This window comes from Nocardia sp. NPDC055321 (genome assembly GCF_053645575.1).
In genome coordinates, this window is sequence record NZ_JBSHMS010000026.1 from 1 (window position 1) to 55,641 (window position 55,641).

Sequence of the window (55,641 nt, forward strand, 5' to 3'; positions counted from 1 at the left end):
CGACACGTCGCGGGCGATCCTCCGGAACCTGACCGTCGTCGAACCCACGGTATCGCCACGCAGGTAGTTCCTGCGTGGCGATACCGTGGGTTCGAGTATTCGATTAGCTCAGGCTCGCAGCGCTATTCGACGAGCTTGCCGGAGGTGGAGACATCGCGCATCAGGTGGGCGATGTCGTCGGGAACATCGGGGATCGGCTCGTGTTCGAGTCGGCCGGGGCCGGACCACACCAGGTTCACGCGCAGGGCCGGATCCACGGCCGGGTAGTCCGAACGGTTGTGGCAGCCGCGGGTTTCGCGGCGTTCCAGGGCAGCTTCGAGCGTGGCGCGCGCGGCGAGCATCGACGACCGGAGATCGAAGGCGTGGGCGAGATCCTGGAAGCCGGCGGCGTCGGGGTGGACGCCGATACTCGCCGAACGCTGCTCGACCTCGTCGAGTTCGGTCAGGCCCTGCCGGAGTCCGATCTCGTCGCGCACCACCCCGGCGTGCTCGGTCATCGTGTCGCGCAGCGCCCGCTGCAGTGCCCGGACGTTCTCCCGCCCGTCCGCGGCCAGCAGCGCATCGATCTCGTCCCGAGCGACACCGACCGCCGTCGCCGAACGCTGCTGTGCAGCAAGCTCGTTCGAGTACCGTGCGGCCGCCTCGCCCACGATCCGGCCGTAGACGAGCAGTTCGATCAGCGAGTTGCCGCCGAGCCGATTCGCACCGTGCAGGCCGCTGGACGCCTCACCGATGGCGTAGAGACCCTCGACGCCGGTGCCGTGATCCTCCGAGCGCACCCACACCCCGCCCATCGAATAGTGCGCCGTGGGCGCGATTTCGATGGGGTCGCGAGTGATGTCGAGCATCTGCAGCTCGAGCATCGTCTGGTAGACGCGCGGCAGTCGCCGCATGATCGTCTCGCGCGGCAGCTGGGAAACATCGAGCCACACACCACCGTTCGGGGTGCCGCGACCCTCTTTGATCTCGGTATAGGCGGCGAGCGCCACCCGGTCGCGCGTGGACAATTCCATGCGCTCGGGATCGTAGCGGCGCATGAACCGCTCGCCGGCGGCGTTGCGCAGCACGCCGCCTTCGCCCCGTGCCGCCTCGGAAACCAGTGTGCCCGCAGCATTTTCGGGCTGGATGAGGCCCGAAGGGTGAAACTGGACCAGCTCCGGATCCCGGATCCGTCCCCCGGCAAGGACAGCGAGGCGGAACGCGTCGCCGGTGTTCTCGTCGCGCCGTGACGAGGTACGCCGCCAGATACGAGTGTGCCCGCCGGCCGCCAGGATCACCGCGTCGGCATGGAACACGTAGCGCGTGCCGTTGTCGAGGTCGAACCCGTAGGCGCCGAACGCCACGTTGTCGTGCACCAGGATTCTGGTGACGTAGCAGGTGTCGATTATCGGAATGCCCAGCAGCGCGGCGCGATTCACCAGTGTCCGCTGGATCTCGAGACCGGTGTAGTCACCGGCGAAGGCGGTTCGCCGATAACTGTGCGCACCGAAGAACCGCTGTGAGATGCGCCCGTCGGATTCCCGGGCGAAAGGCATGCCCCAGCGCTCGAGATCGTCGATGCCCCGCGCGGCGTTCGCGGCGACGACCCGGACGATGTCGGGGCGAGCGAGCAGATAGCTTTCGGTGATCGTGTCCGCCGCGTGCTGCTGCCAGCTGTCCTCGGCGTCCATGGTCGAGAGCGCGGCGTTGATACCGCCGGCGGCGAGGGTGGTGTGGGCATCGGCCTTGGGGCGTTTTCCGACAACGATCACGTCCGTGCCGCGTTCGGCGAGCTCGATCGCCGCACGCAGCCCGGCGCCACCGGTACCGATGACGAGCACGGACGTCGCGAACCGGCGTTCGTCCGGAGAATCCATCGTGTTTCCCTTCGAATGACACTCGCGCGGGCGGCAGAGCGCCGCCCGCGCGTCCGGATCACTGGCGAGCGAGCCAGTCCGACAGACGCGTCTGCGCCAGGCGGGCACCCGGCCCGGGCAGCAGGCTGTCGTGCTTCAGGATGGCGCCGAAGTAGCGCGCCTGCGGATCGGTGACGACCTCGCGCACGTCCGAGCGCGCCTTCAGGACGGTCGCGATCCACTGGTCCATCCCGAACACGTCGGGTCCGGCGATCTCGAGGGTGCCGTTGAGCGGCGTGCCCGCGGCGGTCGCACCCACGATCGGGGCCACGTCCTCGGCGGCGATCGGCTGCACTCCCGCGCCCGGCAGTCGCACGATGCCGTCGACGGTCGCGGAATCGGCTATGCCGCCCGCGAATTCGAAGAACTGGGTCGAGTGCACGAGCGAGTACGGCAGCCCCGAGCCCTTGATCAGCTCCTCCTGCGCCACCTTGGCTCGCAGATAGCCCGACTCCGGCAGCCGGTCGGTGCCCACCACCGACAGGGCGACGTAGTGCCCGACTCCGGCCGATTCCGCGGCCTGCACCAGGTTGGTGGTCGAGGTCCGGAAGAAGTTCATGACGTCGTCGTCGGCGAACGACGGCGAGTTGGAGACGTCGACCACGACGTTCGCGTCCTGCAGCACTTCCTTGACGCCCTCGCCGGTCAGGGTGTTCACCCCGGTGTTGGGTGCGGCCGCGACCGCCTGGTGGCCGTGTTCGTTGAGACGAGTGACGACCTTCGAGCCGATCAGGCCGGTGCCACCGATGACGACGATTTTCATGCTGGGTCCTTCCGTGGGAATGGTGCGGTGGGGCGAGTGATGGTGCCCTGTAAGGAGGACAGCGCCGATACCGAAGTTGTGACATCGGTGGTTTTCGCGAGTGCGTGCGCATCGATGATGGCCCGGGAGAACTCCCATGGGGCCTCCTGCGGGACGTTGTGTCCGATACCGTCCAGGACACGATGTTCGTACGGGCCGGTGAATTTGTCCCGGTAGATGCGCCCGTCCCGCGCGGCGCCGTCGAAGTCACTGGTGATGGTGATCGCGGGGACGCCGACAACCGGGTGGGCCGCCAATGCTCGCTCGTAGTCGTCGTATCGGGTCTCGCCCGCGTCCAGGCCCAGCCGCCACCGGTAGTTCGAGATGACGACCTCGACGTGGTCACGATTGTCGAAGGCGGCGGCGGTGCGGGAGTACGTGGCGTCGTCGAAGTGCCACAGCGGTGAGGCACGCTGCCAGATCAATCTGTTGAACTCGTATCGGTTGCGGCTGTAGCCCTGTCGCCCGCGCTCGGTGGCGAAGTAGTACTGGTACCACCAGCCGAGTTCGGCCGCCGGGGACAACGGCTGCCGCTGTTCCCGCCTGTCGGTGACGATGTACCCGCTGACCGGCACGATCGCCCGGCATCGCTGCGGCCACAACGCCGCGATGATGTCGACAGCCCGTGCACCCCAATCGAATCCACCGAGAATCGCGGTGTCGATGTGCAGGGCGTTCATGAAGTCGACGACGTCGCGCGCGATGGCCGACTGCTGGCCGTTCCGGACGGTGCTGTCCGAGAGGAAGGTGGTGGGGCCGAACCCGCGCAGGTAGGGCACGAGCACTCGGAAGCCGGCGGCGGCCAGCAGCGGACCGACCTCGGCGAAGCTGTGCACGTCGTAGGGCCAACCGTGCAGCAGAATGACCGGTTGAGCTGTGTCGGAGCCATATTCGAGGTAGGCGACGCTCAGCGAGCCCGCCTCGATCTGTCTGGAAGACGGTACGTCCATCGGCCTACTCCCGATCTTCCGGTGCCACGTATTCGAACGTCGGACCCGCCGTGGTCAGCCCGTCACCGGTGGGCATCGTCATCAGCGCCTGGGCTTGCGATTTCAGGGCGTACATCACGCCGATGGCGTCGCGCATCTGCGACGGGCTGCCGTTGAAGGTCTCCTCCAGCAGGTACAGCAGCAGGCAGTAGGTGTTGTCGAACTCGCGCTGCGCGGCCCGGATGGGACTGTCCTCGGGGTACTCGGCGCTACGCGGATTCGGGCGCATCGGCTGAACCCCGCTGTAGTCCACGGCGATCGGCTCTCCGGTCGGCCCGGACTGTGGCGTGTCGCCGGGACGGAAGCGTCGGCCCTCCCTGAGCTCGACGAAGCGGTAGTAGTGGGCGACCTGGTCGCGCTCGGGGTGGAAGACGTCCTTGTCTCCGTCCCATACCTCGGTGGGAGAGGCGCCTTCTCCCTGCTCGATGATCTCCGCCAGCGCGGTGAGGGCGGACTTGAGGTCGCGGACCGGAATCACCTGTCCGCCACCGCTGCTGAATTGCACCTCCCCCAGTTGCCGTGCGGGATCACCGCAGAACACCGCGTCCTCGCCGAGCGTGTCGACCAGGGTGTGCAGTCCGGACTCGATGGCCGCGTAGAACTGCCCGATCGTGTGGTAGCGGTCGCTTTCCGGACCGGCGCCGACTGCGGCGGGGCGTTCGATATCGAGGAACAGCTCGAGCGACTCCGGGCTGAATGGCGCGAGATTCAGCTGGACCGAGGAATCGCTGTGCGGCAGCGCATGTGGATAGGGCCGAAGCAGTTCGGGTGCGTCGAGCCGGGGCTCGCCGCCGACGGCGTTGAGCAGGTTGGCCGCCAGCGACAGGTGCAGCATCTCCTCGACGAAAACGCTGCTGATGACCTGTGCCGCTTCGACATTGGCGGCCATGTCCAGCGAGTACAGCGCGCACATGTACGGCGGGATGGTCGCGTGTTCCAGTTCGATCGCCCATTGCAGGTGACGACGCAGGTCCTCCAGCGTCTCGATGGGGTCGGCGGTGCCCATGGTCGAACCTCGTTTCAGCAAGTCGTCCGGTGTGTCACCTACTTGGACAAGGCGCACTCGGCTCGATGTGACAGTCGATGGCGCTCAGGAGAGATGGAGGCGGTGTCACATCCCGGTGTTGCCTGTGGTCCTAGTTGTCGACCGAAACGACGAGACGAGGGCCGCGATGTCGAAGATCCTGCTGCAGACCACGATCACCCCGCAGTCCGACGACTGGAACATCGGCCGGTTCACGCTCCTGGAGGCCGAACTACGAGCGGCCGGCCACGACGTGACCGCCCGCGACCGCGCCGTTCACGGGGCCGACGACCCGGTTCTGAGCCGTCTCGACGGCTCGGATTTCGACCAATTGTGGTTGCTGGCGGTCGATACCGGCGACGGCCTGACCGACACCGAATCCGCGGCCATCGTCCGATTCAGAGAACACGGCCGTGGAGTGCTCACCGCGCGCGATCACCACGACCTGGGGAGCTGTTTGATCGGTCTCGGGTCACTCGGCGAAGTGAACCATTTCCACCACCGAAATCCCGACCCCGCCCGGTCACGGGACGACCAGGACACCCCGGAGATCTCCTGGCCCAATTACCATTCCGGAGCGAATGGCGACTATCAGCGGGTTTTCACCACCGAGCCGGTCCACGAACTGCTGCGCTCCAACGCATCCGGCACCGGCCGCATCGAATGGTTCCCGGCTCACCCGCACGAGGGCGCGGTCGCCGCTCGCACGCCGGCCGCCATCGTCATCGCCCGCGGGCGCAGTACGGTGTCCGGCCGCCACTTCAACCTCGCCGTCGCGCTCGACGGGGAAGTCACCCCGGAGGGACAGGCAATGGGCCGGGCCGTCGCCGAGTCGACCTTCCACCACTTCGCCGACTACAACTGGGATCTCGACCGCGGTGCACCCTCGTTCGTCAGCGAGGCGCCCGGCTCCCAGATCAAGGCCGCCCCTGCCCGACTGGCGATCTATCGCGACTACGTTCGCAACCTCGCGGTCTGGCTCCATCCGGCCGATCGGAGAGGATGACCGTCGCGCAGGTTCCATCACAGGCCGGAAGCGCGCCGGCGGGAGGCCGGGCCCTAGCCAAAAACTGCAGGACACTACAGCTTTTCAGGCACCCGAACCCCGCCACACCAATCGATACCGTCACCGGCGATCGTCTGTTAGCGTCTGCTCGTCATCCGAACTGAACTGGGGCAGAGGTCGAAACATGGCGAGCACCGGGGGGTCTGCCGCACAGCCGGATATCGAGCCGATTCTGCAGGCCGCGAGCCCGCCACTGGCGACACCGCGGTGGCGGCTGGTGGCCGTATCCGCCGCGCTGGCGGTGGTGGGCAGCGTCGGCGGGATCGTGGTGGCCCTGGTCAACGTGAACAGCGGCGAGACCGCCACGCCGGTGATGAGCGCGACGTACGCGCCGATCGGTCGCGGTGACGAGTGCTCTCTGCTATCGGATGAGGTGATCGCCATCCACGCGCCGAAGGCCACCTGCGAGTTGCAGTCCTATGCTGGAGCGAACAACGGCGACGATCGCACCCACGCGCCGCGCTGGACGGTCACGACACCGGGCACCCCGCATATTTCGATAGCGGTGACCCTGACCTTCACCGACGATGCCCCGAGAATGCTCGCCGCCGCGCACGATACGACGGCCGCCGCGTTCACCGCCGGGCACACCTCGCCCAGCACGAAAACCCCGGTGATCGGGGACGAGGCCTACCTGCTGCTCGGTCGATCGGCGTTGACACCGTCGGCGTTCGACGCCCGGCTCCTCGTCCGCGCGGGTAACGCCTACATCGATGTGAGTTACCGAGGTTTCGCGTCGGTCGCCGGGTCCGAGGCCGCGGCCAAGGCGATCTCGGTCGATCTGATCGGCAACCTGCGACGCGCGTAGCGCACGACGAGTCGACTCCCGCCTCCGTCGGCTCAGCGCCCGCACACGACAGAGCTTGAAGTAGACGGTGGAGCCACCGACCGGATCCACCATTGCCGACCGCGTTCGGATACATTTCCGGCGGCGGCGGTCAACCACCGTGCGCTGCCGCACAACCGGTCGAGTATCGCGAGTATGTGCGCCGCCGGACGGTCGAGATCGGCGGCGGCTCGAGCTACTCGTGACCGGGATGTTCGGCTGGATCGGTAGGCATTCGAATCGGTAGGGAGTTCTCGCGCATGAGTCTTACGGCGCATCTGGAGCGGCTCGGGCGGCCACTGGTCGAGGAGCAACTGGCGCATCCGACCGTGGCGGGGATCGCGAAAGGCGAACTCGCGGAACCGGTGTTCCGCGCGTGGCTGGAGCAGGACTACCTGTTCCTGCTGGACTACGTCCGGGTCTTCTCCCGCCTCGCCTGGCAGGCGCCCGCCGCCCACCTCGGTGACCTCGTAGATCTCGCACACGGCACCTTCCACGAGGAACTGTCGCTGCACCGCGGTCTGGCCGCGGAGTTCGGCGCCGACCTCGACAACGCCACCAAAGGCGAACCCTGCGCGAATTACACCGCGTTCCTACTGGATTCGGCCGCGAACTACGCCGACGGCCTCGCCGCCCTGTACCCCTGCATGTGGGGCTATTCGACGCTCGGCGCGATCCTCGCGCAGAACCCGCCCGCCGACCCCCGCTATCGGCGCTGGGTCGACACCTACGCCGACCCCGGCTTCGCGGCGCTCACCGCCCGCTGCGCGCAGATGCTCGACGAAGCGGGCGGCGACAATGCGGAGGAGCTGTTCCTGACCGGGATGCGTCACGAGATCGCGTTCTGGGACGTGCCTGTCGATCACGGCTGACAACACGTTCAACTCGTTCCGCGAGAACAACTTTGTCATTCAGACGATCCTCAAAGGAGGCGAGCAGTGAGCGCATTGACCCAAGAACCCTGGCGAGCGCGCCGGGTGCCGCTGTTTCCGGATGAGATCGAAGCCAACCGACGCGAAGCCGAGAAGCTGCTGGGCCGCAAACTGCCCCCACGCCCCACCTCGACGACGACCAGCACCCGCGAGCGGTAGATACCTTCTCATCATCGAGGTCGACCCCACATCGACTGGCGCCGCGCTGTTGGGCGCGACGCTGCTCGTGCGAGCGAGGTCAGCACCGGTTCGAATCGGAGATGACGAAAAGAGCGCACTGCCTGCGAAGGCGTTCCAGCGCGCCGGGGAGGGATGTGCGCGGGCCCGGAACCGCGTGAGCAGAGCGCCCGGTCAGGGGCGTGCACTACCATCGAGTCCATGACAGCGAGCACTTCGACCAGCGCAGCGGACAGCAGCGCCGCCGTGCTGGCTGCCTGGTATCACGAGAACGGCCTGGACAGCGCGGAGGCCGATGCGGCTCTGGCCGCTGAATACGCTGCGGCGGACGCGGAACTCGCTGCCCGGTGAGCTCTGGTAATCCTGATGCCGCGAGTCCGCGGCAGGGTGAGGTGTGGGCGTTCACCGCGTCGATCGGCGGTCGTGCCGCGCCGAGTTCGCTGGGGCCGGATCTGGTCCTGATAGTGAGCAATTCCGCCGATAACGCGGTGCTACCGCATGTCGCGGTGTTGCCGGTGTCGAACGCGCCGGCCACCGATCTCACGGTCCTGTTGGAGCCGGGGAACCCGCGGGCGGGGATGACGGTCGATGTCACCCGGGGCCGCACGATGCCCAAACGCTGGCTCGCGCACTACGAGGGCACGCTCACGCGCAAGAAAATCCGTGAGGTGTTCGCGGCCGAGGTGCAGTACCGCTGCCCGGATCCCGAGTGAGCGGCCCGCGTCGCGCGCTGCTCATCGGCCTGGTGATCGTGGGCGCGGTCTGCGGGCTCGTCGTGACGGGCATCGCCGGGCTCGCGGTGGTCGTGGCCGTCATGCGCCCGGATCCCGAGCCCACCGCACTGGCCGGGGACTGCCCTCGCCGGTTCGACTTCGACAGCAAGAAGCAGCAGCCGATCGGGGACTCGGATCGGTTCTTCGCCGAGGCCCGCACGGCCTCGCAGGGCGGCGCGCGGGTGTCGTTCGGTGAGCTGACCCGGCGCGCGGGATGGCAGGACTGGGACCGGGTGGTGACCGTGCCCGCCGATATCCGCGGGGCCGCGCTCAACACCAGCGTCGGCGCGACCGATATCTGCTGGGAGAGCCTGCCGAAATCGGACTACTACTGGGAGTCGGACAGCGCGTGGACCTACGGCTATTACCTTTTCTTCCAAGGTGATTCACCCCGTTACGCGATGCTGTACTACCCGTCCATCACCCCGCTCACGCACAGCGAGCGCAGCAGCGAGACCTTCTTCCCACACACCACGCTCACACCCACCGTGACCCGCACCAGCATCCCCCGGCTCAGCCCGGTCGGCTAGATCCGGCCGCGGTGATCCTCACTCAGGCGTAGGGGGCACGGTTCCTCGTCTCGATCCGTTGACGGCATTCGAGGCAATGACGGAGCCACTCCTGGGCGGGCCTCAGGCCCGGGCGGCTCGGTGGAGGATCGAAAGACTGTGTGCGGTACGCACTGTCGTAGCCGCCCACTACGGTCGCGGTGTGCCCATCACCCCGCAGCATCTCGACGGCATCGTCTCCGACATTCCCGAGCTCGCCGCGTACCGGCGCAGTGCGACCCGCCTGCACCCGCGGCGGGGTGCGCCCGGGGTGCACGAGAGCTCGGTCGGTGGTCCGCTGTTGTGGCCGGCCGACGAGGCGTGGCCGGTCTGTACCGACGATCATCGATCCTGGCGCGAGTCCGAGGGACTCGAGAGCGATCCCGACCCGGTGCCGCTGATCCCCGTCGCGCAGCTGTACCGCCGCGATATCGCCGACTACCGGGGACCCGAGGGGACCGATCTGCTGCAGGTGCTGTGGTGTCCGGTCGACCACGACCCGTTGTGGGCGCCGGCGGTGACCGTGCGCTGGCGGGCCGCGGGCGAGGTCACCGAACCGCTGGCGAGTCCGCCGTCCCCGGCGTGGGTGGGCAACGAGGTGTATGTGCCCGCGCCGTGCACGGTGTCACCGGAACGGATCACCGAGTACGAGTACCACGATCTACTGCCCGCGGACCTGGCCGCTCGCGTCGCGGCGTGGGAGGAGCGCACCGGGCTGCGGTACAGCTGGGGGCGGTCGATCACGATGGGGTGGAAGGTCGGCGGATACGCGGCCTGGAATCTCTCGGATCCGCAGCCGATGCGCTGCGATGCGTGTGGTTCGTCGATGACGTTGCTGCTCAAGGCACATGGCGTCGAATGGGACGGCGAGGACCTGTGGCATCCGGTCGGGGCGCACACCCGGGCCGAGCAGGATCCGACGGGGATCGTCATCGGGCGCGGGTACGCGTTGTGGATGTGGGTGTGCGATGCGGATTGGGCGCACCCGGTGGGATTGTCGATGCAATGAGGCGCCCGCCCGCCACCACTCGGCGGCCGATCCTCGCGCAGAACCCGCCCGCCGACCCCCGCTACCGACGCTGGGGCGACACCTACGCCGACCCCGGCTTCGCCGCGCTCACCGCCCGCTGCGCGGAAATGCTCGACGAAGCGGGCGGCGACAATGCGGAGGAGCTGTTCCTGACCGGGATGCGCCACGAGATCGCGTTCTGGGACGTGCCGGTCGATCACCGGTGACCGGCACGTACCCGCTCAGATGAGGTCGGCTTCCTGCAACAACTGCTCGAGATAGGTGCCTTCGATCTTCTTCAGCGCCGCCTTCTCGATCAGTTTGCCGCCCAAAGGCATCGGGATCTCGCTGAGCGGCTTCCGATCGTTCAGGTAGTACAACGCCTGCAGCAGGACCCGCACATCGAAGGACGAACCGAAGACCTCCGGGACCGCCCGGTCGACGTCCAGCAGCGTGTACACGGCCTCCATGGCAGTGCGTACCGAGTACTCCGTGGTGAAGACGGTGTCGCGCTCGGTCTCGGCGAAGTTACCGATGAACGCCAGGTTCTGCGATCCTTCCGGGACCACTTTCGGCCGGTCACCCAGCGCGCGGGGCATGAAGTACGACGAGATGTACGGCATGTTGCACGGCACCGTACTCGCCGAATTGCGGGCCAGGTCGTCGATCTGATCGACCGGCACACCGATGTGGTACAGCCATTCGGCCGTCAGTTCGGCGCCCGTGCATTCGCGGATCGTCTTCTTCACGTAGTCACCCGGTTTGTCGGAGAACAAGCCGTAGAGCCACACCACGAGTTGTTGGGCGGGGTCCTGCGCGGCGAAATGCGGCTGGCGACTCATGGTGAACCCGTAGAGCCAGCTCGAATCCTTGATGCTGCACGGGCCGCCGGTGATGATCTTGCCGCCGCGCGGGTCCCGCCCGGTGATCTTCTCGATGTAGGGCGCGATCTTGTCGTCGGTCAGTGTGACCGTCGCCGAGATGGTCCAGTTCGCCTCGGGGATGTTCTCGCTGAACTTCTCCGGATAGCCGAACGCACGGTCGCGGGTGGCCATCGTCTTCCAGAGCTTCCAGGCGCCACCGCGGTCGGTGACCACCGGTGCGGGGGTGTCGTTGTCGCCGAAGGTCGAGCTCTCGGTGATCGATCCGTTCGTGATGATGACGAGGTCCTCCGGGGCGACGGCGACCTTCTCGGTCGTACCGTCGTTTCCGAGTCCGGCCGACGCGGCGGCTTCGCCATCGGTGCCGCCGGTGGTGGCCCCGACCAGCAACTCGAGCTCGGTCACGGTCTTGCGGCCCCCGGCTTCGGTGACGAGGACATCGAGGACCTGGGTCGCGTTGCGGAACACGACACCTTCGGATCGCAGATGCGCGACGAGCGGTTCGATCAGCGATTCGTATTGGTTGTATTGCGCGAACCGCAGCGAGCTCAGGTCGGCCAGGGATTCGATGTGGTGCACGAAGCGCAGCAGGTAGCGGCGCATCTCCATCGCCGAGGCCCACGGCTCGAACGCGAACATGGTCGCCCAGTAGAGCCAGAAGTTCGACGCGAAGAACTCCTCGCCGAAGAATTCGTCGATGCGCTTGTCGTCGAGGTCCTCTTCCCTGGTGAGTGCGAGGTGCAGAATCTCCTGGACCGCGCGCGGGGTGAGCGTGAGATCCTTCATCTTCTCGATGCGCTGACCGCGATCGTGGATCGCGCGGTTGGGATTGGTGGACGGGTCGGCTTTGTGGATCCAGTACATCTCGTCCAGCACCGAGGCGTCCGGGGTGTTCAACGACGGAACCGAGCGGAACAGGTCCCAGAGTGTCTCGAAATGGGCTTCCATTTCGCGACCGCCGCGAATGATGAAACCTTTGTGCTCGTCGAGCAGGCCGTCGCAGCTGCCGCCGGGAATCGTCAGTTCCTCGTAGATGGTGATCGCCTTGCCCGCGACCCCGCCGTCGCGAATGAGGAACACGGCCGCCGCCAGACCCGCGAGACCACCGCCGACCAGGTGCACCTTGCGGCCGGACGGCCACTCGCGCTTCGGCGGCCGGGCGAACGCCTCGAAGTTTCCGTTGGATCGGTACATGCAGGTCTCCTGACGGTGTCGACGGATATGTAGCTGAATATTCTCTGTATTGCCGCTCTTTTCTTGACGTACAGCAAAGCTGTTGTAGAAAACTGATATTCAAGCCGAGGCTGATGTAGCTACAAAATAACCTAGCGGTTCGGAGGCTGTTCCGATGGGCCGTTCCTACGCCCTGACACTGCTCGCGAGGATCTCCGCCCAAACCTGCTACCGCCCGGTCGAGGACTTCGGGTGTGTACTCGACCAACTCGATGAGCAGCGCGGTCCGCCCGGGCTGGACATACCTGGCGAACAACTCGATCGCGCCGTCCGACTCGTCGGCGCGCGCCGCGTCGCCGACGCCACCGGTCAGCGCTCCCAGGCTCCCACCGAGCAGCGCGCCCAGGGGTCCGCCGAGGACCCCGACCAGCGATCCCGCTAGGCCGCCTACCACAGTCGCCAAGCCCTCGACATCATCAGCGCCATCCCGAAGCTCGAACCGCCGGTCCGGGGTACGGCTCAACACGGCCGCGGAACGGAGCTCGAGGTTGCGGCGTCGAGAACGCGCGCGACGTGGGTGGTTATCGCACCGTCGACAAGGAGGTCAGGTTGCAGCGGGCCAATTCGAACTCGGGGACCCGGTCTATGCGGTAGCGGGCGTGGGGGAGGGCGTGGAACACGTTGTGGAGGAACCGATTCAAGGTGAGGGGTGCTCGCGTCGAGTCCAGAACATCCTGGGTGTCGGGGCAGGTGATGGCCGTTCGGATGCGGCTCACCCACGTTTCGTCGATGAACTGGGGGAGACCGGGTGGCGAGACGGCTACGCGGGCGTCGACTATCGCCCAGTCGGCGTCGAGATTCTTGTCGTGGCCGATGCGGGCGTCCGGGAACCGGATGGTGTGCGCAGCCAGGGGATAGGCCAGGCCCACGGGGTCGATGACGCGTACGTGCAGGGGCATGTTCATGCTGATCATGCCCAGGTTCACGTAGTACACGGTGTGCCCGGTGGCCGGGGTGGAGAGGGGCGCAGGGGGTGGGACGACGTGCCAGGCGGTGAACGTCGGGGTGTTGATCAGCAGGCCGCCACCGGGGGTGCTGGAGACATCCGCGAGCATGGCGCGTATCCGGGGATAGTTCAGGTAGTCCTCGGCGCGGATCGGGTGGGCACGACCCGTGTTCTGGATGTAGTACAGGCGCTCGTCGGCCACACCGGCGGCGGTGATCCGGTTCGCCGTGGTGATCGCGGTGGTGTCCGCGATGGCCAGCGCCCAGCCGATACTGCCCGCTACGGCGGCCGATACGACCGCGAACACCCGATCGACCGATAGTCGCAGGGGCAGCACCATCACCGGGAGCAACAGGCAGAACAGTTGCGGCAGCAGCATCCGGCCGTGCATGAAATCGCCACCGACGCGAATCTCGTACACGGTCAACAGCACACCGGTGCCGAGCATCAGCATCACCACCGTCGCGGGAGTCCGTACACGTGTACGCAGGTCGCGAACGCGTTCGCGCGGTGCGGCATTCACGCCTGCGAGGGACGGTGAGCCGCCGGCGGATCTGGACCGCGCCACGACGACCGCCGCCACGGCCAGCACCGGGAGCGGCGCCCACAGCCAGTATGGTCCGACCAGATCCCACAGGTAGAGCGACCCTTGCCGCCACTTCGCACCGGTGGCGTCCTTCGCGACGGCCGTGTTCGGGTATGGCAGACCGTAGTAGCCCATGCGCCACACCTGATATACGCCGGGCACCGCACCCGCCGCCGCCACGATCGCCGCGCGAAACACCCACGGCCGCAACTGTGTCGATGGCAACGGCGCGCAAACCACCATGAGCAGTGCCGCGATGCCGATCACCGCCATCTCCGGCCTGATCAGCGGAGCCAGGCCGATCCAGAACGACAGCCCGAGAACCCCTGCCGGACTCGGGCTTTCGCTGCTGCTCCACCGAACGAGCAACCACCACAGCACCGCCAGCCAGCAGATGACCAGCCCGGACTCCAGCCCCGAGGTGGCGAAATCCCGAGCCGGCGGTATCGCGATGTAGACGAGCGCGCCTGCGGGCAGCAGCACCGAACTCGCGCCACCCCACAGCCGGGCCGCGCCCAGCATGGCGAAGACGATCGCGGCGACCGACAGGGTCAGCGCGAGCCCGAGGGCCACGTATTCCAGGCGCGCCTGAGTGATCCAGCCGAAGAACCAGATGAGGTAGGTCCAGGCGGTGCTGGTGTTGACCTCGACCCGCTCACCCTGATTGAAGACGGGCCCGTTGCCCGCCAAGAGGTTACGCACCGTACGAAGTACGGTCAGCCCGTCGTCGGCGATCCAGCGACGCTCCCAGCCACCCATCGCGAAAAGTACGGCGGTGCAGGTTATCCCGCCGATCAGAGTGACGCGGGCCGACCGTCTCATACGAAGTATCCCCTCCATAACTGGTACATACGTACCATATTTGCGAGCCATGGATAGCGCCGGTACCCGTCCGGCGGATCGCGGCCGCGATCAGCGCGGGGCGAGACGGTGTACGACGATGCCGGATTTGAAGGTGGTCGTCCCGAGCAGGTCGAGGTGGGCGACGTCGGCGTAGCCGTCGAAGAGCCGCTCACCCGTGCCTGCGACGGCGGGGAAGATCCAGAAGTGGTACTCGTCAACGAGTTTCGCGTCGAGCAGCGCGTGCGACAGCGACCCGGTGCCGAACTTGAGAATGTTCCCGCCGTCCTGCGCCTTGAGCTCCCGCACCGCGTCGACGACCTCGCCCTGCAGGATGGTGGCGTTCCAGGTGGCGTCCTGCTGGGTGAGGGTGCGCGACGCGACGTACTTGGGCAGGGCGTTGATCCGGGCCGCGTACGGATCATCGGCGGGGCGGGTGGGCCACACCTGCGCGAATCCCTCGTACGTTTCGCGGCCGAGCAGCAGCGCGTCGGAGGCGAACAGCAAGTCGGACCCGTACTCGCTGTGCTCGTCATCCCAGTACTGCGCACCCCACACGTGCGGGTCGCTGACGACTCCGTCGGTGGTGACGAAAGTGGATTCGATGATCTTGCGCATGGACTGCCCTTCGAGTGTGCGTGATTGTGCACCCAGCATCGCGATTCGAAAGCCCGTCCAACAAGGCGTATTTCAGCAACACACCGCTAAGCGACGCTCAACGGATTCGTCGTATTCCCGGACTGCGCGTGCCCTGCGCGCCGAAGTTCGATACAGTTTGTCTCGTATCTCTGAAACAATCTGTATCATAAGGAGGGCTGTGCGGGCACCGGATCCACGCGTCGTACGCAGTCGTGACACCGCACTCACATCGGCGCGCGAGCTGTTGATCGAGCAGGGGCTGGCCGGACTGACCCACGGCGCCGTCGCCGCGCGCAGTGGAATCAGCCGGGCCACGCTCTACCGGCTCTGGCCCGAGGTGCCGGATCTGGTGCGCGACACCGTGATCCAGCACATCGCGGTGTCGCAGCCGGAGTGGACCGGCGATCTGCGCGCGGACCTGCGGACCGCCCTGGCGACGACCCGGGCGATGCTGCACGAACCGAGCGTCGAGCAGGGGATGCGGGTGATCGTCGAACGCGCCGGCGTCGACCCGAAGTTCGCCGAGGTCAAAGAGGTGCTGTACCGGTCGGGCACCGGGCCCGCCCGCGCGATCCTCGCCGCCGCGATCGCCCGCGCCCAACTACCGTCCGGCCTCGATGTCGACCTCGCCGTCGATCAGCTGCACGGCCCGCTCTTCTTCCGGAAGCTGATCGCCAATCGCACTTTCGATCTCGACTACGTGGACGCGGTCGTCGACGACTTCCTACGCGGATACACCTCGAAACCCTGACCCAGCAAGGGATTACACATCATGACCGCACCAACCTCCACCCGGCCGTCGGCCCCGAGAATCGTCGCCACGATCGTCGCGGTCGTCACCGCGCTCGGCGCGGTGCTCGCCGACCTGGTGATCCCCGCGAGCGCCGCCCAGCACCTGCACAACGACGCGTGGCCGCCGCACGCGAAGTTCCACGACGCGCAGTACATCGCGATGACGGTGCTCCTGAGCGTGATCGCCCTGGTACTGCTGTGGCGTCGGGGCAACGACCCCCGCTCTCACCTGTGGTCGGCCTGCGCGATCCTGTCCACCCCCTGGCTCGCTCTCCTGAGCGCGCCCCTCTTCCCGGGCACCGCGGTCACGGATCCCGAGTTCGACAACCCCACGGTCCTGGGCCTGCATCCCCAGGTGTTCCTGGCCCTGGTCCTGCTGATCCTGCTCGCGATCGCCGTCCTGCTCAGCGTGCGCACGGAACGGCGCTGACGGGTCCGGGTCACATACCTCGACGCCACGGCGAAGGGCTGTATTCGACGTCACCAGCCCACTTCGGCGATCGACGGGCAACCCTAGCGATCGGCCGATTATGTCGCCGTTCGAGCCTGCCGGACACCCGCATGAACGCTAACCGTAACTTGACAGAAAACCGGCAGCAAAACTTGGACTGGATCATGAACATGTCGGCGACAGTCGACTGATCGCGAGCGTGAGCGATATTCCATTCGGAAGGAGCGTTCCCCGTGCGGGTGATCAACGAGGCCGACAAGGTAACTCCCGAACCCCAGGGGCCCGTCGTAGCGGTGTGGCCGGACCCCAGCCCCCTGAGCCAGTGGTGGGACACGATCATGGACGGCGACGCGGCCGCGGGCAGCCGATAGGCCAACACAACGGCGACTGACGGTCGCAGCCCGACTTCTTTGTCACGGGCGGTCCGGACACCTGGCAGCTGAACAGGCGTCCGGACCGTCCCGGGTCCGGACAGCGGCGACCCGCGTGGCGCCGGCGCGATGCGGGACCGAGTACGACGACGGGAGTCTGAGGCTCGCCGCCGCACCCTGCGGGGGTGCACCACCGGCGCTGGTACGCGAGTCACCTTGTACCACTTGCTGTCCGGACATTTCGAAGCTAACGCATTCGGGCGTCCGCCCGGGTGGCGTTGACCCCCGCGAGGGCCAAGTCGGCACGCGAAGTCGGTGACATGACACAAACTGGTCGCTTGAGGTAAAGCCGACGAGATGCATCAGCGTCGCGGGGGCCTTCAACGGTGATCGAACGAGCTCACACCTTCAAGAAAGTGAGCAGGTCGTTGTTGAACCGCTCCTTGTCCCCGGGCACCATGGCGATGCCGTGCGAACCACCCTCGTACACGATCAGGGTGGCGTCGGGAATGATCTCGACGCCCTTGCGGGCCGTCGCGTCGATGGGCACGACCTGGTCGTCGTCGCCGTGGATGAGCAGCGTGGGGACATCGAACTTCTTCAGATCGTCGGTGAAGTCGGTGTAAGCGAATGCGTCCACGCACGCCACACCCGCCTGAATGCTCTCCTGCATCGCCATCAGCCAGAACGCGTCCTTGTTGCCCTTCGTGGCCTTGGTCCCGGAACGGTTCGCGCTGAAGAACCCCACGGCGGTCTCCTGCCAGAACTGCGACCGCTCGGTGATGATTCCGCTCTTGATCTGGTCGAACACGGCCTCGGGCACGCCCTCCGGGTTCTGCGGCGTCTGGACCATGAGCGGCGGAATCGCCGACAGCAACACCGCGGTGCGGATCCGGTCGGTGCCGTGCCGTCCGATGTACCGCGACAGCTCGCCGCCGCCCATCGAATGGGCCACCAGGGTCACGTCCCGGACATCGAGATGCTCGAGCAGGTCGCGCAGATCGTCGGCGAAGGTGTCGAAGTCGTACCCGGTCCACGGCTGGTCCGAACGCCCGTGTCCGCGCCGGTCGTGGGCGATCCCCCGAAATCCGTGGTCGGCCACCCATTTCATCTGGTCTTCCCAGGCGTCCGCGTTGAGCGGCCAGCCGTGGATGAAGACGACCGGGCGACCCGCTCCCCAATCCTTGTAGTGGATACCGACTCCGTCACGCGTCGTACACACAGGCATGGGTCCTCCTGATACCGAGATTCGGTCATGGATGGTCATTGCGAGATGTGCCCAACGCTAGGAGCGGATAGGCGTCCGAACAACGTGTTGATCAACACCGTTACCGAATGGCAAACGGGCGGTATCGCGCGGGCAGATGGCACGTACGAGGTCGGGCGGTCGCGCTGACCCGGGTTCCGTGCGAGGTCAGCGCGGCAGGGCGGTGCTGGAGGCCCACGCGGGTCAGATCAGGCGGGCCGAACGGTCGCGACCACCGTCTGCGTCGCACCCCAGCCCTCGGCGGGAGCATGGTGATCGACGGTGAAACCGTTGTCCGACAGCAGGTTCACCAGACCCGAGCCGCAGATCTCCCGGGCATGACGGGGTTCCGCGACCCGGAGGTAGGCGTCGAGGAGCGCACCCGATCGGGGCGATTTATCCAGGTCGACGACGACGATCCTGCCGCCCGGACCGAGGACGCGGGCGGACTCGCGGACCGCGGCGTGGCGCACGGTCGTGGGGACCTCGTGCAGGCCGAAGACGGCCATCACGGTGTCGAACGTGTTGTCCTCGAAGGGGAGTGAACCGGCGTCGCCTTCCACCAGTCGGACGTTCGCAGGGCCGCGCGCGGCGAGTTTCCGGTTTCCGACGGCGATCATCTCCCGGGACAGGTCGAGGCCGACCACCTCGGCTTCGGGGTGACGACCCGCCAAGAGTCGGGAGGCGTAGCCGGTTCCGGCACAGAGTTCGAGTACGCGGCCCACGCGGCCGTTTCCGACCTGGCGCACGAGCTTCTCGTGGGGCTTGCCGGGGATGTAGGGGTTCACCACTTCGAGCAGGTCGCTGGCGACGGCGAACTTCAGCCTGTTCCGCATGCTGGACACGAACCCAGCCTAGAACTCGATCACGATCGCGTCGACACGCTCGAATTCGGCTCCAGACAAAGGATTCCACCGAGTGGCAGGATTCAAAGCTGCGCGAACCGCCAGACCATGCTCGCTGAACCCGCGTGGCACAGTCGGTTTCAGAGGTTCCGCCATCGCCCCGGGTGCGAGCCCCGACTCGCACGCAGCACTTCACAGGGGCGCGTCAACGTCGGTGTAGCGAAGCTCAGTTCACCCCCGGGGCACAGTAAGTTACCCGCAATTCTCGTCACGTCGAGCGGAGACCACTCACACCAGCGGCTTGCCCGCGGCGCGGCGCCGACGCATGTCGCGCAGGTACGCGTCGAGCGGATACAGCCGCCAGTGCTCGGGCAGGCGCAACATGACGCGCCCGATCGTGCGCATGGCGATCTCGAAGACACGCTGCCGACGCGGACTCCAGCTCAGGCCCAGCTCGTCCCGGAAGTGCCGTGGCAGAAACCCGGTGGTGAAGAAGCGATTCAGGCCGCGAAACGCCGTGCGTCGCACCGGCCCGTAGGGTCCGAGGTCGATCACCTGGTCCAGCAGATACCGCTTGACCTCCGGATCGAAGGACAACTCGGGCACCTTCGCGTCCCAGTACGCCGCGAACGCGGCCCGATCGGCCGGCCACTGCTCGGGTCGCATCTGCAGCGTGGTGCCGAACCGGCTCGAATGCCGATAGAGGGTGTCGGCGAAGTCGTCGTCGAGCGGGCCGTACAGCAGCGTCAGCGCGTCGGCGACGCCCCGATAGATACAGGCGGCCACCCAGAGCTGCAGGTTCGGGTCGAAAGCGTTGTAGGAGACCGCACTTCCCGGGCGGGACCGGACGTGCCGGTGCGAGGTGTTCGTCGCGGCACGGTAGGCGGCGCGGTCCTCGTCGGTGCCGAGCATCGCGACCGCGAGGTAGGTCAGCGTGGTGCGTCCGCGCTTGGCGGGGCGCAGCGCGTAACTGCCGCTGGCCACCGTGCTTTCCACGACGCCGCGACCGACCGGCGGCAGGCTCAGCTGCATGACGACGTTGGCGGGCCCGCCGAGCAGAGCGCCCGCGCCCGCGATGTAGGGGCGCGCGTCATCGGCGGCGACGGGTACGGGGGAGTTCTCGATCGGTAGCGCCATCACAACCCTGCGAGTCGATGAGTCATTTGATGATCAATTCTCTCAGAGCGCTCGGGGTGAGGCAATGCGGAACGCTCGATCCGGACAAATTATGTGAATGCAGATTCTCATAGTGCGCTACGCTTCGGGCGATGGGTGGCGGCCCCGCGCGGATGCGCCGGGGCCCCGGCGAGCGGAGGGCCGATGGGAATCACGAGGCAATCACCACGTCAGGTGCTGCGCACCCTGACCGACTCGGCCGCGGCCCTGGGGGTGCTGAACAAACGCGGCATGCTCGAACTCCGCGACCCCCGCGAGATCGTGCGCTCGCTGCGCGACGCGGATATCTTCGGCCCCTTCGTCACCGTCCTGAACCACTCCGTGCGGCGAAATCCGCACTCGGTGGCCATCATCGACGAGCGCGGGCCGCTGACCTTCGCCCAGCTCGACAGGCAGGCCGACGCCTTGGCGGCGGGACTGTCGGCCGCGGGCCTGCGCCCGGGCGAGGTGGTGGGCACGCTGTGCCGCGACCACCGCGGCATGGTGCTGTCCCTGCTGGCCGCCGGCCGGCTCGGCGCACGCGTGGTGCTGATGAACACCGGCTTCGCCAAGCCGCAGTTCGCCGACGTGGTGGCGCGCGAGCGGGTCGCGATGGTCCTGCACGACAGCGAGTTCCTCGATCTGCTGTCCGCCATCCCGGTGGCGATTCCGCGCGTGCTGACCTGGGTCGACGCCGACGACAAGGTCGACCGCCGCGCGGTCACCGCCGACGTGCTGATCGCGAGCCACGACGGCGGTTCGGTACCGGCGCCCGAGCGGCCCGGCGGCATCGTGATCCTGACCAGCGGCACCACGTGCACTCCCAAAGGCGCTCCGCGCGACAAGGTTTCACCGCTGCAGTCCGCGCAGTTCCTCGACCGGGTGCCGTTGCCGCGCGAGAGCACCTTCGTGATGGCCGCGCCGATCTTCCACGGCACCGGCCTGTCCCAGCTGACACTGGGCTGGGGCCTGGGCAACGGAATCGTGTTCCAGCAGCGCAGGTTCGACGCGCGCCGGACCCTGGCCAATATCGCCGAATACCGCGCCACGGCACTGATTCTGGTGCCCACGATGCTGCAGCGCATCGTCGATCTCGGGCCCGAGGTACTCGCCGAGTACGACACCTCCTCGCTGCGGGTGATCTTCGCCGCGGGATCGTCGGTCTCACCGGATCTGAGTCGCCGCACGGCCGAGGCGTTCGGCGACGTGCTGTACAACCTGTACGCCTCGACCGAGGTCGCGGTCGCCGCGGTGGCCACACCCGAGGACCTGCGCGCCGCCCCGGGGACGGTGGGCCGCCCGCCCGTCGGCTGCCGCGTGGCCCTGTACGACGAGAACCGCAGGAAGATCGAGGAACCGGGCGTGATCGGGACGATCTTCGTCTCCAGCGGACTGAGTTTCGCGGGTTACACCGACGGACGGCACAAGGAGATCGTCGACGGCCTGCTGTGCAGCGGCGACATCGGTCATTTCGACGCCGACGGGCGGTTGTTCATCGACGGCCGTGACGACGACATGATCGTGTCCGGCGGTGAGAACGTCTACCCGCTGGAGGTGGAGAACCTGCTCGCCGCCCGCCCGGACGTGTTCGAGGCCGCGGTGATCGGCGTCGACGACCGCGACTTCGGAAAGCGGTTGCGCGCCTTCGTCGTCCGCGCCCCCGAGGCCGCGACGACCGAGCAGGAGATCAAGGACTACGTGAAGTCGAATCTCGCCCGCCACAAGGTGCCGCGCGAGGTGGTGTTCATCGACGAACTCCCGCGCAACGCCACCGGCAAGCTGGTGCGGGCGCGCCTGGACGCGACCACGGACTGACCACGCGGCGTTCGCGCGGGCCACGACCGGACGCGCGGACGCCGTTCGACACCACCGGTCGGAGGCCGACCCTCCGACCGGGTTCACCACGGGGGGATTCACCATGCAAGTGGCAGTGCTGCTCTATCCGGGCGTCACCGCGCTCGACGCCATCGGACCGTACGAGGTCCTGCGCTTCATGCCGGACACCACCATCCGATTCGTCGCGGTGCACGCCGGTCCGGTTGTCACCGACAGCGGCGTCCTGGCGCTGAGCGCGACCCATACGCTCGCGGAGACGCCTAACCCGGACATCGTCGTGGTGCCCGGCGGCCCGGGAGCGATAGCCGCAGCGGCGGACAGGACGATTCTGGACTGGCTGCGCCACGTCCACGCGACGACGTTCTGGACCACCTCGGTCTGCACCGGATCGCTCGTCCTCGCGAGCGCGGGCCTGCTCGACGATCGCCCCGCCACCACCCACTGGGCGGCCCAGCAGGCCCTGGCTCGCCTCGGCGCGCGGCCCCGCCCCACCGAGCGCTTCGTCACGAACGGGCGCATCGCCACCGCTGCGGGCGTCTCGGCCGGTATCGATCTCGCACTCTGGCTCGTGGGGGAACTCCACGGACCCGAACGCGCGCAGGTGATTCAGCTCGATATCGAGTACGACCCGCACCCACCGTTCGACGCCGGCCACCCCGACAAGGCATCCAAAGCCGTTCAGCGTGCGGCTTTCCGGGACCAGTTCGTGCTGAGCTTCACCTCCGGGGTGACCGCGAAACTGGCGGTGGCGGTGCCGGCGCTGTTGTGGCGCGACACCATCCGGCGGCTGCGTGGACGCCGCGCGGCACCGATCGACGTCGTGGTTCAGGAGCCGAGCCGAGCCGCAGGACCGCACGAGGTGTGATCCACCACGACGATCGCGGGTTCTATCCAGAACCGCGACCGCCGTATTGGATGAAGTGTCCTACCGGTCCGGAGCGACGCACATCACACTTCCCGGAATGTCGGATGTCGAGGCGGCTGCGCAGGCCGGAGTCATCGAGCGGGCCCCGCTCTCGTGGAAATCGCTGCGGGCGAGGCGGAATGACCGGCCCGGGGCGCTGACGGGCGGACGGTTCGGGGTGCGGGCGCGGCTGCTCACGATCGTGCTCGTGCCCAGTCTGACGCTGCTGGGCGCCGGGGTCGGGGCGGCCGGGTACCTGATCGTGGCGGGCCGGGACGCGCGGCAGTGGGCCGAATTGGCCAGTGCCACCCTGGGTCCGGCGGTGCGGATGGTGCAGGCCTTCCAGGAGGAGCGCCGGCTCTCGGTGCTGCACATCGGCGGCGACGAGTCGGTCGCGGCGTACCTGACCACCGCGCGTCAGCGCTCGGACGACACGTTGCTCGAGGTCCGGCAGAAGGGGGTCGACGCGGCGCGGATGCGCGCCGACTTCGCCACCGACATCGACGGATACGACCGGCTGTACGAGCAATTGCCGGGGCTGCGGACCGCCGTGGATCGCCGGGAGATGGCTCCGCAACCGGTCGTGGCGGTGTTCGGGTCCATCATCGACGTGATCATGTCCGCCACGCTCCTGGCCGGGCGCGCGGCGCCGTCCTCGGATGTGGCCACGGAGCTGTCCAAGGGCCTGGGCCCGTTGCGCGCGAGCGAGGCGCTCTCGCGAGCGGGCGCCCTGGCGTCGGTGTTCGACACGCTCAGCGTCGAGCACTTCGTCGAATTCAGCAACGAAGTCGGCGAGCTGCGCGCCGAAATGAGCTTCGCCACCGGCATTCTGGCCGGACCCCGGCTCGCGCAGCTCAACGAAATGCTGACCGGCGAGGAATGGGGCAGGGTGGTCGCGTTCCACAACGAGCTGCTCGCGCGCGGGGCGAAACCCGCGACCGGTGACAAGCCCGGCTCCGCGTCACCCGCCGACGACGGGAGCGACGCGCTGGCCGCCGGCATGCGGATCCAGACCAAGCTGGTGGCGCTGTGGGAGGGGCAGACGCGTGACGCGCAGGACATCGCGGTGCGCAATGCCGATCGCACGCAGCGCAATTCACTGCTGGGCGGGCTCGCGGCGATGAGCGTGGCGATCCTGGGCTTCCTGGTCGTGCTGCAGCTGGCAAACCGGTTGATCGCTCGCATGCACCGGCTGCGCGTGCAGACCCTGGAGCTGGCCGATCATCATCTGCCCCAGGCGATGCGCAGCGTCGAGCAGGATCCGTCGGTGCGCACCGACGCACACGCGCAACAGCTGGACTTCGGCACCGATGAGATCGGACAGGTCGCCGACGCGTTCAATCGCGCGCACGCCGCCGCGGTCGACGCGGTGTTCGCCGAGGCCAAACTGCGCGCGGGGGTCAGTTCGGTGTTCGTCAACATCGCCCAGCGCAGTCAGGTCATCGTGCACAAGCAGCTCGAGATCCTCGACGCCGCGGAGCAGCGCGAGGAGAGCCCCGATCGGCTGGACCTGCTGTTCCGGCTGGATCATCTGGCCACCCGCGCCCGCCGCAACGCCGAGAACCTGATCATTCTCGGCGGCGGCACCGCGGGCCGCCGCTGGCGAAAGCCGGTGCCGCTGATCGACATCGCCCGCAGCGCGGTCGCCGAGAGCGTGGACTATCGCCGGATCACCGTGGCCAAGATGCCCGATGTGCACCTGGGCGGGGCGATGGTGGCCGACCTGATCCACATCCTGGCCGAACTCATGGACAACGCCACCGCGTTCTCCCCGCCGGAATCGCGGGTCGAGGTGACCGGCAAGGTCGTCGGCAAGGGCGCGGTGATCGAGATCGTCGACCAGGGCCTGGGCATATCCGACGCGGACGTGGAGGTGCACAACGCGCTACTGGCCCAGCCGCCGAGCTTCAGCCTCGAAACCCTGGTCGACGACGGCAGATTGGGACTGTTCGTGATCGCGACGGTCGCGGCCCGGCACCGGATTTCGGTGCGGCTGCGGGAATCTCCGTTCGGCGGTGTCCGCGCCATCGTGCTGATCCCGACGCAGCTGATGGGGTCGGGCGCGCCGGAGGAGGAAACCGCAGGGTATCGGCCGCACGCGGCGCTCGGGTCGCCGCAGGGAAGTTACCGACAGTTCTGATCAATAGGGAGAGCCGATAGACCGACGGCGCCCATCTCGTGCATTAAACAGGTAGATACTGGCAATATCAGAGAAGTATTGCCGCACAGACCGACTTGACGCGGCGCACTATGTTGCTGATCATTCCGCACAGTGTGTAGATTGGGACCAGCTCGTCGGCCACCCCGCACCGCGCAGAACCAGGGGTGGCCATCGAGCTCTCGAGGGGTGAAGCGCACCGATCCGCGAACGATCGCGCCGCGCCGTCCCGACCGGCGCGTGATGCCCGATTTTGCCGCCCCTTATCGGGCGTCACGCGCCCGGGTCCGTTCGGTGCGCGATCAGCAGAAGCCGGGGAAACCCATGGGGTCGCCGGGCTGCATCTTCGAGCCGGTTACGAGGCAACGCAGCAACCACGCGGGCGTATTCGCCAGATTGGTCGATCCGGATGACGAGGCCGTGGCCAGCGGGTCGAGCAGAGCCGAACCACTGTTCGCCGCGACCGGCTCCAGCTCCGCCGGCGCGGCCGAGGAGAGGGCGGGTGCGCTGCCGATGGCCAAGGAAATCCCCGCCACCGCAATCATTTTCATAGTGAAGCCGCTCATGTCACCATTCTTCGATTCGATTCGATCACTACTGCCCAACGGACAGTAACCGAGCGGTCCGCGTCCGAAATGCCACCAATTCCGGGGGCCGCAGCAGTCGACCAGCAACACTCCTGGCTCCGATGCAACAGCATGCGGGTCGATGGGCGAGGCGGGCCGCGCGCTGAATGCCGGGCCGTCGGCCCGCGAATCGACCATTCGATCGACCCCGCCCGGGGCGCATGAAAACCAGGGCTGTTCTCGCTCTAACCGGAGAGTAGCGGCCGAAAACATGGTGTGATGGCATGCGCCTTCAGTAGCGTTGCTGGGCACTGCGCGAAACCACCTGTTGCACTATCGGATCGGCCTGCTGGAAATCATGACCACATCGACCATCACCGAGGCGGGGACGGCCTGGCTGCGCCGCCTGGTGCCCGACCTGCTCGACCACAACCAGCTCGAAACCATCGTCGACTACACCGACGAGCACATCCTGCGGGACGTGCCCGAGATCGACACCAAGGTGCTGCGCGCGAATCTGCACGCGAGCTCGGCCGCCCTGGGACGCACCATGCTGCCCGGGCTCATCACCGGGATCACCCCGAACGAGCTACCCGACGAAGCGCACGTGCTGGCCGAGTCGCTGTCGTACGCCGGCCTGGATCTGCGCATCCTGCTGCGGATCTACCGTTCCGGGCAGCAGGCCATGATTCGAGCCCTATCCGATCAGATCAAGCGGTCCGCGCTCGAGCCGGTGGTGGCGGGGGAGCTGGTCATGCATTCGGCGGCGTGTGTCGCCGATTGGGCGGGCACCTCGATCGAGACGCTCAGCGGGGTGTTCGCCGCGCCGCGGGACACCGATCCCGCGGGCAGTTTCGCCCGGCGCCGAGTCACGGTGCGCGCGATCGTGGCCGGTGCCCCCATCGACCCGGTGGTGGCCCAGCATCGTCTCGGCTACGTGCTGGACGATTCGCACCTGGCGTTCGTGCTGTGGCTCGACGACGACGCTCCCGGCACGATCGCGGACCTCGAGCGCACCGCCCAGCGGCTGGCCGCGCACCTGGACGCCCGCGGCTGCTTCACCCTGGCCTGCGGCACCCGGGTGCTGTGGGCCTGGGCGCGCACCTCCCGCCACGCGACCGTCGAGGTGTCGCGCATCGCGGCCGAGGGCCCGGTGCGCGCGGCCTTCGGACTCGCCGCCCCGGGCATCGCCGGGTTCCGGCGCAGTCACCTCGAAGCCCTTGCCGCGCAGCGCATGCTGCGTGTCGCCGCGCGCCCGGGTCATATCGTGCTGTACGACTCGATCGAGCTCGAGTACCTGGTCGGCCAGAACACCGAGGCCATGCGCACGTTCGTCGAACGCGAACTCGACGGGCTGCTGGGCGGCGATCCCGCCGCGGTTCGCCTGCGCGAGACCCTGAGCTGCTACCTGGAGTCGATGTGCAGCATCGAATCGACCTCCAGGGAGTTGGGCGTGCACCGCAACACGGTGCGCTACCGCCTCGAGCAGATCGAGCAGTTGCTCGGGCATCCGCTGGACAGCCGGCGGCTCGAGCTCGAGGTCGCGCTCAGATGCGCCGCCTCACTGGGTGATTGATCGTCCGGCGTCCGCGGCACGCCGTCGCCGGGCCGTCGGCGTCTCGCCGGTCCAGCGCACGAACGCGCGCCGGAACTCGCGCGGATCCTGGTAGCCGACCTCCTCGGCGATCCGCGTGACCGGCAGGTTCGTGCGCTCCAGCAGGAATTCCGCTCTGCGGCGGCGCACCCGACCGCGCAACTCCTCGAAGCGATGCCCGTGCGCGGCCAATCGGCGGCGCAGGCTCCGCTCGGTGGTGTACATCCGCTCGGCGACCTGAGCCATGGACAGCGGGCGCCGGATCGTTTCGGCGAGAAGCGATTCCACCGCGGCCACGACATCGGGTGCGCCCGGTTCGGTACTCACCAGGCGGCGGCACGCCTGCACCGACAGCTCCAGGCTGACCGGGTTGTAGGTGGCGATCGGATCCGAGAGCATCGACACCGGAAAGCTCATCCGGTTCGCCTGCGCGTCGAAGCGAACCGGGCACCGGAAGAACCGCCGATATGCGTTGGCGTATTCCGGTGCGGGATAAGCGCATTCGACCAGGAGCGGTTCCAGGTGCGCGCCGGCGAAGGAACGGAACAGCAGCAGCGTGCTGAAAAAGGACTCCTCGCACAGGAACCGCAGCAGTGCGGGTTCGGGGGCGCGTTCGTAGAGCCGCAACGCGAATTGGTCACCCGTGAACTCCGCGTCCGCGTCGGTCAGGCTGCCCGAGGCCTGGTGCAGTTCCATACCCACCCGCACCGCCTCGGCCATCGTCGCGCACGACCGCACGGCCAGACCGAGCATCCCGTAGGACTGCAGGGCGTCACGGGTGCCGACCTGAATTCCGACCGGCCCCGGCAGCTCGCCCAGCGCCCGTTTCAACACCGTCGCCGCCTGCGCGAACGAGATCTTGGCCTCGACCGTCGTCATGGCCTCGGCGCTGAGACCCGTTCCGGCGAACCAGGATCGGACATCGCAGCCCTGCCGGGCACCCAGGTCCATCACACCCAGGAGCACCAGCGGCGGAATGACAGCTTCGGTCAGCCGGGAGTCCACGACATCCTCTCGATCTTGTCCGGTAATCCCCCCGTACCGGTCACCGCGACCCTGCCGTGCGGAGGGCCGGCGGCGGTTGAATACTCAGCCATGAGCCCGCGAATGTGCATAATCGGCGCCGGCCCCGCCGGATTGTCGATGGCCCGCGCCCTGCGGCGATTCGACCTCGAATACGACCAGTACGAACGGCATTCGGGTGTGGGCGGGGTGTGGGACATCGACAATCCCGGCAGTCCGATGTACGAGTCCGCGCACTTCATCACCTCGCGCTCGAAGGCGGGGTTCTTCGACTTCCCGATGCCCGCAGCCCTGCCCGACTTTCCCGGGCACGCCCAGGTGCTGAACTACACCAGGGACTTCGCCGCGTCGTACGGCCTGGAATCCCGGATCCGGTTCGGGACCGGTGTCAGCGCGGCCGTCCGGGCCGGGGATCGATGGCTGGTGACCCTGGACGACGGCACCGAGCGCGAGTACGACGCGCTGATCTGCGCCACCGGGGTGACGTGGACGCCCCGGATGCCCACACCGCCGGGGCACTTCGCGGGCGAGATCCGTCATTCGAGCACCTACCGGCATGCCCGCGAGTTCGACGGCAAACGAGTGGTTATCGTCGGGCTGGGCAACTCGGCCGCCGATATCGCCGCGGACGCGGTCGCCACCGCGGCATCGGTGCGCATCAGCCTGCGCCGGGGTTACCACCTGGTTCCGAAAACCCTGCTGGGCAGGCCTTCCGAAGAGTTCGCCGACCGCGGCGCCGCGCTGCCGCTGCCGGTGGCCCGCTGGCTGTCCACGACGCTGGTGCGCCTGCTGTACGGCGACGCGACCCGCTACGGCATGCCGGCCCCGGACCACCGTCTGCTCGAATCGCATCCGCTGGTCAACAGCCAACTGCTGCACCACCTGCAGCACGGTGACATCGCGCTCGAGCCGGAAATCACGGCGCTGGACGGTGATCGGGTCGAATTCGCCGACGGCAGCACCGAATCTGCCGATCTGATCCTCTACGCCACCGGCTACGACTGGAGCATCCCGTACCTGCCGACGGACTACTTCGACTGGCGCGACGGCCGCCCCGACCTCTACCTCAACGCATTCAGCCGCACGCGGCGAAACCTGTTCGGCGTCGGCTATCTCGAGGTCAACTCCAGCGCCTACGCGCTGTTCGACAGCATCGCCAACCTGATCGCGCACTACCTGCACGATCAACGGCACAATCCCTCTCGCGCAGCCGAATTCGATGTCATGATCGCCCATGACCGGCCCGATCTGACCGGCTCGCTGCGGTTGCTGGACACCGCGCGGCACCGCGCCTACGTCGACGGCCGCACCTATCGCCGATACCTCACCCGGGTGGCCCGCGCCACCGGGTGGCAGGACCTCACGCCGGGCATGTTCGGCCCGGGGTGAGTTCACGCCCGCGACGCCGGGCCCCGGGAGGGGAGCGCCCGGCGTCGCGGCGCGGTCGTCGGGGGCGCGTGGGTTCACGGGGCGGGGCGGGGCTCGAGCATGGGCACCAGGAAATCGCGGGCGAGCATCGCCAGTTGTTCGTCGTCCTCGATGTCGACGACCTGGCTGGGGATCGCCAGGAACGAGGCACAGATTCGGACCATCACCTCGGCGACGAGTTCGATACGCAGGTCGGGGGAGACGGTGCCGGCGCGCTGCTCCTGGCGCAGTTGCAGCACGACGAACTCTCGGACCATCGCGACCGCGCGCCCACCGTCGCCGATGAGCGAGGCGATGAACTGGTCCGGTTCGGCGGCGATCATGGTGCCTATCAACGGGTTTCCACGAAATGTGCGCAGTGAGCTGACGAATCCCTGCACGACGCGCTCGCCCGGGGTCTTCGCCTCTGCGATGTCGACGAGGAACTGGTCGAAGTAGCGGCGGAACTCGCGCAGGATGACCTGCTCGACCAGATCGTCCTTGGTGACGAACCGCCGGTAGACCGTGATGCGTGAGACGCCCGCCTGTTTGGCGACGTCCTCCATGGTCGAACGCTGAATGCCCCAGCGCTGGAAGCGTTCGTCGGCCGCGTCCAGGATGCGGGCGCGGACCGGATCGGAGTCGTCGGCGGGCTCGTTCGCCTGCACCGCGGCCAGATACGCGCGTTCGAGCAGCGATTTCGGCGACGTGGCCGTCGTGACGGGTTGCTCGGATTCCACCGATGTCCTCCTGCGACAGCTCGTTTCGCGCCGATTACTTCGACTGGGTCGCCAGCGAGTTCCCGCGGTGCAATCGCGTGGCATCTTGCACATCGTCGATGATACGTATCGGCGTTAACTGTTTCTTTCGCGGGCACGGACACATCGCGACGCGGACGGGGCCGGCGCGGCACATGCGGTGCGCTCGCCGGCCCCGGGCCTCGGAGGCGGAGCCGTCTCAGCGGTTGGTCATCGGGATCTCGATGCTGATCGGCATGCGCAGTTCGGCCAGGTACCACATGGCGAACTGGCGCAGGAACTCGTCGAACATCCAGTAGGGGATGTCGACCACGGGCGCGATGTTCAACGCGCCTTCGCGGACCGCCACGAACGGGCCCCACGCCACTTCCAGCAGTGGGCTCCAGACGGGTTCGCGCGGGATGCGGAGCCAGTCGGCGATCTTGTTGCCCATGACGTAGCGGGTGAAGGCGCCCAGGATGCCGCGGCTGAGCAGGCTCAGGTCGAGGTTCGCGCCGAGATTGAGCAGCTGGTCGGCGAGGTTGATGCCTTCGGCGGTCGGCGCGAGCACCGGGTCGAGCACCTGCTGGGCCTGGGATTCGGCCTGCGCCCAGGAGGCGGGGATGTACTCGTCCCGGATGCCGATGAGGTGACCCGCGAGCTGCCAACTGTGCAGGTAGCCATCGGATTCGGCGGCCGGGATACGGACCTGCCAGGCGGTGAGGGTGCGCATGATGGTGGTGGCCAGGCTGTGCCAGGTGACCATGAGGTCGTCCTGGCTGATCGGGGTGACACCGGCCGGCCAGTAGGGCGACTGCGGCAGCAGATTGCGCACGGCCGCATGAATGATCCGGGTCTTCACGCACGTCACGATCATTTCGCCGTCATTGCCGTAGGCGTTGACGGTGCCGATGTCGTACCCGAATTTGGCGGTCTTGGCGATGCGGTCCTTCAGGTGCGAGCCGCCGCGCGAGTAGTAGACCGCCAGGGCCTCGTGCGGAATGACCGTGGACATCATGCCGCTGGCGAAGGCGTAGAGGACTCCGAGGTAGAGCCCGCGCTTCTTGTTGAACTCGAACGAGCTCGCGAGCTTGCCGTGATCGGCCCAGGACGGCAGTTGCCGGGCGTGCTCGATGAAGGACGCGAACTCCTTGGGCAGCCCGGCGGGCAGGGGCTGGCCGTTGTGGGTCCATTGGGCCAGCAACTGATTCACGCGGGGAACGTCTTCGTTGTTCATCACCGTGCGCAGCACCGAATCGGCGTCCGGGTCGAACAGCGTCAGCGGGTCCGCGCCGCCGCCGCTGCCGACGATCGAGTCGTTCGGGGACCACGTCCACGGTTCCGCTCGCGCGGTTCGCCCGACGAGCGCCATGGCGCCGACCGCGCCCAAGAGCCCGCCGCCGGCCCGTAGTGCGTCGCGCCTGTCGAGTTGGTGTGCACCCATGCCATTCCCTCTTCATTGAGTCTTTGATACAAAGACACGCGAGGCGTATCAATGTATCTTCACTACAGCACACCGTGACTGCCATCACAACCGTCGGATTTGGACACTTGCTCGGCAAGATCTCCCGCAAGCGACCGGCAACAGCCGTGACCAACCGGGTTCGAGCACAAGCGTTTCCGTCGAATTGCCGATAGCTGTCACACCGAGAACGACACGAAGGACCGTGAGATGAACCTGTGGGTTGTCATTCAGAATCTGCTCAACCAGCTCGATCTGGGCTCGTCCGGGAGCAGTGGGCCGAGGTACTGATCGGCGATCCGCGCCGCATGCACGCAAGGCGCTCGGGCACCGGATGGTATGTCTGGTCCGAGCGTTTTGCGGTGCCCGGTAAGTGAGCGACCACGACCTCGAGGAGATTCGCCCATGACAAGTCGAACCAAAGCCGCCGCGGCAGCGGTAATCCTGGCCACTGCCGGAGCGGTCGCGGCCGCTGCGCCGGCGAGCGCCGAACCATCGCGGCCCACAGTCGTTCTGGTGCACGGCGCGTTCGCCGATGCCACCAGCTGGGACGGCGTCGCGGCCGCGTTGCGCGCCGACGGGTACCCGGTGGTGGTGCCCGACAATCCCTTACGCGGACCCGCCTCCGACGCCGCGGTCATCGAGCAGGCCCTCGCCGGCATCGACGGGCCCATCGTGCTGGTCGGGCACTCCTACGGCGGCGCGGTCATCACCAACGTCGATGATCCCGACGTGAAATCGCTGGTCTACATCGCGGCTTTCGGCCCGCAGCAGTACGAGCCGGGCGCGTTCGCGATCAACCCCCTGCAATTCCCCGGCAGCCGCCTGCTGCCCCCGGCCCTGGCCGTCAAGCCCTCCGAATCGGGCCTGGACGGGTACGTCGAGCCGGCGTACTTCCACGACCTGTTCGCCCAGGACGTGAGTTCCGAGACCGCCACGACCATGATCGCCCACCAGAAGTCGGCCGCGTTGATCGCCAACGTCGAACCGAGCGGGCCGCCCGCCTGGGCGAAAACCCCGAGCTGGTACCTGGTCTCGACCCAGGACCGGGTGATTCCGCCCGCCGCCCAGCGGTACATGGCGCAGCGTATGGGCGCGCGCACCAGCGAGGTCGACGCCTCGCACGCCTCGCTCGTCTCGCAGCCGGGCGCGGTGGCCGCCGTCATCGAGGAGGCCGCCGGGTAGCTCGTCAGCGCCCGCCCGGGACCCACTCGGCACAGGGCACGACCTCGAACCCGCGGCCGGGAAAGACCGTGTCCATGAAGAAGTCGTGCACGACCGCGTCCTCGTCGGCGCAGCCGTCCCGGAGCACGGTCACCCGATAGTCACGGTCGGCCGCGTCGTAGCAGGTCGCGGCCACCATGGCGCTGGTCGCGACACCGGCGATCGCGAGGGTGTCGACGCGGTGCGCCCGCAGCACGAGGTCGAGGTCCGTGCCCGCGAAGGCGCTGGCTCGGCGCTTGGTGACGACGATGTCCCGCGCGTCGACCGGCAGGGTGACCTCGGTGCCGGGTGAGCCCTCGTGGAAGGTGTCGCCGGCGTCGAAGAACGCCCGGAACTGCGCGTTGCCCGGCGGCAGGTCGGCGGCGTTGACGCGAAGGGCGAAGCGCACGAACACAACCGGGACACCGGCTGCCCGGGCGCGAGGGACCAGCGCGGTCAGCGGTGGCACGACCCCGGCGGCGAACGGGTAGTTGTCGGTGATGCCCCGCTGGATATCGCCGATGATCAACGCGGTGCTCATGACAGACCCCCTCCTCGAGTCGGCGCGTGCCGCGCCCGTGTGGCCACCGTAGCGCGCCGAATCCTGTTCGGCAGGGGCCGGATTGACTGGCGACACTGTCGTTGTCACCAGTTGTCAGGCAGCTTGCTGGGAGCCCCTGGTCCATAGTGGCCACGAATGCCATCGAGGTGCGTCGGCCGGAAGGTCGAGCGATTCCACGTAGATTCGAGATCGCCGTCGGCCTGGAGCTCCTCGACTGTGCCCGCGATGCGTTGTGGGTCCGGGATGCCGGCGGACGGAGTTCCCGCCCGTAATGTCGAGGCCGTGGAGGATGTCTCACGATCGCAACACGGATCATCGGGGCCGGATAGCGTCGTCCCGGTCTACAGCGTCGCCAAGATCTTCACCGCCGCCGCGGCGCTACTGCTGTTCGAGGAGTCCGATCCGATCGGATCACTGACCGCGGTCCCACCGCGGCTCGCGGACATCACCGTCGGGGACCTGCTCACCCACCGTTCCGGCCTGGGTGACTACGGAGGGTGGCCGGACTACGCCGACGCGGTCGCCGCGCGGGAAACTCCCTGGCCCGCAGAACTTCTGCTCGATCGCGTCGCGCTGCACGCGCCGGGGTCGTTCCGCTACTCCAATATCGGCTACTACCTGATTCGGCGGGCCCTCGAAAACGCGCGCGGCGGGCGATTTTTCGACGTGATCGACGAACTCGTGCTGACACCGCTGGGGATTGCGGCGTTCCCCTTCGCGGACCGCACCGACTGGGAGCGATGCGTGCCCTCCACCGTGCCCGAGATCCAGCGCTACGACCCGGGCTGGGTCTACACGGGAACCTTTGCCGCCACGGCGGATTCGGCCGCTCGGGGCCTGGCGCGCCTGATGTCCGGCGAGCTCGGGGGCGTCGGGGTCCGCATGGCACGCACCCATCCCGTGAGCGCGCCCGGTCACCCCTGGACCACACCCGGATACGGCTCGGGAGTGATGACCGACGGGCGGCCGTCGGCGATCGTGGGTCATGGCGGCGACGGGCCCGGATTCACGGTGTTCGTCGCGGCCACGGCCGACGGGCGGCATGCGCACGGGATCGCGGTGCCCGCTGAGGTCGGCTCGACCGGTCTGGCAGGCGAATGCCTCGCGGCGTTGCGGGCATCTCGAGAACACTGACGGCAGCAGCGTGTCGCGTTCGAATGCGACCGGCCCGCTGCGGGATTGCGCGCAGCGGGCCGGCTCCCGTTCCCGAATGCAGGTCAGAGTGTCCGGGAGCCCTCAGGATGCCAGGTAGTGATCGCCCAGATGACCACGATGTCCAGGGCGATGATGACGATCGACCACCACGGGTAGTACGGCAGCCACAGGAAATTCGCGACCAGCGAGATGCTCACGATCGTGATGGCCGCGACGCGCCCCCAGGTGGTGCCGGCGATCAGCCCGGCGGCGCTGATGATCAGCACCGCGCCCAGCGCGGTGTGGATCCAGCCCCAGGTGCTGATGTCGAACTGGTAGGTGTAGTTCGCGCCGACGACGAACAGGTCGTCGTCGATGACCGCGGCCAGGCCCTGGAGCACGGAGAGTACGCCGAGAACCATCATCAGCATCGCGGCGCCGATCGAGGTGCCGGCCGAGAATGCCTGGCGGCCGGAACGGTCGGTTGCGGGTGTTGTCATGCCGATTCCCCTTTCCGGCGAGGCACGGTGCGGCCCCGCGGCGATTCCCGATCTTTCGCGGGTGCGGCGCCGTGCGCTTCATCCGATCGGGGTGATCCGCAGGCGGCTCGCGGTCCGGCCGAGGGGGTGCCCGGGCTTCCTAGTTCCTGCGCGTGAGCAATGCGATGACGGTGTTGACCTCGCTGTGGTTGGGAACCGGCAGGCTCGAGCGCCCGTGGATGAACCCGATGCCGAGGTAGACCATGGCACCCGCCCGCAGGCGCGCGGCCTCGGCGTCGAATCCGAGTTCTGTCAGGGCGCGGCGGATGGTGTCGAAGATGCGCTGATCCAGTTCGCGCACCGCCGTTTCCACGTGCGGGTGCGTGCGGCTCCATTCGCGGAAGGTGGCTTCGACCAGCCAGTCGCGGTCGACGAGCATGGCGGCCATGGCCTCGATGCGCTGTTCGATCGGCATGGAATCGCCGGTGGCGACGGCGGCGATGACGCGGGCCTGGCCGGCGCTCCAGCGATCGGCCATCGCCTCCACGAGCTGGTCGATGTCATCGAAATGCCAGTAGAAGCTGCCCTTGGTGACCCCGAGCGCTTCGCAGAGCCGGGGGATACGCAGCGCGGGAGCGCCCTCCTCGGTGAGCAGCGCGAGCGCGCCGTCGACCCAGTCGTCGTAGGAGAGCCGGCGGCCGCGACCGGTCGACCCGGCGGACCGGGATTCGCGGTGCTGCGCTTCGGCTTTCTTCGATTTGCGCGGTGCGGTGGTGGGTCGCGCGGGCTCGGCGGTCATCGGCGCCTTGGCCTGTGGGTCATCTGCACACCTCGATCGTAGAAGGCGGGCCGGGTGGGGAACTGCTGGAAGGTGCCTTCAGGTACATGACCCTTTACCATTCTTGCGAGTACGGTTTACTGTACCTCCCGGTATGGAGACGCGGACGGATGCGGCTCCACCGGAGAGGGTCGAACACATGGACGGCACGATCGGCCGGCGCGCACTGCTGCGCGCCGGAGTCCTGGGATCGGCGGCATTCGCGCTGTCCCGGAACGGGATTCGCGCACACGGCGCGCCACCCAGCCCACTGATCTTTCATTCGCCCGAGCTGACGCCGTTCGTCGACGAACTACCGCGACTGCCCGTGCTGTCCGGGCGCGAACTCGAGCTCACGGCCGCGACCACCACGCACCGATTCCATCGGGATCTGCCCGAATCACCGGCGATGGGCTACAGCGGCCAGAGCTACCTGGGCCCGACGATCGAGCACCGCGCCGGCACGCCCCTGACCGTGCGATTCGTCAACGAGCTCGGCGCACATCCGTTCGCCGCGGACCTGGACACCAGCGTGCACGGCGTCAGCGAGCACTACCGCGATGCCCCGCCCAGCGTCCTGCACCTGCACGGCGGGGTGACCCCGCCCGAGAGCGACGGGCACCCCGAACGGCTCGTGTACCCGGGCCACGAGGCCGTGCACGAGTATCCGTTCCCGCAGCACGCGGCCGGGCTGTGGTACCACGACCACACGATGGGCATCACGCGCGCGAGCGTCTACGCCGGACTCGCCGGAACCGTGCTGCTGCGCGACGAATTCGACACCGGGGCCGCCGACAACCCGCTGGGACTGCCGGCGGGGGAGTACGAGGTGCCGCTGGTGCTGCAGGAGAAGATCTTCCGGCCCGACGGGCATCAGAGCTTGCGCACCACACCCGTTGTACCGCAGGGTTTCTGGGAGGGCGGCGGAGTCGGTGACGTGGGGGTGGTCAACGGCAAGGTGTGGCCGAACATGGATGTCGCCCGCGGCCTATATCGGTTCCGGGCGCTGAACGCGGCCTCCTACAGCGTGTGGAATCTGTTCTTCGGCAACCGGATGCGGTTCTGGGTGATCGGCAACGATCACGGCGTGCTCGACGCCCCGGTGCCGGTGACCGAGCTGCTCCTGGCCCCGGGCGAACGCGTCGATCTGCTGGTGGATTTCAGCGGGCTGAACCCGGGGGAGACGGTCGAGCTGCGCAACGATCTCGCGCCCCCGTTCCAGGCGGCGATACTCGGCGAGGTCGCGATGGAGCTGTTCTGCCGATTCCGCGTCCTGGATCGTCCCGGCTGGACGGGACCCGTCCCCGAACGCCTGCGCGGCGGTCCGAGTCTGCCGGAGCTGTTGCCGCCCTTGGCGTCCCCGGCGGTGATCCGGAATGTGACGGTCAGCCAGCCGTACGAGGTTCGGATGCCGCCCTCGATCATGACGCTGAACAACCTGCGCTACAGCGGCCCGGACGCCGATATGGAGATGCCCCGGCAGGGGACGGTCGAGCAGTGGAACATCATCAACATCACCCCCGATCCGCATCCGATTCACCTGCATCTGGTGACGTTCCGGATCCTGGATCGCACGCCGCTGCGGACCGTGGACTACCAGCTCGCCAATCCGCAACCGCCGGTGGGGGAGAAGTGGACGCCGTCGGCCGAGGGATTCCTGGGCGGACCGGCGCGGCCCGCCGAGCACTGGGAGGCGGGCTGGAAGGACGTCGTGCGCACCGACGGCGGGACGGTCACCCGGATCATCGTGCGATTCCCGACCGCGGCCGAGCTCAGCTTCGATCCGGACGCGCCGTTCGCGCGGGTGCCCGGGGAGGCGCCGGCATCGTCGCCGGAACCGCATGCCCCGGAGCCGCGGAGTCCGGGAACGCACGGTCCGGGTGTGCACCCGGCGCATGCCGGTCATCACGCATCGGATCTGCGCGGGTACGTCTGGCACTGCCATCTGCTCGACCACGAGGACCACGACATGATGCTGCGTTTCCGCACCGTGCCGTGAAGCAGCCGGTCGGGCCGCGATTTCGTTCCATACTTTTGAGTACAGTTCTAGGTACTTCAAGTATGGTGAGGGCATCGCGGATCGGTGATCCCGGGGTTCGAGGAAGAAGGCCACCCATGTCAGTGCAAGTCCCGCCGGCGCGCACCGAAGCCGACGTTCCCCCGCCGGTCCGGTGCCCCACCGCCTTCCGCTATCGGGAGGGCCGGGCCAAACCCGCGGTCCTGCGACTGGATCGAGTGGTCACCGCGCTCACCGGCGGCGGGCTCTTTCCCACCGACGCCCAGGCCGATGCTCTGTGCGAGGACCTGTTCGCGGGCGACCCGGTCGCCGAGCGCTTCGTCGCCGCGGTGATGCACGGCGAGATCGGCCCCAAGCGCGGCCGCGAAATGCTGGAGACCGCACTGACTTCGGGCGTGGACGCGGTACCCGACGCACCCGCGGAGATGCGGGAGCTGTTCGCCGAGTTCGAAACCGAGCCCGACTGGCTGCGTCCCGAACTGGTGGAACAGGGTGCGGCGATCTGGCGGCGCTGGGGCACCATGCTTTTCAGCTTCGCGGGCGCGGAAACCCTGGAGGTGTACACCGAGGCCGCGGTCGCGACCCCGCTCTCCCTCGCGGGCGGCTATGCCGGAAACAGCGCGCTGCGCCGGTTTCTCGAGACGTGCCGGTTCTGGATCGACGTTTCGCAGCCAGGCGCGCTGCTGACCCCGGGTTCCGCGGGCCGGGCCACCGCCATGAAGGTGCGGGTCATGCACGTCTCGGTGCGAGCCAAGGTCGCCGAGCATCCCGAATGGGACACCGAACGCTGGGGCCTGCCGATCAGCCAGACCTACCAGCTGCTGACCCTGCTGGCGGGCAGCCTCACCCCCGGGGCGGGGCTGTGGCTGCTCGGCTACCAGACCACGCCGTCGGAAATCCGTGCGCTGCTGCACTTTCAGCGGTACATGGGCCATCTGCTCGGGGTTCGGGTGCGGTGGTATCCCGAGACGATCGCCGATTCCGCGCGCGTGCTGGCGATGACCGTGATCTCGCGTTCCTTCGACGCGGGCGAACACGGCGCGGAGCTGATCGAGTCCTATCCTGCGGCGTTCGCTCCACGTCCGGAGCACCGCGGCTGGGCTCGGCTGCGCGCGGGCTACAACTATCGGATCAACTCGGTGTACGCCGCGATGTACATGGCCCCCGGCACGCGCCGCGGGTACCGGATGCCCGCCGCGTTCCCGTGGATCCTCATCCCCATCGCCCGCTTCCCGCTCATCACCGCGATGGAGCTGACCCGGCGCGCCTGCCCGCCCTTCGCGCGCCTGCACGAACGCCTCATGAGCAGGCATCGCGAGAACTGGTACCGGGCTCAAATGGCCGGCCGGGAAGCACAATTCGACGCCACCGGCGCACTGCGCCGCTGACCCTCGCCACCAAGGACGAACACGATATGCCGAACACCACGATCACCGAGGTATGGAACGGTCCCGGCCGCCGCGACGGCGACCTGACCACGGTGACTCCCCAGCACAACGGCCTGCACCCCTCAGACAGCCGGACCGCGTTCGAACACTGGTACTTCGACGCGCAACTGGACAGCGGGCACGTGGTGGTCGGGTTTCTGATCAAACGCCGCCCGGAGGATCTGCCGTGGGCGCGGCCGTGGGTGGAGTTGATCGTGTACACCCCCGACGGACAGCGGCGCCAGGCCGCCAAGCGCTATCCGGCCGCGGCGACCAGCTTTTCGGCCGCGGGCTGCGACGTACGGATCGGTGAGAACACCGCGCGCACCGAGTTCACGGCCGACGGTCTGCCGAAACACCATGTACGCCTTGCCGAGGACGGCGTGGCCTTCGATCTGGTCTTCGAGAACGAGACCCCGAGCTGGATGCCCGGCAAGGGGGAGACCCGCTTCGGCGGCGGCGAGACTTTCGGCTGGGTCGTGGGCGCGCCACGGGCCCGGGTACACGGCACCCTGGAGATCGACGGCACGACGATCGCGGTCACCGGACGCGGCTACGCCGACCACAACTGGGGCACCGGCGACATGAAACGCGTCATCGACCGCTGGCACTGGGGCAGGCTGTACACCGAGGACTACTCGCTGCTGTTCGCCAACGTCCTGACCCAACCCCGCTGCGGCTCCCACGCGATCGCCCCGCTGATGCTGGCCCGCGGCTCCGAGGTGATCCTCTCGACCGGCGAGACGACCCTGACCGAAGGCCCCACCCGCTACGACGCCACGGCCGGCCGCGACTACCCCGAGTGGATCGAGCTCCACGTCCCCGATCACCTGGACCTCCGCCTGACCGTGGACCGCGTCATCCACGCCCACGACCTGCTGGACGACGTTCCCGTCGTCCGCTCACGCCCGCTGCGCCCCCTGCTGCACCGGCTGGTCGGCCACCCGTCGTACTTCCGCTTCCAGTCCTCGTTCGAGCTGACCATTCACCGCGACGGCGCCGAGGATCGCCTGTCCGGAACGACCCTGCACGAGTTGGTCGCGCTGCGCTGACCCCGGCTCAGGATGGCGGATCCTGTTCGAGCGCATCGGGAAACAGGTGGTCGAAACCGATGGCGAACGAGTTGTCGGACGGGTCGACGATCACCGCGAAGCTGTGCCCCCGGACCAGCCCCGCATGGTGGTCCAGGGTGCACACGGCACTGAAGGTATCGAACCGAGGCCCACTGATCTCGACGAGAAGGTCTGCGGTGTCCGGGTTCTCGCCCCCGGCCCGTATCTCCCGGACCGCGACGACCACCGCCGTCCCCCCGACCCCGACGGCCTGGAATCTGCGTTCGTTGGTACGCCATCGGACGGTGCTCACGATGAGCGCGACCCCGATGGGAAGGGTGATCACCCCCGTACAGACCCCGCCGATCACGTCGCCCCCGGCGACCCCGAGCACCGGCCCGAACAACGTCAGACAGCCCCCGATGAGGTAGGTGAATATGCCGGCGCGCGGGCCGATGAGCTCGACCTGCTCCGGTTCACGGTCCTCGGCCCTGCTCATACCGGGCCCGCGATCCGAATCTCATCGAACAGGTCCGCGTCGTCCATACCCGCCTCCACCAGGGTTCCGCCCACGCCGGCGGCCCGCCCTCAGTCTCGGGCCGAAACCCCTGTGCTGCAAGCGTGCCGGTCAGTGCCCGGCCGGCGGCCACGCCGGCTCAGGCTGGTGCGACTGAAACCGTTGCGGCGGTGCCGCAGCCGCCCCGGCACGTGTTCGGTTCCCAGCCACGAGCACACCCGCGGTCAGCACAACACCACTGACGAAGAGCGCCGCACCGATGACGACAAGGTCGCCGTGGAGTTCAGCAGCCCGCTCCACCGTCGGCAGGACTTCGTCCCCGTCGCTGCGTTCGCCACTGGTCAACCGCCCCCAGGTGCACTCCTGAATCTCGGGCCGGTCCCGGTCCGCCTCGCACATCATCCCCAGATGAAAGGGCACCCGCGCGGAGTCCTCATACAGATCGCGCTGCGAAAAGTAGCCGAACCACATCATCCAGGCCCCGGCAATTACGAACAGCAGCCCGAATGTCCCCGCCAAACCCCTCATACCCCGAACCCCTTCATAGAACAACTTCCCACCACATAGTCCCCGAAGCCACCTCCCAACAAACAGAGGCGGCCAAGCAAGCAGGCGCCGACATCATAACGATCCCCACCACATCGCTGCGAGACCAACCGCTCCCTGGAGCCGCGCTCGCAATCCAGTCGCCGAATTCCCCTGTAGGACATAGTGATCACGGGTGTGTGCCTCGTACTGCCTTCTCGACCCCAGCACTTCTGGTGATGCTCATCGGAGGCTTCGTAATGGCAGGCGATTCACGCGCACCCGACAGCCCATGCTTGGACCAGGTCAGCCGCGGAATACAGCTGGTGCGCTTTGGCCAAAGGCCCAGATCGCTGAAACCAGCCGCGCGAGATAACGATTACATACTATTCCATTGGGACGCTTCAGCGGACGTCGCCGCGGGCAAGCACCACACCTAGCGAGACCCGCGCCGCCAGATGCCGAACGGTTCGCTGTTTCAACACTTTTGGTGGATCATCGTTCCGTGCCAAACCACACGGGGGCGGGCGGCGCACGACGCCGACCGAACCGCATACACTCGCTTCAACGTCCAGACACACCGAGATTCCGCGTCCGCCGCACAAGCCGGGCCTTCTTCGGATGGGGCGGTTGGACCAAGCTCGCGTCGATGGTAACCACGATCGCAGCGCTTGCAGCGTTGTGGTTCACTAGCCAGTCGCTGAGAGCCACAGGCGATCAGTACGGACTGGCCAAGCAGACAGCAATCACCGATCGGTTCAACAAGGCGGTCGAACAGCTAGCGAACAAAGAAGCCCTTGATGTCAGACTGGGAGGGATCTACTCGCTCGAACGCCTCGCCAACGACGCGCCCGATACCAGCCCGGTCGTGTTCGAGGTTCTCGGCGCGTTCGTACGAACCCACTCCCCCAAGAATAGCGACTGTGGCAAGGACGAAGACTTCGAACTTGCTCCGGACATTCAAGCAGTGCTGACCGTGATCGGCCGCCGGGACATGACGCGCAAGGAACCAATCGACCTTTCGAAGTCATGCATGGCCGCCGCCGATCTGGATGGCGCGAATCTACAGGGCGCGAAACTCAATGGCGCAAACCTCCAGCGGGCGGGGCTGAACAACGCGAATCTTACTGGAGCATCAGCAAGTAAGGTTCAACTGGACTATGCCAGATTCTGGGGCACCAACCTGACAAACACCCGCTTCTACAGCGCTGACTTGCGATGGACAGTGTACGTCGGCACGACTCTGGACGGGACCGTATTCAGCGAAGCGGACTTGCGAGGAGCCAACCTGCAACATGCGGAAATGAGACGCGTGGACTTGAGCCAGGCCGATCTGCGCGGCACAATCTTCTTGTCGGATGGAAGCTACGGCGGAAACAGCTCGACAGATGTGCCGGGGGCCCAGAGCTCCGCGCCGGTCAGTCGCACATCAGACACTGCCAGCTACGAAGATAACATTCTGTACGGCGCCAAATTCGACGAGTGGACAAGGTGGCCTGCCGGTTTCACGCCTTAACCAGGCTGATTGAAGTTAGTCCGTTTATGCTGCCGCCTTTTGATAGATCTCGGATCGGGTTGCAGCCCCTGACAGGACCGCTGGGGGCAGGTGGCCTGCGTTCCATCCGTGACTGTACGGGCAAGGGTACGCGGAGAGGCGCGCGGCGGGGAATGGTCGCCGGCACGCCTGCTTGGCGTCTTTACGTGTGTGAAAGGCGGACTTCGGGCACCGGAAACACCAGCCGCAGCACGCGTTACGATCCCTCACGGCCAGTCGCCAGTCGGGAAATGCGGGCGCGAAGGCGAGCGACTTCCCTTCGGCTCAGATCCGCAGCTTGGAGAAGGGGCCGAGGGCTCGGATTCTGCTCTCCCGGCCGATCGGTTCTAGGTGATGCGCGGCGGCAGCGTCATCCCAGTCGTGTTCTCGCCGACGATATCGTCATGGCACGCGCCCTCGAAGTGGGTTCCGGACCGGCTTAGGAAAAAGCGAGGTTCGTGGTGGTCATGTGATGGTGAGCCAAGTGGCGATGTCGGTGACCACCTGTGGGTCGACATGCTGGGGCGGAACGTATTCGGCCGGGGTGGGGGGCCGGAGCCGGGGAAGAACAGGTGATTGACGGCAATCAGATCAGTCCGCTGGTACGAAGCAGTCGATACCGGCCGTCCGGATCGTCGATTTCCTGGTCTCACAAGAACTCTCGGCAGCGCGGCCCGATCACGTATCGTCGAAAGAAGGTGAGAATGTCCGGCGCGAGCACATGCGAGGAGGCAGGAGTGCGTGCGGTTACCAGCCGCCGACTGCCAACCACTCTGTCTGGAAGTCCGTGGCCGTGATCGCTTCGGCTGTGAGATGTGGGTGGCCGGATATCTCCGCTACCGAGGGCGTTATCCCGGCGCTCAGGCGAGTGACCTCTGTTCGACCCGACATCGCGGCAAGACCGCTGCCTCCGTCTCGGAACCGTTCGACACGCCGCCATTCGCGGCCGCTGGCCAGAACCTCGCTGAACGATACCGCGATATGGTCGAACTCGGAGTGGTGGACGATCTTCAGATGGCGCAGCCCGTCTTGTTCCGGAACGAAATCCGCAGCACGAGCGGCCGCTTCCGCTCTATCGATGCAGTCGCATTCCTCATCACTGTTACAGCACGCCGACAGGGTCGCGTCATCGAGCGAATCTTGGTCGGGTCCGGCGGGATGCTCGCCAAGCTCCGCACGCATCCAAGCCGGAACAGAATCCCTTGGAAACAAACGCAACTCGTCGGCAACGGCCTGGGGGAGCTGATCGCGCACGGTGGGTCGGTCACGTCCGAAGCGGACACCGACCACACCGTCCGAGGCGATGGTCAGCCACATCGTGAACCACGTACCCCGGTGCGGGACATACATCAGTTGTCGCAGTTCCATGACCTCCTGCGGAACGCTGACCTCGAGCGGCCCCGGCAACGACTCCGCGGACAGGAAGAAGTTCAGCTGATTACCGACGATGTCGATGCGCACCTCGAGGGTGGTCCATCCGGGCCGAACGTCAGCGGCAATCTGGGACACGATCGCCGAGAGCAGCCGGCGCTCCGCGATCATCGGTGCGGACACCGGGCCGGTGAACACCCACTCCATCGCTGCCGGCCGACGACGACCCCAGCGTCCGAATACCGGCATCTGACCTCCAACGCATCACCCGCACGACCTCGTTGGCCACAGTAGCGGACCACGCAACTGGCGAATCCGGTTGCTGGAGCCAGGAATCCGCAAAGATGCCGGTCGAGGTTGGTGCGGACGGGTGAAGTGGAGAATAGGCTGCGGCGGTGGATTTTTCCGAGGTCCTGCGGCAACGACGAATGGTGCGGGAGTACACCACTGAGCCGCTCGACCGAGCTGTCATCGACCGCGTGGTGCGCTCGGCACTGCATGCTCCTTCGGCTGGGTTCTCGCAGGGATGGGCGTTTCTCGTGCTGACCCGTGAGGCCGACCGCCAGCGGTTCTGGAATTTCGCCCCGCACGCGCACCGTGCCAACCCCGCGATCCGGAACGCGCCGCTGATCGTGGTGCCGATGTCGAACAAGGACGCCTACCTCGATCGATATGCCGAGGCGGACAAAGGCTGGACGGACCGGGACGAGGCGCGCTGGCCTGCGCCGTACTGGCATATCGATACCGGAATGGCCGCGTTCGCAATGCTGTTGACCGCCGTCGACGAGGGACTCGGGGCGTGTTTCATCGCGATCATGCCCGACCACCTCGAGAGATTCCGGGCCGAGTTCGGCGTACCCGCGGGATACGATCCGATCGGCGCGATAACCATGGGCTACCGCGCCGACGACCGAACTCCGGCTCGCTTCGTTCACCGTCGACGGGACGCGGCCGAGGTTGTCCACGACGGGACATGGGGCCGCGCGTGGACGTGAAGCCCAGCGTCACATGTTGTCGTCGATCAGATGCAGACGCCTGGCCAGGTCGGAGACGAAGACCCGTTCGGGATCGACCTGGTTGCGGACCCGCCGCCAGCGGTCGAGTTCGGGATACATGGCACGGATTGTCCCGGGGTCCGTACGCGAATCCTTTGCGAAATACAGGCGGCCGCCGGCCGCGAGCACGCGTTGATCGAGTCGGTCGCAGAACTCGGCCAGGCCGGGTTTGAGCGGGAAGTCGAGGCTGAGCATGTACCCCGGATGTGGCCACGACAGCGGTGCGGGATTCGCTGCGCCCATGCGCTTGAACACGTTCAGGAACGACCGATGCTCCGAGTGTGCGATGGCACGGACCGTGGCGGCCAGTTCCTGCTCGGCGCCGTAGGGCATGGAGAACTGGTACTGCAGAAAACCGCGGCGACCGTAGGCGCGGTTCCATTCACCCAGCAGATCCAGCGGGTGATAGAACTGCGTGAGGTTCTGGGTGCGGCCGCGCGCACGGCGCGGGTAAACCCGGTGCGCGGCTTCGGCGGCGATGCGAATGGTGAAATTGTTGACCAGACCGCTGGGGAAGATGTCCGGCACGGTGAGCAGTTGAGGTGCGTCGAACTTCAGCGGGTTGCGCCGCAACGCGGGTGGAAGCTGGTCCAGGGTGGCCAGCGAACCGCGGCTGAAGCCCGCTCTGCCGAGTTTCGCGTCGATGCTGACGGTATCGGGTACCGCCATGGAGTACTCGTAGCCGTCGTCTGAGCCGCCGGTCAACAGTTCCATCGTCTCGGCGAGATTGTAGGTGCGGTCGTTGTCGACGATGAAGTAGGCGGTCTCGGTGTGCTTCATCCGGACCCGCGCGCGAACGATGATCCCGGTCAGGCCCATACCGCCGACGGTGGCCCAGAACAGCTCCGCCCCGGGTCCTTCCGGTGTGAGGGTGTTCAGCGTTCCGTCCGCGGTGAGCAGATCCAGCGACACGACATGGTTGCCGAAACTGCCCTGGGTGTGGTGGTTCTTGCCATGAATGTCCGAGGCGATCGCGCCGCCGACGGTGACCTGGCGGGTACCCGGCAGCACCGGCACCCAAAGCCCTTGGGGCAGAGCCGCCTTCATGAGCGTGTCGAGGCTGACCCCGGCGTCGATGTCGACGATTCCGGTGTCAGGGTCGATATCGTGGATGCGGTCGAAGGCGGTCATATCGACGACCAGCCCGCCGGCGTTCTGCGCGGGATCCCCGTAGCTGCGACCGAGCCCGCGAGCGATGACCCCACGCGGCCCGGCAGCGCCGACAGCCTTCGCGACGGTGTCGAGGTCTGGCGTGGAAAGTACCTGTGCCACAGAAGAAGCGGTTCGGCCCCACCCCGATAGAGCCCGTTGCGTGGTCATCGATCCCCCTTGGATGAAATTCACCCTGCCACGGTAACCGCACGGAGAAGCACACGGCCACAGCCGAATCCATGCTGTAGGCGGAAGGTCGTGCGAATGTGGAGAGGAATTCGTCGAAGAACATGCGGAAAGGTGACGCGGCATGCGACTTCCAACCACCCCCGACGAGCTCGCGCTCGTCCGGCGCTGGGTTGTCTCGGATGTCCACAGACCCGGCCGGTACATGCGGCTCAGGAATATTCAGCCGTTGCTCGACAAGCCGGAACAAGCAAGGTTCGAAACGGGCCTCGCCCTCGATGCTTGGCAAATCACCGACGGCGAGCTGCACACATTGCTCGAACTCGACTGGCGAGCACAGCTCACCGCGGCGTGGCTCATCGGCCTCGACCGGCGGACCCGGTTCCGGCACACACTGGAAAGACTTTTGACCTGTGGAGTGATTGCTCCTGATCGGGCGTTGTTTCTCGCATTCGCCCGGTTCGGCGAGCCCGCCGACGCCGACACTCTCGTTGACTACCTGCAGAACCGGACCCCCGTGGTCGCTCGCCGGGTCGTCACCAAGGAATTCGCGTTCGACGCACTCACAGCTCTCGACGATCAACTCGGGACCAACTACTCGGCCCAGTTTCGCGACCACTACCGCTGTCAACCGGTCCGATACGTCACGAACACACCGACCCTCACGTTCGATCGGCCAACCACACTGCTGTGCGCTTTTGCGGATCGCATAATGGCGGGACCGTCGAGCTCGTAGCCCACGCAAGCATTGGCCAGGCCTGCCCGATTAAGGTTGCTCCAATACGATCGGGGGCTGGAGTCGAACGAGGGGGGACCTTATGCCACGCCTACCTGAACCGGTACCTGCTGAGGTGGCCGAGCTGGCCGAGCAGCACCGGCTGGGATTGTTGATCGACGCGTTCGTCGTCGCACGAGACCGAAAGTCGTTGGGACGCGACAAGGACCTCGGCAACCGGGTGTATGCCTATGGGCCGGGGCTGATTCGGAAGATGGCCGGTCAGCCGTTGTACGCGATGCGGTGGGAGCAGTTCAACCGGGTCGAGCAGAGCGTCACGCACCACCACACCAACTCGGCGTACAACGGCACCAGCTTCCGCTACGTGCTGCACAGTCCCGGTGGCGGCTTCGCGAACTTCACTGACTGGTACAAGGATCCGCAGCACAGCACCATCGACCCATTCCACAACGACGTGCGGTACGTGACGTACCTGAGGGAGGGAATCGCCGGCATCTGGCGCCAGCAGATCATCGACTCGCTCAACACGCTCGAGCGCGGTGAGACGCTGACATTCGGCGCGGTGAGCCTGGACGCGCAGGGGATCCGCACCCAGAAGAAGGGGAAGCTGGCGTGGCCCGACGTCAGGGACGCCACCCTGGATCAGGGATACCTGGTGATCGAGAAGCGCGGCAAACTGCTGCCGTGGGCGATGGTTCCGTACGCGCTGGCGCCCGAAGCCACGTTGATCGTCACGCTGGCAAAGCAATTGGCTCCGCCCCGCTGACGGGTCGGGGGCTTCGGGGCGCGTAGTGCGCGTACGTTGGGGCGAGACCCCTTGCCCCACAACGTGAGGAACCGCCGATGGACGACCACCTGGCTCAATTCTGTGCCGCCGCAACGGCGCGGGACTTCGACACGATGATGAAGGCCGTCGCGCCGGACGCGGTTCTCGTTTCCCCGCTGGCGGGGAAAGCGGTCTTCGCCGGGCACGACGACCTGCGGGTGCTGCTGACCGCGGTGTACTCGGCGCTGTCGGACACCCGCTGGGAACCGCAGATCGGGACCGGTGACCGGCGAGCCGTTCTTTCACATGCCAAGCTCGGTCCGTTCCGGATCACCGACGCCATGATCGTCGAGCTCGACGACCAGGGCCGGATCCGCCGCATCGCCCCGCACCTGCGGCCGTGGCTGGCCCTGACAGCCTTCGCGGTGCGCATGCTGCCGACCATGGTCCGGCACTCGGCCGTCTTCCGGCGGGCGCTGCGCACCCCGGATCCGGCGCTCGGTTAGGTCTCGGTATTAGTCACCGGCTGGAACCAGCCGTCGAATCGGCGCCGCAACGATGTCCGCGAAAGCACCCGGCGCGTGGGCCGACCTGCCCCGATGCGCCGTTGCCGGCGGCCGTCATTCCGGGCCCACGACCCATTCGATCTGGTGGACTATGCCGTTCTCCAGCAGGTAGCGATCCATCTCGAGATCGACGAACGTCGCGGGATCGTTCATTCTCGCCCGGTACTCGCGGGCCTGCACGCGCCCGTCCGCGAGGACCCGGACGTTGGAGTACCGGCGCACCCCCAGCGGCGTCTCGAACTCGCGATACATCTTCCAGCCGGTTTCGGGGGTTTCGCCGCGGGCGTGGGCCATTCCCAGTTCGAATTCGAGCTGGAGCTCACCGGGCTCGAGGTCGTCGAACGGATTCGTCTCGTTCATGGCCGACCTCCACCCGTACCGTTCGCGCCCCGGGCCGAGCATCGGATTCGGTGTCGGCCCGAAACCCCTGTGCTGCACCATGCTACCCGGACGCGATGCAACTCTCCGGCCTGATCACCTGCTACTCAGGCGGCCGAATCACCCCAGCGGGGGAGCGGTGCCGCCGAATCGAACGCCCCACCCCCAGCCATGTTCGGCGGCAACGCAATTCGAGGGCAGCCGCCCCGTTCGCTCAGCCCGCCAGGCGCACCCGTTCGACGCCGCCGCTCCCGCTCGCCCGGACGATGGGGATCAGCAGCCGCGACAGCGCCAACTGATCGACCGGCAGGCGCGGGATCTCTGGGAGCCAGTTGTGCACGAAGCCCACGGCGAGCCCGCTGCGCGGATCGGCCCACCCGCCCGACCCCGCCAACCCGATGTGCCCGATGGCGTGCGTCGCGCCGGGGACCGGGTACGAATGATGCCCCAGCCGCCAGCCCATGGGCAGCAGCAGGTTCCGGTCCGGTCGGCGGGTCTGCACGCGCGACATCGCGCGCACTCGCTCGCGCGGGAGCAGCCGCCCGGGCGTCGCGATCTCGTTGTAGACCGCGGCCACCGCGCGAGCGGTGAAAACACCGTTCGCGGCGGGATTCTCGCCACGCAGCAGCAGCGGATCCGGGCCGAGCGCGAATCGCTCGACGCCCTCGGCGTGCACCGAGCGCACGAAGCCCGCGCCGTACAGCGGCGCGGCCGCGCGCACCGCCAGCGCGGCCAGCGGAATCCCCAGCGGCAGCCCCGATCCGTGCGACCGGGCGATACCGGGACCGGGCACGCCGCCGAGTTGCAGGCGGTCGAGCCCGAGCGGGTTCACGAGCTCGGTCCGGTACAGCTCGCCCATGCTCTTCCCGGTGATCGCCCGGGCGAGACCGGCGGTGAGCCAGCCGAAGGTGATGGCGTGGTAGGCCGGGACACCGCGCGTCTCGTCCGGCGCGGCCGCGGCGATCCGGTCGATCATCAGGTCGTGGTCGACCAGATCGTCGAGTCTGCGGGCGATGGCGCCCACCCGCGACAAACCCGCACGGTGACTGAGCAATTCGGCGACCGTGATGTCGCTCTTACCCGCGGCGCCGAATTCGGGCCAGTACTCCGCGACGGGCGCCCGGTAGTCCAGCAGTCCGCGTTCGGCCAGCAGGTGCAGCACGGTGACCGTGATGCCTTTGGTCGTGGAGTAGGACACCGCGGCGGTCTCGCGCTGCCACGGCTCGTCGCCGGCCGAGCCCGCCCAGACGTCGACCACCGGTTCGCCGTGGTGATACACAGCCAGCGCACCGCCACCGCGACCGGCGACGAGGCGGCCGAAAAGCTCCACCGCAGCGGCGTATTCGGGGTTCGAGTGACCATGCACCACGGGTTCGCCCTGGTTCACGGCCGGCGCGCCGAAGATCGGGAGTCTCATCGGCTCACCCGTCCCGCCCCCGTGACCATCCGATTGCGCTCCCGTGCCTGATCGGCCACCGGTAGAGCCGACTTCGATGTCGATTCGTTCAACGCTCGCCTCTTCGTAATTCTCTTACTCTAGTAATCCGATTATCCAAAAAATCGGGTTAGAAGCAAAGGCTAGGATGATCAAGTGGCCCGCATGACCCGCGCTGAGAGCAAAGACCGCACCCGCCGGAGCATCCTCGACGCGGCCGTGCCCCGCTTCCTCGACCGCGGCTTCACCGCCTGCTCACTGGAAGAGATCGCCGACGCCGCCGGCTACTCCACCGGCGCGGTGTACTCGAACTTCGGCGGCAAGACCGAACTGGCGATCGAAGCCCTCGACGAGCTGTACCTGCGGGAAACCGAACGCGTGCTGACCAGGCTGCTCGCCGACGAACCCTCCTTCGAGTCCTGGGTCGCCACCCTGAGCGAGTGGGCCGCCCACACGATCGGCGAGCCGCGCTGGGCTCGCTTCGAGATCGAGCTGACCGCCGTGATGGCGGGCAACGACACCCTCCGCCCCGCCCTCTCGACCCGCTACGCGCGTCTCCGCGAGGCGATCACGACCCTGCTGCAGCGCCTGATGTCGGAGACCCACCCCGAGAACACCGATTTGGACGCGACCGCGACGTTGCTGCTCGGTCTGGTCCTGGGGGTGGCGCTGCAGCGGATCGCCGACCCGGAGGTGCCGACGGCGGCGCTGACCCACGGGATCGAGTTGATCGCCCGCAATCCCCGGTTGGCGACCGAGTGATCCTCGCGGAGTCGGGTGTCACTCCATCCCGGTGCGCCCGGGGGTCCAGAACGGTTTGGTGTGAATGTTGCGCCGATCCCAGCCGTGAACATCGATGAGCACGCGCTTGAGCGTCTGGATGGTTCGGGCTTCGCCGGCCAGGTAGGCCGCGCCCGGCCGACCGGGGAGCGGGAGATCGCGCAGGGCGGCGGCGAGCACGGGTGAGTTGGCCGCCGAGGCATCCCCGCGTTCGACCCTGGTCAGGGTCGCGGGCAGCGCGAGGTGGTCGGCACCGGTGGCGGCTTCGACCACGCCGTGCACTTCGGCCGTCGCGGGCAGCGACCGCACCATCGCCGCGAACGCGACCGACGCGGTTTCCTCGCCCGCGAACAGGTGATACTCCGCGTGCGGGCGCGGTGTCAGTTTGCCTTCGGGGCGGGTGAATCTGACTGCGGAGCCGACGTGGAGATCACGAACCCACCGCCGCGACGGGGTGAGATTCCCTGGCTCGGCAGTGTGCTCGAATCGCACGATGTCGAGGGTTCCCAGCTCCGGGTCGGCGTCGTAGATGGAATAGGCCCGCAGCGAGTCGTAGGGCGCGAGCCGAAGCAGAGTTTCGGCGAAGCCATCGACCTGCACGCGGATGTGTTGTCCCGCTGTCCATTTCAGTCCACGCAGACGCGGTCCACTGAACCGGATGCGCTGAAGTCGGGGCGTCAGCTGCTCGAACTCGCTGACCGTCGCGGTCAGCATTATCGCGTCGCGGAGTGAGCCCACGAAGGGAATGGTGTCTTCGAGCGCCGCCATGGTTCTCCCGTTGCGTGATAGATCGATTACGGTGTGCGACAGCCACTTTCATCTGGCTGAGCTCGGATGTCGAAAGATGCTCGGCGCGAAAACAATCGGGTGGGGTCCGATCGATCTCACGCTTCACGGATGTCACGTGACGAAAAAGGCGCGGTGCCTCGATGTGCCCGACAGTCATTGTCCGGCAGTGCATTCGGTGGTCGGTGGCGACCATGGATAGCTTACATAATGAACAGTCATTATGTAAATGATCAGAGTGAGACCACCGACCGCCGAGAGTGCCGCAGACCCTCACCGCGCCAGTGGAACCGGGCCGACCTGGTGTTGCAGGCGGTTGAAGCGACGGTCGTGCCACAGCAGCGGCGTTCCCTCGCCCGTGTGGGTCGCGACGATCCGACCGACCACGAGCGCGTGGTCGCCGTAGCGCCGGACGTCATCGACCAGGCACACCGACCAGGCGAGTGTCCCGCGCAGAATCGGAACACCCAGCACGGTGATGTAGTCGGCGCCGTCGAACCGATGACCGCCGCGCCCGGCGAAATCCTCGGCCAGCGACTGTTGCTCCGCCGCAAGGAATTGCACGCCGAACGCCCGGGTCCGCCGCAGCGCGGCGAGGGTTCCGGATCCGGTCGCCAGGTACGCCGACAGCAGCGGGGGATGCAACGACACCGAGGTGACCGACGAGGCGGTCATGCCCACGGGCCCGCCGGGACCCTGCGCGGAGACGATGCTGACGCCCGCGGCGAGCATGCCGAACAGTCGCCGGCAGCGCTCGGCCTCGGGACCGGGAACATCGGCGAACTCCGCGACCGGCGCCGGTTCGAGGGCCGCGCGCTCAGACATGATCCGGGGTAACGATCGTGACCTCGCCCAGCAACCCGGTCAAGATCACGGTGATGTTCTCGCGCAGTGCGGATTCCGCGACCGGGTCCAGGATCTCCGACAGCGAGGGCATGCCGAGATCGAAGCGCGCGGTGAAGTTCACCGCGGTGCCGGACTCGTGCGCGCGCACCCGCCACGAACCGTGGAACTCGGCGAAGTCGCCGGAGGTCTGTTCGAAGTCGATGACGCCCTGCTCGGGGTCGAAGGTATCGACCTCGGTCCACCGCAGCAGGCCGCGGCGGAACTTGACGGTCCAGGTCGACTCGACCCGTTCGGTGTCGACGGACCCGACCTCGACCGAGACGACGGTGTCGGTGAACTCGGGGTAGCGCGCGAAATCACTGATGCGCGAGTAGGCGAGGGCGGAGTCGATGGCCGGGGCCACGAGGTGAAGATCGATGGTGCGCATGAGATTTGGCTCCTTGGTCGGGGGCGGTGTGACGTGTCAGAGCGCCGCGGCGAGCGCGGTCTCGAAGGCGGTCAGGAAGTGCTCGACATCGGACTCCTCGAGAACGGCCGGCGGGCTGAACCGCAGCACGGTCGAGGAATTGAGGGAGTGGTTGGCCAGCACACCCTGCTCGATCAGCCCGAGGAACAGCTCGCCGACGCCGGCCGGCTCGCGGAACTCCAGTCCGATCAGCAGTCCGCGGCCGCGGATGTCGATCTCGTCGCCCCGGGGGTGGCGGGCGACGATGGCGGTGATCTCCCGCAGCAGCCGTGTGCCGAGGTCGGCGGCTCTGGTGGTGAGGTCCTCGTCGTGGATGACCGCTATCGCCGCCTCGGCCGCGGCGCAGGCGAGGGGCGAGGCCGCGAAGGTCGAGGTGTGCAGGTAGGGGTCGCTGGAAAACGGCTGGTAGGCAGCGGCGGTCGCGACCATCGCGGCGATGGGCACGACACCGCCGGAGAGCCCTTTACCGACCAGCAGGATGTCGGGGACCACGCCTTCGGCGTCGATGCCCCACCAGGTCCCGAGCCGGCCGAGCCCGGTCTGGATCTCGTCGACGATGAGCAGGGCATCGTGGGCGCGGCACGCCTCGGACACCGCGCGCAGATAGCCCGGCGGCGGAATGCGAACGCCGCCCTCGCCCTGGACCGGCTCGACGATCACGCAGCCACGTCCCGGGACTGCGGCCAGTGCCGCGGTCATGGCCTCGATGTCGCCGAAGGGCACCGTGGTGACATCGGGCAGCAGCGGCCGGAACGGATCCTGGAAGATCGGCTTCGCGGTGACGCTCAGCGCGCCGAGCGTCTTGCCGTGAAAACCGTTGGCGGTCGTGATGATCGCGTTCTTGCCGTTGGCGCGGGCGAGTTTGAGCGCGGCCTCGGTGGCTTCGGCGCCGGAGTTGACGAAGTGCACCATCTCCAGCGGGCCGGGCGTGGTCGCGGCCAGGGCGGCCGCGGTCCGGGCGGCGACCGGTTCGAGAAAGACCCGCGTGGCCATCGGATGCAGGTCCAGCTGGCGGTGCACCGCGGCGGTCACCACCGGATGGCGGTGACCGAGCAGGTACACCCCGTACCCGCCGAAGTCGAGGTATCGGCGTCCGTCGCTGGCCAGCACCCACGGGCCTTCGCTGGAGATCTCGACCATGCCGCCGAGCAGCGCGCCCAGCGATGCACGGGTGGAGCCGAAGTGCTTGCGGCACAACAGCTGTGTGTCGGCGTCGAGCCGGGAATCCGTGGTCGTCATGCGACCCGAGCCTGGCCGGCGTGCCCGAGACCCTTGGTGCGGGCCCAGTAGCGCAGGGACTTCGCGGTGGCCTCGAGCAGTGCCGCCCGGGTGACCTGCGGACCGAAGCCGAGCTCGGCCATGGACGTCGGCAGCGGCTCCGGGGTCTGGAACAGCCAGGTGAACTCCAGGAAGTCCCGGAACATCGCCTGCGCGTCGGCGGGCAGGGCGTCCTCGAGCAGCGGCAGCAGCAGGCGGGCGACTGCTTCACTCGGGATGAAACGCGGTGGTGCGCTGGTGATCCCGAGCTCGTCGCCGATGTCACGGCACAGGGCCAGGATATCGCCGGCGTGCAGCGCCTCCGGCCCCGCGGACAGCCAGTACTCGCCCTGGACGATGTTCTCCCGCAGCAGCTTTCCCAGCACCGCGGCGACCAGATCCTGGGGAATGGTGTCGATCAGCGAGTCCGAGGCGCAGGGGATGAGCGGCACCCGGCCGCGCACCACGCCACCGAGCACCCGGTGCAGGCCCTGGAACGCCGCCATCCTGCCGTCGACGGTGCTGCCGGACACCACCGAGGGGCGCACGATGACGGTCTGGGCGGGGTCCTCGCGCACCAGCTGCTCGGCATCGATCTTGGACTGCACGTAGGTGGCGGCGCCGGGGAAGCTGGTGCCGTCGCCGGGCGGGTTGGCCACGAACGCGGTGCTGAAGAAGTAGAGCGGGACCTCGGCGTCCCCGGCCAGGCGCAGCAGCGCGCGCGGTCCGGCGAGGTTGGTCCGCAGAATGGTCTCGGGGTCTTCCTTCCAGCTGGTCACCGCCGCCGAGTGCACCACGGCGTCGACCCGCTGGGTGAGCCGGCGATAGTCGGCGGGGTCGAGTCCGAGTGTGGGATGGGCGAAGTCGCCGGAGAACTCGCT

Annotated in this window: 56 protein-coding genes and 1 pseudogene (1 of these 57 only partly in view); 29 read left to right on the plus strand and 28 right to left on the minus strand. The window is 67.4% G+C overall.

The features are described from left to right. Positions 1-122: 122 nt before the first annotated feature. The 4 genes and pseudogenes from ACWIGI_RS32495 to ACWIGI_RS32510 form a co-directional block, all read right to left on the minus strand. The gene (locus ACWIGI_RS32495; protein ID WP_454206825.1) at positions 123-1,856 is read right to left on the minus strand and encodes an L-aspartate oxidase; all 1,734 of its coding nucleotides are present in this window, start codon (positions 1,854-1,856) and stop codon (positions 123-125) included. Positions 1,857-1,914: 58 nt separating this feature from the next. Continuing rightward, positions 1,915-2,658: an SDR family oxidoreductase gene (locus ACWIGI_RS32500; protein ID WP_454206827.1), complete on the minus strand. Its 744-nt coding sequence runs from the start codon at positions 2,656-2,658 to the stop codon at positions 1,915-1,917. Between the two features lie 98 nt (positions 2,659-2,756). Next, positions 2,757-3,647: pseudogene (locus tag ACWIGI_RS32505) on the minus strand (alpha/beta hydrolase); the annotation flags it as partial. A gap of 4 nt (positions 3,648-3,651) precedes the next feature. Then, complete coding sequence (locus ACWIGI_RS32510; RefSeq protein ID WP_454206829.1) at positions 3,652-4,692, minus strand: ferritin-like domain-containing protein; 1,041 nt, start codon at positions 4,690-4,692, stop codon at positions 3,652-3,654. A 166-nt stretch (positions 4,693-4,858) separates the two neighbouring features. Here ACWIGI_RS32510 and ACWIGI_RS32515 point away from each other — a divergent pair, with 166 nt between their 5' ends. The 9 genes from ACWIGI_RS32515 (at position 4,859) to ACWIGI_RS32555 (ending at position 10,268) form a co-directional block, all read left to right on the plus strand. Further along, the gene (locus ACWIGI_RS32515) at positions 4,859-5,716 is read left to right on the plus strand and encodes a hypothetical protein (protein WP_454206831.1); all 858 of its coding nucleotides are present in this window, start codon (positions 4,859-4,861) and stop codon (positions 5,714-5,716) included. A 184-nt stretch (positions 5,717-5,900) separates the two neighbouring features. Next, entirely contained in the window at positions 5,901-6,584 is a 684-nt protein-coding gene (locus ACWIGI_RS32520; protein WP_454206832.1) for a hypothetical protein, read from the plus strand. 278 nt (positions 6,585-6,862) lie between these two features. Next, positions 6,863-7,474, plus strand: coding sequence for a TenA family protein (locus ACWIGI_RS32525; RefSeq protein ID WP_454206834.1), 612 nt, complete (start codon positions 6,863-6,865; stop codon positions 7,472-7,474). A gap of 66 nt (positions 7,475-7,540) precedes the next feature. Beyond that, a complete protein-coding gene (locus ACWIGI_RS32530) occupies positions 7,541-7,693 on the plus strand; it encodes a hypothetical protein (protein WP_454206836.1) in 153 nt (50 codons plus the stop codon). Between the two features lie 219 nt (positions 7,694-7,912). Continuing rightward, positions 7,913-8,062: a hypothetical protein gene (locus tag ACWIGI_RS32535; protein ID WP_454206838.1), complete on the plus strand. Its 150-nt coding sequence runs from the start codon at positions 7,913-7,915 to the stop codon at positions 8,060-8,062. Then, positions 8,059-8,424, plus strand: coding sequence for a type II toxin-antitoxin system PemK/MazF family toxin (locus tag ACWIGI_RS32540; RefSeq protein ID WP_454206840.1), 366 nt, complete (start codon positions 8,059-8,061; stop codon positions 8,422-8,424). Before ACWIGI_RS32535 ends, ACWIGI_RS32540 begins: the two co-directional genes overlap by 4 nt. After that, complete coding sequence (locus tag ACWIGI_RS32545; protein WP_454206842.1) at positions 8,421-9,014, plus strand: hypothetical protein; 594 nt, start codon at positions 8,421-8,423, stop codon at positions 9,012-9,014. The genes ACWIGI_RS32540 and ACWIGI_RS32545 overlap by 4 nt, the downstream gene beginning before the upstream one ends. A 181-nt stretch (positions 9,015-9,195) precedes the next feature. Further along, positions 9,196-10,041, plus strand: coding sequence for a hypothetical protein (locus tag ACWIGI_RS32550; protein WP_454206844.1), 846 nt, complete (start codon positions 9,196-9,198; stop codon positions 10,039-10,041). Further along, a complete protein-coding gene (locus tag ACWIGI_RS32555; RefSeq protein WP_454206846.1) occupies positions 10,038-10,268 on the plus strand; it encodes a hypothetical protein in 231 nt (76 codons plus the stop codon). Before ACWIGI_RS32550 ends, ACWIGI_RS32555 begins: the two co-directional genes overlap by 4 nt. Positions 10,269-10,283: 15 nt before the next feature. Here ACWIGI_RS32555 and ACWIGI_RS32560 read toward each other — a convergent pair whose 3' ends face one another. Beyond that, positions 10,284-12,116, minus strand: coding sequence for an oleate hydratase (locus tag ACWIGI_RS32560; RefSeq protein WP_454206847.1), 1,833 nt, complete (start codon positions 12,114-12,116; stop codon positions 10,284-10,286). A 154-nt stretch (positions 12,117-12,270) separates the two neighbouring features. Here ACWIGI_RS32560 and ACWIGI_RS32565 point away from each other — a divergent pair, with 154 nt between their 5' ends. After that, complete coding sequence (locus tag ACWIGI_RS32565) at positions 12,271-12,537, plus strand: hypothetical protein (RefSeq protein ID WP_454206849.1); 267 nt, start codon at positions 12,271-12,273, stop codon at positions 12,535-12,537. A gap of 139 nt (positions 12,538-12,676) precedes the next feature. On the opposite strand, the gene zomB is transcribed toward ACWIGI_RS32565, so the two are convergent. Together zomB and ACWIGI_RS32575 are read right to left on the minus strand one after the other, a co-directional pair. After that, on the minus strand, positions 12,677-14,509 hold the full coding sequence (zomB, locus tag ACWIGI_RS32570) for a flagellar motor control protein ZomB (RefSeq protein WP_454206851.1): 1,833 nt from the start codon (positions 14,507-14,509) through the stop codon (positions 12,677-12,679). 90 nt (positions 14,510-14,599) lie between these two features. Further along, positions 14,600-15,145, minus strand: coding sequence for a dihydrofolate reductase family protein (locus ACWIGI_RS32575; RefSeq protein ID WP_454206853.1), 546 nt, complete (start codon positions 15,143-15,145; stop codon positions 14,600-14,602). Between the two features lie 199 nt (positions 15,146-15,344). Between ACWIGI_RS32575 and ACWIGI_RS32580 the strand changes: the two genes are divergently transcribed. The 3 genes from ACWIGI_RS32580 (at position 15,345) to ACWIGI_RS32590 (ending at position 16,780) form a co-directional block, all read left to right on the plus strand. Further along, complete coding sequence (locus ACWIGI_RS32580) at positions 15,345-15,917, plus strand: TetR/AcrR family transcriptional regulator (protein WP_454206855.1); 573 nt, start codon at positions 15,345-15,347, stop codon at positions 15,915-15,917. Positions 15,918-15,938: 21 nt separating this feature from the next. After that, positions 15,939-16,388 carry a DUF6640 family protein gene (locus ACWIGI_RS32585; protein WP_454206857.1) on the plus strand — a complete coding sequence of 150 codons (450 nt, stop codon included), beginning with the start codon at positions 15,939-15,941 and terminating at the stop codon, positions 16,386-16,388. A 254-nt stretch (positions 16,389-16,642) separates the two neighbouring features. Then, on the plus strand, positions 16,643-16,780 hold the full coding sequence (locus ACWIGI_RS32590; protein ID WP_454206859.1) for a hypothetical protein: 138 nt from the start codon (positions 16,643-16,645) through the stop codon (positions 16,778-16,780). Positions 16,781-17,180: 400 nt separating this feature from the next. Here the strand turns inward: ACWIGI_RS32590 and ACWIGI_RS32595 are convergent, their stop codons facing one another. From ACWIGI_RS32595 to ACWIGI_RS32605, 3 genes are all read right to left on the minus strand, one after another. After that, positions 17,181-18,008: an alpha/beta fold hydrolase gene (locus ACWIGI_RS32595; protein ID WP_454206861.1), complete on the minus strand. Its 828-nt coding sequence runs from the start codon at positions 18,006-18,008 to the stop codon at positions 17,181-17,183. A gap of 227 nt (positions 18,009-18,235) precedes the next feature. Further along, positions 18,236-18,862 carry a class I SAM-dependent methyltransferase gene (locus ACWIGI_RS32600; protein WP_454207016.1) on the minus strand — a complete coding sequence of 209 codons (627 nt, stop codon included), beginning with the start codon at positions 18,860-18,862 and terminating at the stop codon, positions 18,236-18,238. Between the two features lie 297 nt (positions 18,863-19,159). After that, the gene (locus ACWIGI_RS32605; protein ID WP_454206863.1) at positions 19,160-20,008 is read right to left on the minus strand and encodes an oxygenase MpaB family protein; all 849 of its coding nucleotides are present in this window, start codon (positions 20,006-20,008) and stop codon (positions 19,160-19,162) included. A 183-nt stretch (positions 20,009-20,191) separates the two neighbouring features. Between ACWIGI_RS32605 and ACWIGI_RS32610 the strand changes: the two genes are divergently transcribed. The 3 genes from ACWIGI_RS32610 (at position 20,192) to ACWIGI_RS32620 (ending at position 24,906) form a co-directional block, all read left to right on the plus strand. Further along, the gene (locus tag ACWIGI_RS32610; protein ID WP_454206865.1) at positions 20,192-21,841 is read left to right on the plus strand and encodes an acyl-CoA synthetase; all 1,650 of its coding nucleotides are present in this window, start codon (positions 20,192-20,194) and stop codon (positions 21,839-21,841) included. Positions 21,842-21,944: 103 nt separating this feature from the next. After that, positions 21,945-22,727, plus strand: coding sequence for a DJ-1/PfpI family protein (locus tag ACWIGI_RS32615; protein WP_454206867.1), 783 nt, complete (start codon positions 21,945-21,947; stop codon positions 22,725-22,727). A gap of 97 nt (positions 22,728-22,824) precedes the next feature. Next, positions 22,825-24,906 carry a sensor histidine kinase gene (locus ACWIGI_RS32620; protein WP_454206869.1) on the plus strand — a complete coding sequence of 694 codons (2,082 nt, stop codon included), beginning with the start codon at positions 22,825-22,827 and terminating at the stop codon, positions 24,904-24,906. 320 nt (positions 24,907-25,226) lie between these two features. Here the strand turns inward: ACWIGI_RS32620 and ACWIGI_RS32625 are convergent, their stop codons facing one another. Next, positions 25,227-25,490, minus strand: a complete 264-nt coding sequence (locus ACWIGI_RS32625) for a hypothetical protein (RefSeq protein ID WP_454206871.1) — start codon at positions 25,488-25,490, stop codon at positions 25,227-25,229. Between the two features lie 358 nt (positions 25,491-25,848). Here ACWIGI_RS32625 and ACWIGI_RS32630 point away from each other — a divergent pair, with 358 nt between their 5' ends. Further along, entirely contained in the window at positions 25,849-27,066 is a 1,218-nt protein-coding gene (locus ACWIGI_RS32630) for a helix-turn-helix domain-containing protein (protein ID WP_454206873.1), read from the plus strand. Here the strand turns inward: ACWIGI_RS32630 and ACWIGI_RS32635 are convergent. Then, entirely contained in the window at positions 27,052-28,089 is a 1,038-nt protein-coding gene (locus tag ACWIGI_RS32635) for an AraC family transcriptional regulator (protein ID WP_454206875.1), read from the minus strand. The two genes, ACWIGI_RS32630 and ACWIGI_RS32635, sit on opposite strands and share 15 nt — an antisense overlap. A gap of 102 nt (positions 28,090-28,191) precedes the next feature. Between ACWIGI_RS32635 and ACWIGI_RS32640 the strand changes: the two genes are divergently transcribed. Next, entirely contained in the window at positions 28,192-29,496 is a 1,305-nt protein-coding gene (locus tag ACWIGI_RS32640) for a flavin-containing monooxygenase (RefSeq protein ID WP_454206877.1), read from the plus strand. 74 nt (positions 29,497-29,570) lie between these two features. Here the strand turns inward: ACWIGI_RS32640 and ACWIGI_RS32645 are convergent, their stop codons facing one another. Then, positions 29,571-30,254: a TetR/AcrR family transcriptional regulator gene (locus tag ACWIGI_RS32645; RefSeq protein WP_454206879.1), complete on the minus strand. Its 684-nt coding sequence runs from the start codon at positions 30,252-30,254 to the stop codon at positions 29,571-29,573. A gap of 217 nt (positions 30,255-30,471) precedes the next feature. Continuing rightward, positions 30,472-31,695 (minus strand): oxygenase MpaB family protein, encoded by a 1,224-nt coding sequence (locus ACWIGI_RS32650; protein WP_454206881.1) that lies wholly within the window; start codon positions 31,693-31,695, stop codon positions 30,472-30,474. 423 nt (positions 31,696-32,118) lie between these two features. On the opposite strand from ACWIGI_RS32650, the gene ACWIGI_RS32655 reads away from it, so the two are divergent. After that, a complete protein-coding gene (locus ACWIGI_RS32655; RefSeq protein ID WP_454206883.1) occupies positions 32,119-32,898 on the plus strand; it encodes an alpha/beta fold hydrolase in 780 nt (259 codons plus the stop codon). A gap of 4 nt (positions 32,899-32,902) precedes the next feature. Here ACWIGI_RS32655 and ACWIGI_RS32660 read toward each other — a convergent pair whose 3' ends face one another. Next, complete coding sequence (locus tag ACWIGI_RS32660; RefSeq protein WP_454206885.1) at positions 32,903-33,457, minus strand: cysteine hydrolase family protein; 555 nt, start codon at positions 33,455-33,457, stop codon at positions 32,903-32,905. 303 nt (positions 33,458-33,760) lie between these two features. Here ACWIGI_RS32660 and ACWIGI_RS32665 point away from each other — a divergent pair, with 303 nt between their 5' ends. Next, positions 33,761-34,612 carry a serine hydrolase domain-containing protein gene (locus tag ACWIGI_RS32665; protein ID WP_454206887.1) on the plus strand — a complete coding sequence of 284 codons (852 nt, stop codon included), beginning with the start codon at positions 33,761-33,763 and terminating at the stop codon, positions 34,610-34,612. Between the two features lie 83 nt (positions 34,613-34,695). Here ACWIGI_RS32665 and ACWIGI_RS32670 read toward each other — a convergent pair whose 3' ends face one another. Then, complete coding sequence (locus ACWIGI_RS32670; RefSeq protein ID WP_454206889.1) at positions 34,696-35,112, minus strand: DUF7144 family membrane protein; 417 nt, start codon at positions 35,110-35,112, stop codon at positions 34,696-34,698. Between the two features lie 139 nt (positions 35,113-35,251). Then, the gene (locus ACWIGI_RS32675) at positions 35,252-35,890 is read right to left on the minus strand and encodes a TetR/AcrR family transcriptional regulator (protein ID WP_454206890.1); all 639 of its coding nucleotides are present in this window, start codon (positions 35,888-35,890) and stop codon (positions 35,252-35,254) included. A gap of 178 nt (positions 35,891-36,068) precedes the next feature. Here ACWIGI_RS32675 and ACWIGI_RS32680 point away from each other — a divergent pair, with 178 nt between their 5' ends. The 3 genes from ACWIGI_RS32680 (at position 36,069) to ACWIGI_RS32690 (ending at position 40,404) form a co-directional block, all read left to right on the plus strand. Next, the gene (locus ACWIGI_RS32680; RefSeq protein ID WP_454206892.1) at positions 36,069-37,907 is read left to right on the plus strand and encodes a multicopper oxidase family protein; all 1,839 of its coding nucleotides are present in this window, start codon (positions 36,069-36,071) and stop codon (positions 37,905-37,907) included. 116 nt (positions 37,908-38,023) lie between these two features. Continuing rightward, the gene (locus tag ACWIGI_RS32685; protein ID WP_454206894.1) at positions 38,024-39,313 is read left to right on the plus strand and encodes an oxygenase MpaB family protein; all 1,290 of its coding nucleotides are present in this window, start codon (positions 38,024-38,026) and stop codon (positions 39,311-39,313) included. A gap of 26 nt (positions 39,314-39,339) precedes the next feature. Then, positions 39,340-40,404, plus strand: coding sequence for a lipocalin-like domain-containing protein (locus ACWIGI_RS32690; protein ID WP_454206896.1), 1,065 nt, complete (start codon positions 39,340-39,342; stop codon positions 40,402-40,404). Between the two features lie 7 nt (positions 40,405-40,411). Here the strand turns inward: ACWIGI_RS32690 and ACWIGI_RS32695 are convergent, their stop codons facing one another. Together ACWIGI_RS32695 and ACWIGI_RS32700 are read right to left on the minus strand one after the other, a co-directional pair. Next, entirely contained in the window at positions 40,412-40,903 is a 492-nt protein-coding gene (locus ACWIGI_RS32695; RefSeq protein WP_454206898.1) for a hypothetical protein, read from the minus strand. Between the two features lie 129 nt (positions 40,904-41,032). Then, positions 41,033-41,449: a hypothetical protein gene (locus tag ACWIGI_RS32700; protein ID WP_454206900.1), complete on the minus strand. Its 417-nt coding sequence runs from the start codon at positions 41,447-41,449 to the stop codon at positions 41,033-41,035. A 646-nt stretch (positions 41,450-42,095) separates the two neighbouring features. Here ACWIGI_RS32700 and ACWIGI_RS32705 point away from each other — a divergent pair. After that, positions 42,096-42,962 carry a pentapeptide repeat-containing protein gene (locus ACWIGI_RS32705; protein WP_454206902.1) on the plus strand — a complete coding sequence of 289 codons (867 nt, stop codon included), beginning with the start codon at positions 42,096-42,098 and terminating at the stop codon, positions 42,960-42,962. A gap of 765 nt (positions 42,963-43,727) precedes the next feature. On the opposite strand, the gene ACWIGI_RS32710 is transcribed toward ACWIGI_RS32705, so the two are convergent. After that, positions 43,728-44,600, minus strand: a complete 873-nt coding sequence (locus ACWIGI_RS32710) for a DUF6881 domain-containing protein (protein ID WP_454206904.1) — start codon at positions 44,598-44,600, stop codon at positions 43,728-43,730. A 146-nt stretch (positions 44,601-44,746) separates the two neighbouring features. On the opposite strand from ACWIGI_RS32710, the gene ACWIGI_RS32715 reads away from it, so the two are divergent. Further along, positions 44,747-45,346, plus strand: a complete 600-nt coding sequence (locus tag ACWIGI_RS32715) for a nitroreductase family protein (protein WP_454206906.1) — start codon at positions 44,747-44,749, stop codon at positions 45,344-45,346. Positions 45,347-45,355: 9 nt separating this feature from the next. Here the strand turns inward: ACWIGI_RS32715 and ACWIGI_RS32720 are convergent, their stop codons facing one another. Further along, complete coding sequence (locus tag ACWIGI_RS32720; RefSeq protein ID WP_454206908.1) at positions 45,356-46,726, minus strand: FAD-binding protein; 1,371 nt, start codon at positions 46,724-46,726, stop codon at positions 45,356-45,358. A 142-nt stretch (positions 46,727-46,868) separates the two neighbouring features. Between ACWIGI_RS32720 and ACWIGI_RS32725 the strand changes: the two genes are divergently transcribed. The 3 genes from ACWIGI_RS32725 (at position 46,869) to ACWIGI_RS32735 (ending at position 48,752) form a co-directional block, all read left to right on the plus strand. Then, on the plus strand, positions 46,869-47,480 hold the full coding sequence (locus ACWIGI_RS32725; RefSeq protein WP_454206910.1) for a DUF6000 family protein: 612 nt from the start codon (positions 46,869-46,871) through the stop codon (positions 47,478-47,480). Positions 47,481-47,595: 115 nt separating this feature from the next. Beyond that, entirely contained in the window at positions 47,596-48,246 is a 651-nt protein-coding gene (locus tag ACWIGI_RS32730; RefSeq protein WP_454206912.1) for a DUF6585 family protein, read from the plus strand. Positions 48,247-48,323: 77 nt separating this feature from the next. Continuing rightward, entirely contained in the window at positions 48,324-48,752 is a 429-nt protein-coding gene (locus ACWIGI_RS32735; RefSeq protein WP_454206913.1) for a nuclear transport factor 2 family protein, read from the plus strand. Positions 48,753-48,866: 114 nt separating this feature from the next. Here the strand turns inward: ACWIGI_RS32735 and ACWIGI_RS32740 are convergent, their stop codons facing one another. Next, the gene (locus ACWIGI_RS32740; RefSeq protein ID WP_454206915.1) at positions 48,867-49,172 is read right to left on the minus strand and encodes a hypothetical protein; all 306 of its coding nucleotides are present in this window, start codon (positions 49,170-49,172) and stop codon (positions 48,867-48,869) included. 232 nt (positions 49,173-49,404) lie between these two features. Then, positions 49,405-50,607, minus strand: a complete 1,203-nt coding sequence (locus ACWIGI_RS32745) for a serine hydrolase domain-containing protein (protein WP_454206917.1) — start codon at positions 50,605-50,607, stop codon at positions 49,405-49,407. Between the two features lie 183 nt (positions 50,608-50,790). Between ACWIGI_RS32745 and ACWIGI_RS32750 the strand changes: the two genes are divergently transcribed. Continuing rightward, the gene (locus tag ACWIGI_RS32750) at positions 50,791-51,387 is read left to right on the plus strand and encodes a TetR/AcrR family transcriptional regulator (protein WP_454206919.1); all 597 of its coding nucleotides are present in this window, start codon (positions 50,791-50,793) and stop codon (positions 51,385-51,387) included. 18 nt (positions 51,388-51,405) lie between these two features. Here ACWIGI_RS32750 and ACWIGI_RS32755 read toward each other — a convergent pair whose 3' ends face one another. The 5 genes from ACWIGI_RS32755 to ACWIGI_RS32775 all read right to left on the minus strand — a co-directional run. Next, the gene (locus ACWIGI_RS32755; RefSeq protein WP_454206921.1) at positions 51,406-52,173 is read right to left on the minus strand and encodes a siderophore-interacting protein; all 768 of its coding nucleotides are present in this window, start codon (positions 52,171-52,173) and stop codon (positions 51,406-51,408) included. Between the two features lie 291 nt (positions 52,174-52,464). Next, the gene (locus ACWIGI_RS32760; RefSeq protein WP_454206923.1) at positions 52,465-53,016 is read right to left on the minus strand and encodes a flavin reductase family protein; all 552 of its coding nucleotides are present in this window, start codon (positions 53,014-53,016) and stop codon (positions 52,465-52,467) included. Further along, positions 53,009-53,464, minus strand: coding sequence for a type II toxin-antitoxin system RatA family toxin (locus tag ACWIGI_RS32765; protein ID WP_454206925.1), 456 nt, complete (start codon positions 53,462-53,464; stop codon positions 53,009-53,011). The genes ACWIGI_RS32760 and ACWIGI_RS32765 overlap by 8 nt, the downstream gene beginning before the upstream one ends. Positions 53,465-53,500: 36 nt before the next feature. Further along, positions 53,501-54,742 carry an aspartate aminotransferase family protein gene (locus ACWIGI_RS32770; protein ID WP_454206927.1) on the minus strand — a complete coding sequence of 414 codons (1,242 nt, stop codon included), beginning with the start codon at positions 54,740-54,742 and terminating at the stop codon, positions 53,501-53,503. Beyond that, positions 54,739-55,641: the 3' portion of an SDR family oxidoreductase gene (locus ACWIGI_RS32775; RefSeq protein WP_454206928.1), read on the minus strand. The gene runs 135 nt beyond the window's last position; 903 of the gene's 1,038 nt are visible here — the last part of the coding sequence; the start codon falls outside the window, past its right edge; its stop codon occupies positions 54,739-54,741. The genes ACWIGI_RS32770 and ACWIGI_RS32775 overlap by 4 nt, the downstream gene beginning before the upstream one ends.

What these genes read in the sequence shown, in the direction of transcription:
- ACWIGI_RS32495 (WP_454206825.1), bottom strand. Translation starts at nt 1,856, where the DNA reads ATGGATTCTCCGGACGAACGCCGGTTCGCGACGTCCGTGCTCGTCATC.
- ACWIGI_RS32500 (WP_454206827.1), bottom strand. Translation starts at nt 2,658, where the DNA reads ATGAAAATCGTCGTCATCGGTGGCACCGGCCTGATCGGCTCGAAGGTC.
- ACWIGI_RS32510 (WP_454206829.1), bottom strand. Translation starts at nt 4,692, where the DNA reads ATGGGCACCGCCGACCCCATCGAGACGCTGGAGGACCTGCGTCGTCAC.
- ACWIGI_RS32515 (WP_454206831.1), top strand. Translation starts at nt 4,859, where the DNA reads ATGTCGAAGATCCTGCTGCAGACCACGATCACCCCGCAGTCCGACGAC.
- ACWIGI_RS32520 (WP_454206832.1), top strand. Translation starts at nt 5,901, where the DNA reads ATGGCGAGCACCGGGGGGTCTGCCGCACAGCCGGATATCGAGCCGATT.
- ACWIGI_RS32525 (WP_454206834.1), top strand. Translation starts at nt 6,863, where the DNA reads ATGAGTCTTACGGCGCATCTGGAGCGGCTCGGGCGGCCACTGGTCGAG.
- ACWIGI_RS32535 (WP_454206838.1), top strand. Translation starts at nt 7,913, where the DNA reads ATGACAGCGAGCACTTCGACCAGCGCAGCGGACAGCAGCGCCGCCGTG.
- ACWIGI_RS32555 (WP_454206846.1), top strand. Translation starts at nt 10,038, where the DNA reads ATGAGGCGCCCGCCCGCCACCACTCGGCGGCCGATCCTCGCGCAGAAC.
- ACWIGI_RS32560 (WP_454206847.1), bottom strand. Translation starts at nt 12,116, where the DNA reads ATGTACCGATCCAACGGAAACTTCGAGGCGTTCGCCCGGCCGCCGAAG.
- ACWIGI_RS32565 (WP_454206849.1), top strand. Translation starts at nt 12,271, where the DNA reads ATGGGCCGTTCCTACGCCCTGACACTGCTCGCGAGGATCTCCGCCCAA.
- zomB (WP_454206851.1), bottom strand. Translation starts at nt 14,509, where the DNA reads ATGAGACGGTCGGCCCGCGTCACTCTGATCGGCGGGATAACCTGCACC.
- ACWIGI_RS32575 (WP_454206853.1), bottom strand. Translation starts at nt 15,145, where the DNA reads ATGCGCAAGATCATCGAATCCACTTTCGTCACCACCGACGGAGTCGTC.
- ACWIGI_RS32585 (WP_454206857.1), top strand. Translation starts at nt 15,939, where the DNA reads ATGACCGCACCAACCTCCACCCGGCCGTCGGCCCCGAGAATCGTCGCC.
- ACWIGI_RS32595 (WP_454206861.1), bottom strand. Translation starts at nt 18,008, where the DNA reads ATGCCTGTGTGTACGACGCGTGACGGAGTCGGTATCCACTACAAGGAT.
- ACWIGI_RS32600 (WP_454207016.1), bottom strand. Translation starts at nt 18,862, where the DNA reads ATGCGGAACAGGCTGAAGTTCGCCGTCGCCAGCGACCTGCTCGAAGTG.
- ACWIGI_RS32605 (WP_454206863.1), bottom strand. Translation starts at nt 20,008, where the DNA reads ATGGCGCTACCGATCGAGAACTCCCCCGTACCCGTCGCCGCCGATGAC.
- ACWIGI_RS32610 (WP_454206865.1), top strand. Translation starts at nt 20,192, where the DNA reads ATGGGAATCACGAGGCAATCACCACGTCAGGTGCTGCGCACCCTGACC.
- ACWIGI_RS32615 (WP_454206867.1), top strand. Translation starts at nt 21,945, where the DNA reads ATGCAAGTGGCAGTGCTGCTCTATCCGGGCGTCACCGCGCTCGACGCC.
- ACWIGI_RS32620 (WP_454206869.1), top strand. Translation starts at nt 22,825, where the DNA reads ATGTCGGATGTCGAGGCGGCTGCGCAGGCCGGAGTCATCGAGCGGGCC.
- ACWIGI_RS32625 (WP_454206871.1), bottom strand. Translation starts at nt 25,490, where the DNA reads ATGAGCGGCTTCACTATGAAAATGATTGCGGTGGCGGGGATTTCCTTG.
- ACWIGI_RS32630 (WP_454206873.1), top strand. Translation starts at nt 25,849, where the DNA reads ATGACCACATCGACCATCACCGAGGCGGGGACGGCCTGGCTGCGCCGC.
- ACWIGI_RS32640 (WP_454206877.1), top strand. Translation starts at nt 28,192, where the DNA reads ATGTGCATAATCGGCGCCGGCCCCGCCGGATTGTCGATGGCCCGCGCC.
- ACWIGI_RS32650 (WP_454206881.1), bottom strand. Translation starts at nt 31,695, where the DNA reads ATGGGTGCACACCAACTCGACAGGCGCGACGCACTACGGGCCGGCGGC.
- ACWIGI_RS32655 (WP_454206883.1), top strand. Translation starts at nt 32,119, where the DNA reads ATGACAAGTCGAACCAAAGCCGCCGCGGCAGCGGTAATCCTGGCCACT.
- ACWIGI_RS32660 (WP_454206885.1), bottom strand. Translation starts at nt 33,457, where the DNA reads ATGAGCACCGCGTTGATCATCGGCGATATCCAGCGGGGCATCACCGAC.
- ACWIGI_RS32670 (WP_454206889.1), bottom strand. Translation starts at nt 35,112, where the DNA reads ATGACAACACCCGCAACCGACCGTTCCGGCCGCCAGGCATTCTCGGCC.
- ACWIGI_RS32675 (WP_454206890.1), bottom strand. Translation starts at nt 35,890, where the DNA reads ATGACCGCCGAGCCCGCGCGACCCACCACCGCACCGCGCAAATCGAAG.
- ACWIGI_RS32680 (WP_454206892.1), top strand. Translation starts at nt 36,069, where the DNA reads ATGGACGGCACGATCGGCCGGCGCGCACTGCTGCGCGCCGGAGTCCTG.
- ACWIGI_RS32685 (WP_454206894.1), top strand. Translation starts at nt 38,024, where the DNA reads ATGTCAGTGCAAGTCCCGCCGGCGCGCACCGAAGCCGACGTTCCCCCG.
- ACWIGI_RS32690 (WP_454206896.1), top strand. Translation starts at nt 39,340, where the DNA reads ATGCCGAACACCACGATCACCGAGGTATGGAACGGTCCCGGCCGCCGC.
- ACWIGI_RS32695 (WP_454206898.1), bottom strand. Translation starts at nt 40,903, where the DNA reads ATGAGCAGGGCCGAGGACCGTGAACCGGAGCAGGTCGAGCTCATCGGC.
- ACWIGI_RS32700 (WP_454206900.1), bottom strand. Translation starts at nt 41,449, where the DNA reads ATGAGGGGTTTGGCGGGGACATTCGGGCTGCTGTTCGTAATTGCCGGG.
- ACWIGI_RS32705 (WP_454206902.1), top strand. Translation starts at nt 42,096, where the DNA reads ATGGTAACCACGATCGCAGCGCTTGCAGCGTTGTGGTTCACTAGCCAG.
- ACWIGI_RS32710 (WP_454206904.1), bottom strand. Translation starts at nt 44,600, where the DNA reads ATGCCGGTATTCGGACGCTGGGGTCGTCGTCGGCCGGCAGCGATGGAG.
- ACWIGI_RS32720 (WP_454206908.1), bottom strand. Translation starts at nt 46,726, where the DNA reads ATGACCACGCAACGGGCTCTATCGGGGTGGGGCCGAACCGCTTCTTCT.
- ACWIGI_RS32725 (WP_454206910.1), top strand. Translation starts at nt 46,869, where the DNA reads ATGCGACTTCCAACCACCCCCGACGAGCTCGCGCTCGTCCGGCGCTGG.
- ACWIGI_RS32735 (WP_454206913.1), top strand. Translation starts at nt 48,324, where the DNA reads ATGGACGACCACCTGGCTCAATTCTGTGCCGCCGCAACGGCGCGGGAC.
- ACWIGI_RS32740 (WP_454206915.1), bottom strand. Translation starts at nt 49,172, where the DNA reads ATGAACGAGACGAATCCGTTCGACGACCTCGAGCCCGGTGAGCTCCAG.
- ACWIGI_RS32745 (WP_454206917.1), bottom strand. Translation starts at nt 50,607, where the DNA reads ATGAGACTCCCGATCTTCGGCGCGCCGGCCGTGAACCAGGGCGAACCC.
- ACWIGI_RS32750 (WP_454206919.1), top strand. Translation starts at nt 50,791, where the DNA reads ATGACCCGCGCTGAGAGCAAAGACCGCACCCGCCGGAGCATCCTCGAC.
- ACWIGI_RS32755 (WP_454206921.1), bottom strand. Translation starts at nt 52,173, where the DNA reads ATGGCGGCGCTCGAAGACACCATTCCCTTCGTGGGCTCACTCCGCGAC.
- ACWIGI_RS32760 (WP_454206923.1), bottom strand. Translation starts at nt 53,016, where the DNA reads ATGTCTGAGCGCGCGGCCCTCGAACCGGCGCCGGTCGCGGAGTTCGCC.
- ACWIGI_RS32765 (WP_454206925.1), bottom strand. Translation starts at nt 53,464, where the DNA reads ATGCGCACCATCGATCTTCACCTCGTGGCCCCGGCCATCGACTCCGCC.
- ACWIGI_RS32770 (WP_454206927.1), bottom strand. Translation starts at nt 54,742, where the DNA reads ATGACGACCACGGATTCCCGGCTCGACGCCGACACACAGCTGTTGTGC.